This is a genomic window from Luteibacter rhizovicinus (genome assembly GCF_004342265.1).
GTDB classification, from domain to species: Bacteria; Pseudomonadota; Gammaproteobacteria; order Xanthomonadales; family Rhodanobacteraceae; genus Luteibacter; species Luteibacter rhizovicinus_B.
The window spans coordinates 228,761-286,431 of the sequence record NZ_SMCS01000006.1; the positions used below are offsets into that span (position 1 = coordinate 228,761).

At 61.7% G+C, this 57,671-nt stretch carries 46 protein-coding genes (2 of these 46 running past the window's edge); 24 read left to right on the forward strand and 22 right to left on the reverse strand.

Annotation, left to right across the window (positions count from 1 at the left end; genetic code table 11):
- A protein-coding gene (locus EC912_RS19760; protein ID WP_132145628.1) for an FtsK/SpoIIIE family DNA translocase crosses the window boundary here: on the reverse strand, nucleotides 1–313 show its beginning. 2,168 nt of this gene lie to the left of the window's left edge; the window shows 313 of its 2,481 coding nt (coding positions 1–313); the start codon lies at nucleotides 311–313; its stop codon lies off the left edge, out of view.
- Nucleotides 314–625: 312 nt separating this feature from the next.
- On the opposite strand from EC912_RS19760, the gene EC912_RS15395 reads away from it, so the two are divergent.
- The gene (locus EC912_RS15395) at nucleotides 626–1,693 is read left to right on the forward strand and encodes an acyltransferase family protein (protein WP_132145630.1); all 1,068 of its coding nucleotides are present in this window, start codon (nucleotides 626–628) and stop codon (nucleotides 1,691–1,693) included.
- A gap of 19 nt (nucleotides 1,694–1,712) precedes the next feature.
- Here EC912_RS15395 and mnmE read toward each other — a convergent pair whose 3' ends face one another.
- The 4 genes from mnmE to rpmH form a co-directional block, all read right to left on the reverse strand.
- Entirely contained in the window at nucleotides 1,713–3,056 is a 1,344-nt protein-coding gene (mnmE, locus tag EC912_RS15400; RefSeq protein WP_132145632.1) for a tRNA uridine-5-carboxymethylaminomethyl(34) synthesis GTPase MnmE, read from the reverse strand.
- 53 nt (nucleotides 3,057–3,109) lie between these two features.
- Nucleotides 3,110–4,801 (reverse strand): membrane protein insertase YidC, encoded by a 1,692-nt coding sequence (yidC, locus tag EC912_RS15405; RefSeq protein WP_132145634.1) that lies wholly within the window; start codon nucleotides 4,799–4,801, stop codon nucleotides 3,110–3,112.
- Nucleotides 4,802–4,865: 64 nt separating this feature from the next.
- Nucleotides 4,866–5,246 (reverse strand): ribonuclease P protein component, encoded by a 381-nt coding sequence (rnpA, locus tag EC912_RS15410; RefSeq protein ID WP_243649307.1) that lies wholly within the window; start codon nucleotides 5,244–5,246, stop codon nucleotides 4,866–4,868.
- A gap of 13 nt (nucleotides 5,247–5,259) precedes the next feature.
- Entirely contained in the window at nucleotides 5,260–5,394 is a 135-nt protein-coding gene (rpmH, locus tag EC912_RS15415; protein ID WP_132145636.1) for a 50S ribosomal protein L34, read from the reverse strand.
- A 177-nt stretch (nucleotides 5,395–5,571) separates the two neighbouring features.
- Here rpmH and dnaA point away from each other — a divergent pair, with 177 nt between their 5' ends.
- The 9 genes from dnaA to EC912_RS15460 all read left to right on the forward strand — a co-directional run bounded on the left by dnaA (nucleotide 5,572) and on the right by EC912_RS15460 (nucleotide 15,953).
- Nucleotides 5,572–6,942, forward strand: a complete 1,371-nt coding sequence (dnaA, locus tag EC912_RS15420) for a chromosomal replication initiator protein DnaA (protein ID WP_132145638.1) — start codon at nucleotides 5,572–5,574, stop codon at nucleotides 6,940–6,942.
- 217 nt (nucleotides 6,943–7,159) lie between these two features.
- Nucleotides 7,160–8,260, forward strand: a complete 1,101-nt coding sequence (gene dnaN / locus EC912_RS15425; RefSeq protein WP_132145640.1) for a DNA polymerase III subunit beta — start codon at nucleotides 7,160–7,162, stop codon at nucleotides 8,258–8,260.
- A gap of 88 nt (nucleotides 8,261–8,348) precedes the next feature.
- Complete coding sequence (gene recF / locus EC912_RS15430) at nucleotides 8,349–9,431, forward strand: DNA replication/repair protein RecF (protein ID WP_132145642.1); 1,083 nt, start codon at nucleotides 8,349–8,351, stop codon at nucleotides 9,429–9,431.
- A 70-nt stretch (nucleotides 9,432–9,501) separates the two neighbouring features.
- On the forward strand, nucleotides 9,502–11,943 hold the full coding sequence (gene gyrB / locus EC912_RS15435; RefSeq protein WP_132145644.1) for a DNA topoisomerase (ATP-hydrolyzing) subunit B: 2,442 nt from the start codon (nucleotides 9,502–9,504) through the stop codon (nucleotides 11,941–11,943).
- Between the two features lie 183 nt (nucleotides 11,944–12,126).
- A complete protein-coding gene (locus EC912_RS15440; RefSeq protein ID WP_207906864.1) occupies nucleotides 12,127–13,431 on the forward strand; it encodes a tetratricopeptide repeat protein in 1,305 nt (434 codons plus the stop codon).
- 196 nt (nucleotides 13,432–13,627) lie between these two features.
- Nucleotides 13,628–14,290 (forward strand): energy transducer TonB, encoded by a 663-nt coding sequence (locus tag EC912_RS15445; protein WP_132145647.1) that lies wholly within the window; start codon nucleotides 13,628–13,630, stop codon nucleotides 14,288–14,290.
- A 50-nt stretch (nucleotides 14,291–14,340) separates the two neighbouring features.
- On the forward strand, nucleotides 14,341–15,114 hold the full coding sequence (locus EC912_RS15450) for a MotA/TolQ/ExbB proton channel family protein (protein ID WP_132145649.1): 774 nt from the start codon (nucleotides 14,341–14,343) through the stop codon (nucleotides 15,112–15,114).
- Nucleotides 15,115–15,125: 11 nt separating this feature from the next.
- Nucleotides 15,126–15,539: an ExbD/TolR family protein gene (locus EC912_RS15455; RefSeq protein WP_132145651.1), complete on the forward strand. Its 414-nt coding sequence runs from the start codon at nucleotides 15,126–15,128 to the stop codon at nucleotides 15,537–15,539.
- Nucleotides 15,540–15,545: 6 nt separating this feature from the next.
- Entirely contained in the window at nucleotides 15,546–15,953 is a 408-nt protein-coding gene (locus EC912_RS15460; RefSeq protein WP_132145653.1) for an ExbD/TolR family protein, read from the forward strand.
- A gap of 146 nt (nucleotides 15,954–16,099) precedes the next feature.
- Here the strand turns inward: EC912_RS15460 and EC912_RS15465 are convergent, their stop codons facing one another.
- Both EC912_RS15465 and EC912_RS15470 read right to left on the reverse strand, forming a co-directional pair.
- A complete protein-coding gene (locus EC912_RS15465; protein WP_132145655.1) occupies nucleotides 16,100–16,843 on the reverse strand; it encodes a pyridoxine 5'-phosphate synthase in 744 nt (247 codons plus the stop codon).
- Nucleotides 16,844–16,973: 130 nt separating this feature from the next.
- Nucleotides 16,974–17,609: a 4'-phosphopantetheinyl transferase family protein gene (locus EC912_RS15470; RefSeq protein WP_165973628.1), complete on the reverse strand. Its 636-nt coding sequence runs from the start codon at nucleotides 17,607–17,609 to the stop codon at nucleotides 16,974–16,976.
- 113 nt (nucleotides 17,610–17,722) lie between these two features.
- On the opposite strand from EC912_RS15470, the gene EC912_RS15475 reads away from it, so the two are divergent.
- On the forward strand, nucleotides 17,723–21,214 hold the full coding sequence (locus EC912_RS15475) for a hybrid sensor histidine kinase/response regulator (protein ID WP_132145660.1): 3,492 nt from the start codon (nucleotides 17,723–17,725) through the stop codon (nucleotides 21,212–21,214).
- Here EC912_RS15475 and EC912_RS15480 read toward each other — a convergent pair whose 3' ends face one another.
- Nucleotides 21,215–21,886 carry a response regulator transcription factor gene (locus tag EC912_RS15480; RefSeq protein ID WP_132145662.1) on the reverse strand — a complete coding sequence of 224 codons (672 nt, stop codon included), beginning with the start codon at nucleotides 21,884–21,886 and terminating at the stop codon, nucleotides 21,215–21,217.
- Nucleotides 21,887–21,950: 64 nt separating this feature from the next.
- Nucleotides 21,951–23,891: an acetate--CoA ligase gene (acs, locus tag EC912_RS15485; protein WP_132145664.1), complete on the reverse strand. Its 1,941-nt coding sequence runs from the start codon at nucleotides 23,889–23,891 to the stop codon at nucleotides 21,951–21,953.
- A 180-nt stretch (nucleotides 23,892–24,071) separates the two neighbouring features.
- Between acs and EC912_RS15490 the strand changes: the two genes are divergently transcribed.
- Nucleotides 24,072–25,535 carry a hypothetical protein gene (locus EC912_RS15490; RefSeq protein ID WP_243649308.1) on the forward strand — a complete coding sequence of 488 codons (1,464 nt, stop codon included), beginning with the start codon at nucleotides 24,072–24,074 and terminating at the stop codon, nucleotides 25,533–25,535.
- Nucleotides 25,536–25,549: 14 nt separating this feature from the next.
- Nucleotides 25,550–27,211 carry an MFS transporter gene (locus EC912_RS15495; protein WP_132145666.1) on the forward strand — a complete coding sequence of 554 codons (1,662 nt, stop codon included), beginning with the start codon at nucleotides 25,550–25,552 and terminating at the stop codon, nucleotides 27,209–27,211.
- 69 nt (nucleotides 27,212–27,280) lie between these two features.
- On the opposite strand, the gene EC912_RS15500 is transcribed toward EC912_RS15495, so the two are convergent.
- Nucleotides 27,281–27,742, reverse strand: coding sequence for a carboxymuconolactone decarboxylase family protein (locus tag EC912_RS15500; protein WP_132145668.1), 462 nt, complete (start codon nucleotides 27,740–27,742; stop codon nucleotides 27,281–27,283).
- A gap of 634 nt (nucleotides 27,743–28,376) precedes the next feature.
- Between EC912_RS15500 and EC912_RS15505 the strand changes: the two genes are divergently transcribed.
- Both EC912_RS15505 and EC912_RS15510 read left to right on the forward strand, forming a co-directional pair.
- Nucleotides 28,377–28,589: a hypothetical protein gene (locus EC912_RS15505; protein ID WP_132145670.1), complete on the forward strand. Its 213-nt coding sequence runs from the start codon at nucleotides 28,377–28,379 to the stop codon at nucleotides 28,587–28,589.
- 9 nt (nucleotides 28,590–28,598) lie between these two features.
- Nucleotides 28,599–29,684, forward strand: a complete 1,086-nt coding sequence (locus EC912_RS15510; protein WP_132145672.1) for a PA0069 family radical SAM protein — start codon at nucleotides 28,599–28,601, stop codon at nucleotides 29,682–29,684.
- A gap of 23 nt (nucleotides 29,685–29,707) precedes the next feature.
- Here the strand turns inward: EC912_RS15510 and EC912_RS15515 are convergent, their stop codons facing one another.
- The 5 genes from EC912_RS15515 to EC912_RS15535 all read right to left on the reverse strand — a co-directional run bounded on the left by EC912_RS15515 (nucleotide 29,708) and on the right by EC912_RS15535 (nucleotide 35,463).
- Complete coding sequence (locus EC912_RS15515) at nucleotides 29,708–31,081, reverse strand: sensor histidine kinase (RefSeq protein WP_165973629.1); 1,374 nt, start codon at nucleotides 31,079–31,081, stop codon at nucleotides 29,708–29,710.
- On the reverse strand, nucleotides 31,059–31,745 hold the full coding sequence (locus tag EC912_RS15520; RefSeq protein WP_132145676.1) for a response regulator transcription factor: 687 nt from the start codon (nucleotides 31,743–31,745) through the stop codon (nucleotides 31,059–31,061). Before EC912_RS15520 ends, EC912_RS15515 begins: the two co-directional genes overlap by 23 nt.
- 15 nt (nucleotides 31,746–31,760) lie before the next feature.
- Complete coding sequence (locus tag EC912_RS15525) at nucleotides 31,761–32,555, reverse strand: MipA/OmpV family protein (RefSeq protein WP_132145678.1); 795 nt, start codon at nucleotides 32,553–32,555, stop codon at nucleotides 31,761–31,763.
- Nucleotides 32,556–32,646: 91 nt separating this feature from the next.
- On the reverse strand, nucleotides 32,647–33,369 hold the full coding sequence (locus tag EC912_RS15530; protein ID WP_132145680.1) for a hypothetical protein: 723 nt from the start codon (nucleotides 33,367–33,369) through the stop codon (nucleotides 32,647–32,649).
- Nucleotides 33,370–33,378: 9 nt separating this feature from the next.
- Nucleotides 33,379–35,463, reverse strand: coding sequence for a TonB-dependent siderophore receptor (locus tag EC912_RS15535; protein ID WP_132145682.1), 2,085 nt, complete (start codon nucleotides 35,461–35,463; stop codon nucleotides 33,379–33,381).
- A gap of 284 nt (nucleotides 35,464–35,747) precedes the next feature.
- On the opposite strand from EC912_RS15535, the gene EC912_RS15540 reads away from it, so the two are divergent.
- On the forward strand, nucleotides 35,748–37,052 hold the full coding sequence (locus tag EC912_RS15540; protein WP_132145684.1) for an ABC transporter permease: 1,305 nt from the start codon (nucleotides 35,748–35,750) through the stop codon (nucleotides 37,050–37,052).
- A 17-nt stretch (nucleotides 37,053–37,069) separates the two neighbouring features.
- Nucleotides 37,070–38,299, forward strand: coding sequence for an ABC transporter permease (locus tag EC912_RS15545; RefSeq protein WP_132145686.1), 1,230 nt, complete (start codon nucleotides 37,070–37,072; stop codon nucleotides 38,297–38,299).
- 112 nt (nucleotides 38,300–38,411) lie between these two features.
- Here EC912_RS15545 and EC912_RS15550 read toward each other — a convergent pair whose 3' ends face one another.
- Nucleotides 38,412–41,552: a TonB-dependent receptor gene (locus EC912_RS15550; protein WP_165973630.1), complete on the reverse strand. Its 3,141-nt coding sequence runs from the start codon at nucleotides 41,550–41,552 to the stop codon at nucleotides 38,412–38,414.
- A gap of 377 nt (nucleotides 41,553–41,929) precedes the next feature.
- Between EC912_RS15550 and EC912_RS15555 the strand changes: the two genes are divergently transcribed.
- Nucleotides 41,930–42,925 carry a glycoside hydrolase family 43 protein gene (locus EC912_RS15555; RefSeq protein WP_132145690.1) on the forward strand — a complete coding sequence of 332 codons (996 nt, stop codon included), beginning with the start codon at nucleotides 41,930–41,932 and terminating at the stop codon, nucleotides 42,923–42,925.
- A 175-nt stretch (nucleotides 42,926–43,100) separates the two neighbouring features.
- Here EC912_RS15555 and EC912_RS15560 read toward each other — a convergent pair whose 3' ends face one another.
- On the reverse strand, nucleotides 43,101–43,964 hold the full coding sequence (locus EC912_RS15560) for an aldo/keto reductase (protein ID WP_132145692.1): 864 nt from the start codon (nucleotides 43,962–43,964) through the stop codon (nucleotides 43,101–43,103).
- A gap of 170 nt (nucleotides 43,965–44,134) precedes the next feature.
- Here EC912_RS15560 and EC912_RS15565 point away from each other — a divergent pair, with 170 nt between their 5' ends.
- From EC912_RS15565 to EC912_RS15580, 4 genes are all read left to right on the forward strand, one after another.
- Nucleotides 44,135–44,638, forward strand: coding sequence for a (2Fe-2S)-binding protein (locus EC912_RS15565; protein WP_132145694.1), 504 nt, complete (start codon nucleotides 44,135–44,137; stop codon nucleotides 44,636–44,638).
- Complete coding sequence (locus EC912_RS15570; RefSeq protein WP_132145696.1) at nucleotides 44,635–46,923, forward strand: xanthine dehydrogenase family protein molybdopterin-binding subunit; 2,289 nt, start codon at nucleotides 44,635–44,637, stop codon at nucleotides 46,921–46,923. Before EC912_RS15565 ends, EC912_RS15570 begins: the two co-directional genes overlap by 4 nt.
- Nucleotides 46,920–48,221: a c-type cytochrome gene (locus EC912_RS15575; protein WP_132145698.1), complete on the forward strand. Its 1,302-nt coding sequence runs from the start codon at nucleotides 46,920–46,922 to the stop codon at nucleotides 48,219–48,221. The genes EC912_RS15570 and EC912_RS15575 overlap by 4 nt, the downstream gene beginning before the upstream one ends.
- A gap of 113 nt (nucleotides 48,222–48,334) precedes the next feature.
- The gene (locus tag EC912_RS15580) at nucleotides 48,335–51,217 is read left to right on the forward strand and encodes an autotransporter outer membrane beta-barrel domain-containing protein (RefSeq protein WP_132145700.1); all 2,883 of its coding nucleotides are present in this window, start codon (nucleotides 48,335–48,337) and stop codon (nucleotides 51,215–51,217) included.
- Between the two features lie 6 nt (nucleotides 51,218–51,223).
- Here the strand turns inward: EC912_RS15580 and EC912_RS15585 are convergent, their stop codons facing one another.
- Genes EC912_RS15585 through EC912_RS15595 form a run of 3 tightly spaced genes read right to left on the reverse strand, consistent with a single transcriptional unit; the run spans nucleotide 51,224 to nucleotide 54,548 of the window.
- Nucleotides 51,224–52,780, reverse strand: a complete 1,557-nt coding sequence (locus EC912_RS15585) for a DHA2 family efflux MFS transporter permease subunit (RefSeq protein WP_132145702.1) — start codon at nucleotides 52,778–52,780, stop codon at nucleotides 51,224–51,226.
- Entirely contained in the window at nucleotides 52,777–53,844 is a 1,068-nt protein-coding gene (locus EC912_RS15590; RefSeq protein WP_243649309.1) for an HlyD family secretion protein, read from the reverse strand. Before EC912_RS15590 ends, EC912_RS15585 begins: the two co-directional genes overlap by 4 nt.
- Nucleotides 53,841–54,548 (reverse strand): SDR family oxidoreductase, encoded by a 708-nt coding sequence (locus tag EC912_RS15595; protein ID WP_132145706.1) that lies wholly within the window; start codon nucleotides 54,546–54,548, stop codon nucleotides 53,841–53,843. The genes EC912_RS15590 and EC912_RS15595 overlap by 4 nt, the downstream gene beginning before the upstream one ends.
- Nucleotides 54,549–54,692: 144 nt before the next feature.
- Here EC912_RS15595 and EC912_RS15600 point away from each other — a divergent pair, with 144 nt between their 5' ends.
- Nucleotides 54,693–55,280, forward strand: a complete 588-nt coding sequence (locus EC912_RS15600) for a TetR/AcrR family transcriptional regulator (protein WP_132145708.1) — start codon at nucleotides 54,693–54,695, stop codon at nucleotides 55,278–55,280.
- Here EC912_RS15600 and EC912_RS15605 read toward each other — a convergent pair whose 3' ends face one another.
- Both EC912_RS15605 and EC912_RS15610 read right to left on the reverse strand, forming a co-directional pair.
- The gene (locus EC912_RS15605) at nucleotides 55,281–56,195 is read right to left on the reverse strand and encodes a patatin-like phospholipase family protein (protein WP_132145710.1); all 915 of its coding nucleotides are present in this window, start codon (nucleotides 56,193–56,195) and stop codon (nucleotides 55,281–55,283) included.
- Nucleotides 56,196–56,316: 121 nt separating this feature from the next.
- Nucleotides 56,317–57,342 carry a class 1 fructose-bisphosphatase gene (locus EC912_RS15610; RefSeq protein WP_132145712.1) on the reverse strand — a complete coding sequence of 342 codons (1,026 nt, stop codon included), beginning with the start codon at nucleotides 57,340–57,342 and terminating at the stop codon, nucleotides 56,317–56,319.
- Between the two features lie 136 nt (nucleotides 57,343–57,478).
- Between EC912_RS15610 and EC912_RS15615 the strand changes: the two genes are divergently transcribed.
- On the forward strand, nucleotides 57,479–57,671 hold the beginning of the coding sequence (locus EC912_RS15615) for a DJ-1/PfpI family protein (RefSeq protein WP_132145714.1). Its footprint extends 287 nt past the window's final position; the window shows 193 of its 480 coding nt (coding positions 1–193); it begins with the start codon at nucleotides 57,479–57,481; its stop codon lies off the right edge, out of view.

Consider the following 57,671-nt stretch of genomic DNA (forward strand, 5'->3'; position numbering starts at 1 on the left):
GCAACGCGGCGCCGAGCGCGGCAAGCATCAGCAACGAGGTAAGGAATCCACCGAGCGATTCGCCAAACGCATGGCCGAGAACGCGACACAGATAACCGCCCATGGCGGGATCGTCGGTGTAATGCGCGATGACGAGGCCCTCGAGCGTCATGCTCGCGACAAGCACGACCAGCGCACCGGCCCAGAACCGTATGGCGCCTTGTCCACGAAGGACGTCGGGACCGCGCCGCAGCAGCCCGCGCGCGACACGCCAGATAAGAGGAATCAGCCAGAGAACGGAAACGCCGAGGCCGCCGAAGACAAGATTGAGCATGCGTGGAATCGACTGTCGTGAGCGCACGGACGGAGGGACATCCGTGCAAAGTCAGACAGTTTAACGCAGTTGCTCACGTTCGATATGGGGTTGTCATGCAACCATTTGACGTTGTTGATGTTTGCTTCAGGCATATCGAACGTGACCGTATAGCGCGCGCTTGAAGAAGCGCACCGTCATGCCATTCCTAAACAGGACACGTAGCGCACCTCCGAAGGAAGGGACATCATCCGGTCCGCGACTTCCGGACCCGATGCTCGCCCGGTGCGGCGCCTATACTTCGATGCCTTGCCGCGCTGCAAAGGGGATACCTTGATATATACGCTCCAGTATCTGCGGGCGATTGCGGCCATCATGGTCGTGATGTCGCACATCGCCTTCAAAAGCACGGTGGCGGGCGCCGACGTCTTCGGCGGATTCCGCATCGGCGCAAGCGGCGTCGATGTGTTCTTCGTCATCTCGGGATTCGTCATGGCGATGATCTACTGGCGGACACCCCACGGGATTCCGTCCGCCGGAGACTTCTGGCTCAAGCGTTTCGTGCGCATCTTCCCGATGTATTGGCTGGTAACGACAGCGGCCCTTGCGCTGTATCTGCTGAGTCCTTCGCTGGTAAACGCCAACAGCGGCCCAACCAGCATCTGGCGCTCTTATACCTTGATTCCTACTCTTCAGCAGAGCGATATCACCTTCCTCATCGGGCCGGGCTGGAGTCTTAGTTTCGAGCTCTACTTCTATACGATCTTCTCTCTCATTTTTCTGATCCCTGCGCGCCGCGCGGGATTGACGACGGCGCTGGCAATCGTCCTGCTTCTGGCTTGCGGGTCGTTGTCCGGTATGTTCGTTACCTATCTGTTTACGAGTCCGCTCCTGCTGGAATTCGCATTCGGCATGCTGATCTTCGCGTGGTTCGCGAAAGCCCGTGGGCGACTGCCCGTCATGGCTGGACTTGCCTGCCTCGCCGGCGGGATCGGTGGGTTCGCGCTGCTCAATATGCCCGGCGCGTTCGTACTGTCCGAGCGATGGTGGCAGGCCGGTATTCCCGCCGCGCTCCTGATCGTGGGCGCACTGTCGCTGGAACCGTGGGCCATGGCGAGGCCGTCGCGATTGTGGTTGCTGTTGGGCGACGCGTCGTATTCGTTGTATCTGATTCACGTTTTCGTTCTGGGTGCCGCGTCCCGTGCATTCGGATTGCTTCAACTCAGGAACTACGGGCCTGGCGTGGAGATCGCTTTCTGGTGCGCCACGCTTCTGGCCACGATTGCAGCCGGCTGCATCGCACATCGGCTTATCGAACGTCCGATGACAAGGTGGATCGCGTCGCGTGTCCGTTCGTGGATAGCGTCGTCGTGGAAGTTCGCGGATCGTGCGCCTGCCTGATGGCGGGCCGAGCGATGCTCTACTTCCCGATACAGAACGAACTGAAGATTGCCCCGAGCAGGTCGTCGGACGTGTAGGTGCCGGTGATTTCGCCGAGCTCCTGCTGCGCGTGGCGTAGTTCTTCCGCGGCAAGTTCGCCGGAACGGGTTTCGTCCAGCACGGTCGCTGTGCGTACAAGATGGGCGGCGACGTGTTCGAGTGCGACGACGTGGCGGCGGCGCGCGCTGAACGCGCCTTCGCCCGCACCGGCGGTGGCCAGGGTCTTCAGTGTCGAGCGAAGCGCATCGAGGCCGTTGCCGCTTTTCGCGGATAGCCATAGCCATGTCGCGCCATCGCGTTGTTCGGTATGCGCGTTGCCGCCGGCGATGTCGATCTTGTTGACGACGACGATGCGTTCCGCGCTATCGGGAAGGTTTGCGAAGAACGTCAGATCGTTGTCCGCGTGCGATGCCTCCGTGACAAGCAGCGCGACATCGCAGCGTTCCAGTTGCGCGCGCGCTCTGCGCACGCCTTCCTGTTCGACGATGTCGTCCGACTCGCGAAGGCCAGCGGTGTCGGCGAGTTCGAATGACACGCCGTCGATCGCGACGGATTCGCGCAGCACATCGCGCGTCGTGCCGGGAATATCGGTGACGATGGCGCGTTCGCTACCCGCAAGCGCATTCATCAGACTCGATTTTCCGGCATTCGGACGTCCGACGATGGCGACCGCGATGCCATCGTTGAGACGAACACCGCGTCGCGCTTCGACGAGAAGATCGGCAAGACGTACGCGCAATGACGTGAGCTGATTCTCTATCGCCGGATCGGCGAGGAAGTCGATTTCTTCCTCGGGAAAGTCGATCGCCGCTTCGACGTGAACGCGCAGCGCGACGAGATCGGCCAGCAGGTCGTCGACTTTCGCGGAGAACACGCCTTCCATGGAACGAAGCGCCGCGCGCGCACCGGCTTCCGATCGCGCGGCGACAAGGTCGGCGACGGCTTCGGCCTGGGCAAGATCCAGCTTGCCGTTGAGGAATGCGCGTTCGGTGAATTCGCCGGGGCGCGCAAGGCGTGCACCGAGTTCGATGACGCGACGAAGCAGGGCGTCGAGAAGAACGGCGCTGCCGTGTCCCTGGAGTTCCAGTGTGTGCTCACCGGTATAAGAAGCAGGACCGGGAAAGAACAACAGCAATCCGCGGTCGACGAGTTCAGCCGACGCGTCGCGGAATGCGGCGAAGTGCGCGTGACGCGGACGAGGTTCGCGACCGAGCAGGGTGGCGGCGATGAAGGGAACGGCCGGACCCGATACGCGCACCACGCCGACGCCCGCGGCGCCCGCACCCGTGGCGATGGCGGCAATGGTGTCGTCGTGTTGGGTCACTTCGCAGGCCTCATAGCGAAGCGGCGCGTCTTTCGACGCGCCGCTTCGGGTTATCAGGACGTCCGGGCCTTGAGCTCGGCGCGGTCGACACTTCGTGTGATCCACCACTGCTGAAGCAGGCTGGTGGCACCGTTGACTGTCCAGTACAGCACCAGACCGGACGGGAAGAAGGCGAAGAAGACGCCGAACAGCAGCGGCATCACCTTCATCATCTTGGCCTGGGTCGGGTCCATGCCGGTCATCGGCGTCAGGCGCTGGGTGGCCAGCGTGACCATCATGTACAGCACCGGCAGTACGTAATACGGATCGGATGCCGACAGATCGTGGATCCAGCCGAAGAACGGTGCGTGACGCAGTTCGATGCTTTCGGACAGAACGCGGAGCAGACCGATGAAGATGGGGAAGGTGATCAGGATGGGCAGGCAACCCGCCATCGGATTGACCTTCTCCTTCTTATACAGCTCCATCATGGCCTGCTGCATCTTGACCTTGTCGTCGCCGTAACGCTCCTTGAGCGCCTGGACGCGAGGCTGCAACTTGCGCATGCGTGCGCCCGAACGGAACTGCGCGTCGGTCAGCTTGTACAGCGCGGCCTTGATCAGCAGCACGAGCAGGATGATCGCGACGCCCCAGTTGCCACTGATGGCGTGCAGCTGGGAGAGCAGCCAATGCAGCGGCTGCGCGATGATCGTCAGCCAGCCGTAGTTGCTGGTCAGTTCCAGGCCCGGTGCGATCGCGTCCAGCGTGCCCTGCAGTTTCGGACCGATGTACAGACGCGCGACGCTGTCGACGCTCTGTCCCGGCGCGGCCTGCAACGACGGACCGAATGCGCGGACGAGATAGCGCGGATTCGCGGTATCCGGATTGACGGTGGTCGTCGTGTACGTGACGGCCTGGTCCGCCGGCGGAATCCACGCAACGAAGAAGTAATGCTGGAGCATGCTGATCCAGCCACCGGTGATCTGGCGGTTCAGCGGCTTCTTGGCGAAGTCGTTGAAGAGCAGCTGGTCGAACTTGGTTTCCGGGCTGTACCACGCGGCACCGAAGAAGCTGTGCTGCGCCGGATCGGTATAGGCCTTGAACCAGTTGACCTTGGCGGCCGGTACGCGCTGCAGCTGCTGGTAGGCGTTACCCGTCCAGGCCGTGGCGCTGCCGTTCTCGATGCGCTGATCGAGGTCGACGACATAGTCGTTGCGCTTCAACGTATAGCGCTTCACGACCTTGATGCCCGACGGATCGGTCCAGGTCAGGTCGACGCTGACGCTCTTTTCGCCGTCGGCGAGCGTGTACTCGGTTTTCTCGGCGTGGAAGAGGGCGTTGTGATCGGGTGCCGCGCCGGCGCTGCTGACCAGACCGTCCTGTGCCGCGAAGAACTGCGCGTCTTCGTCGTCGAGCAGACGGACGGGCGGCGAATCCGGATTCTTCTTGGTGCGCGGCTCGCTGGGATAAGCCAGCAATTCGGAACGAACGACACTGCCGCCGCGCGTATTGATCGTCAGACGCAGTACGTCGGTCGTAACGGTGACGAGTTGCGCCGGACCGGTGGCGTTAGCCGATTCGGAGGGAACGCCAGCGGGAGCGGCGGCGCCTGGAATGCTGGAGTCGCCGGCAGCGGCCTGCCCGGTGGTCTGCGCGGCGGACGTCGGTGCAGGAGGCGGAGTGACATAGTCTTTCTCCCATTCCATCCAAAGCATGTACGCCACAAACATGAGCGCGAAGAAGAGGAACGTGCGCGTTTGATTCATTGCAGGGCCAAATCCGAAGGGCGCCGCGGTATACGACCGCGGAAGGACGGTGGGGACAGGAAGGTCAACGCGCGATTGTGACGCTCGACTGCTCAGGCTTCAACGGCCGCAACTTCTTCCACAGGGCATCGAGTTCGGCCAGGAGGACGGCGCCGGATTCGGCGACCGCGATGTCGCGGGCGGTCACCAGGACGTCTACCGTGGGAAGACCGGGCCGGGCGCGACGGAAAGATTCGCGCACGAGGCGCTTGATGCGGTTGCGATCAACCGCGCGCTTGGAACAACGCTTCGAGATGGCAAGGCCAAGACGGGCCGTGTCGGTCTCGTTGTTTCCGAAACGCAAAAGAAAGCAGCGGCCGCCGAGGCGGCCGCTGACAGTACGCAGGGCGGCGAAATCGGCGGCGCGGCGGAGCCGCGCTTCGCGCGGCATGGCAGCGGCACGCACGACGGCGAACCGCTTACGGGATCAGGCGCTTACGACCCTTCGCGCGGCGCGCGTTGAGGATCTTGCGACCGTCCGCGGTCTTCATGCGAGCACGAAAGCCGTGGGTGCGGGCGCGCTTGAGCTTGCTTGGCTGGAAAGTCCGCTTCATGGCTCTTACATCCGGGTGAAGATTAAAAAAGGCTAGAAAGTATGCGGGGTTATTACGGGAGTGTCAAACGGGGGTGACGGACCCGATCCCTGCGCCGACCTCTGGGAGAGGGCCAAGACTGGTAGACTTTGCCGTCCACCCCGCGCGCAAGCGCCTCTTCTGTGGCAAGCATACCTAATGAGTGATCTTTGGCGGCGCTGTCTCGAGCGTCTGGAAGGCGAGTTGAGCGCCGAGGACGTGCATACCTGGCTGATGCCTCTTCAGGCTCGCGAAGATGCAACCGGCCTCTATCTCTTCGCGCCCAATCCTTACACGCTGGATACCGTACGCGAACAATATCTGGAACAGATCCAGACGATCGTCGAACACCTGCTGGGCCGCCCCGTGCCCGTGCGCGTGGAAGTCGGGTCCAGTGGCGGGCGTCCCGCACCGGCGCGCACCGTCGTGCCCAACCCGCCCACGCAGCAACAACAACAGCATTACGCACCGCCTTCGCGCATGCCGGACGTGCCGGCGGAAGCCGCGCATATCCACAATCTGGATCCGCACTACACGTTCGAAACGTTCGTGGAAGGCAAATCGAACCAGCTGGGCAAGGCCGCGGCGATGCAGGTCGCGATGAATCCCGGCCGGGCGTACAACCCGCTGCTGCTTTATGGCGGCACCGGTCTGGGTAAGACGCATCTCATGCATGCGGCCGGCAACCTGATGATGGAAAACAATCCGGGCTTCAAGGTGCTTTACCTGCGCTCGGAGCAGTTCGTCAGCGGCATGGTGAAAGCGCTGCAGCAGAAGAACATGGACGAGTTCAAGCGGCGCTTCCGTTCCGTGGACGCGTTGCTGATCGACGACATCCAGTTCTTCGCGGGCAAGGACACCACGCAGGAAGAGTTCTTCCATACGTTCAATGCGCTTTTCGAAGCGAAGCAACAGATCATCCTGACCTGCGATCGCTATCCGAAGGAGCTGGACAAGCTCGAGCCGCGTCTGAAGTCGCGCCTGGGCTGGGGTCTGTCGGTGGCTATCGAGCCACCGGACTTCGAAACGCGCGCGGCGATTCTTCTGTCGAAGGCGCACGACAAGGGTATGGCGGTGTCCGAGGACGTCGCGATGCTCCTTGCGCGGCGTATCCGCTCGAACGTCCGCGATCTGGAAGGCGCGCTCAATACGCTGGCGGCTCGCGCCAACTTTTACCGCAAGCCCATCACGACCGATTTCGCCGAGGAAACCCTGCGCGACCTGCTCAATACCCATGCGCAGGCCGTGACGGTGCCCAATATCCAGAAGCAGGTGGCCGACTACTATCAGGTTCGGCTGTCCGACCTGCTCTCCAAGCGCCGTGTGCGCTCCCTGGCGCGTCCGCGACAGGTAGCCATGGCGTTGTCGAAGGAACTGACCGAACACAGCCTGCCGGAGATCGGAGAGGCTTTCGGCGGCCGCGACCATACGACCGTTCTCCACGCGTGCCGCACCATTCGCGGTTTCTGCGAGAAGGACGTGCGGATGAGGCAGGATTGGGAACAACTGATACGTATATTGACGGGCTGAAAACCTGTGGATAATAAGTGGATGATCTGAGGACGGCTCCAGAACCCAAAGTTATCCACAAGACACCCACATGCAGTCCGTCTTTCAGGCCAGTCGATATGAAAAGACAAGTCACTGAATATAAACAATATTTTTGACTTCTCCAGTTATCCACCGGCCCTACTACTACCACTAAATAAATCTTAAAAACTCTTTAAAGCAAAAGCAGGGGACACGCATGCAATTCAGCATCCAACGAGAAGTACTGCTTAAACCCCTGCAGCAGGTGGTCGGCGTCGTGGAACGTCGTCAGACGCTGCCAGTACTGGCGAACCTTCTCGTGAAGGCCGACGGAGACCAGGTTTCGTTCACCGGCACCGATCTCGAAGTCGAAATGGTCGCCACCACGGCAGCCGAAGCGGTTCAGAACGGCGAAGTGACGATTCCGGCACGCAAGCTGTTCGACATCGTTCGCGCCCTGCCGGATGGATCGAAGATCGATGTGAAGCAGAACGGCGAGCGCATCGCCCTGAATGCCGGTCGCAGCCGATTCACGCTGGCCACGCTGCCGTCGACGGAGTTTCCGACCATCGACGAAATCGAACTTCTGGAGCGCGTATCGCTTCCCGAAGACGTTTTGCGTGAGCTGATGGAACGCACGGCATTCGCCATGGCGAATCAGGACGTTCGCTACTACCTCAACGGCATGCTCCTGGATCTTCAGGAACACACGCTGCGTTGCGTCGCTACCGATGGTCATCGTCTTGCACTGAAAGAAACCCAGCTGGAAAGCTCGGTTTCCACGCGTCGTCAGATCATCATTCCGCGCAAGGGCGTGAACGAGCTGGTTGGCTTGTTCGAAACCGGCGAAGGCCAGGTCGAGCTGGAATTCGGGCGCAATCACCTGCGCGTACGCCGTGGCGGCGTGGTTTTCACCTCCAAACTGATCGATGGCCGTTTCCCGGACTACGAGTCGGTTATTCCTCTCGGCGCGGACAAAACTGCGACGATCGAACGCGATGTCCTGCGTGGCGCCCTGCAACGCGCGGCGATTCTGTCGAACGAAAAGTATCGCGGTGTGAAGCTGGAACTCAGCCCCGGCAAAATGCGCATCGTGGCCCACAACCCGGAGCAGGAAGAGGCCGTGGAAGAGGTCGAAGCCGAAACCAGCGTTTCGGATCTGGCCGTTGGCTTCAACGTGGGGTACCTGATGGACGCACTCAGCGCACTTCGCGGCGACAAAGTCCGTCTGAACCTGCGCGACGCGCAGTCCAGCTGTCTCTTGCAGGAAGAGGGCAACGACGAGGCGCGGCACGTGATTATGCCGCTGCGCCTCTGACGCGCCGTAAACTCAGGGTTCGGCTTGTGACGCCGGGGTTGTCTCGCACACCCCGGCGTCTTTGCGTTTTACGGGGTAAACAGAGCGGATGAAGTTCGAAACGCTGCGAATCGCGGGATTGCGATGCCTGGAAGGCGTGTCGCTAACTCTGGCCCCGGGCATCAATGTTTTTACCGGCGCAAACGGGGCCGGGAAAACCAGTGTGCTCGAAGCCGCCTATTTGCTTTCGCATGGTCGGTCGTTTCGTAGTGGTTCCCGCGACGTCCTCCTGAAGCGCGGTGCTTCGGCGCTTTCGGTATTCGCCGAGCTGCGGATGCAGGACGGCAGGCTGCATCGTCTTGGGCTGGGACGCGAGAGCGGACGCTGGCAGGCGAGGGTGGATGGCGAAACCGCCGCGACGCTGGGGGCATTGGTCCAGTCGTGCGCGGTGGTTTGCTTCGAGCCCGGTTCCCACGCACTGATCGCGGGGCCGTCGGAAGAGCGGCGCCGGTTCCTCGATTGGGGTCTGTTCCACGTGGAACATTCCTTCCTTCTGGCCTGGCGTCGCTATCAACGCGCGTTGAAGCAGAGAAATGCATTGCTCCGGGCCGGGGGCGCGCCGCCGGACAATCTCATTGCCCCTTGGGAAGCGGAACTAGCCCAATCAGGCGAAATCATCGATGCACAGCGAAAAGCCTACATCACGGCCTTGTCGCCGCACATCGATGCCCTGGCCCAAACCACGCTTCCCGAGCTGGGAGCGCTAAATCTCCGCTACAAACGCGGGTGGGACGAGGGGATGGACCTTGCCGAGGTGCTGGCCGAACGTCGGTATCGCGACGCGTCGAGGGGGCACACCACCGTCGGGCCCCATCGAGCGGACTTCGTCGTCAGCTTCGAGCATGCTCCGCTGCGAGAGCATCTGTCCCGTGGTCAGGAGAAGCTTTGTGCGCTGGCTTGCCTCATCGGGCAGGCGGCACATCATGCCGAAGCGCGCGGAGAATGGCCTGTCGTCTGCCTGGACGACCTTGCATCCGAGCTCGATCGTACCCATCAAGAGTGGGTTGTAGCGCAACTTCTGGATCGCGACATCCAGGTCCTCGTGACAGGTACCGAGGTTCCCCACGCGCTTCTTTCGGCCCCCAAGACAGTGTTCCACGTGGAACAGGGCAATGTGGCGGGCCTGCTATAATCGACCGACTGTCCCGACGCCTTATCGCGCCGTGCCGGGACCGCTGTTTGGCGCCACCATCGGGCATCGCATGAACGAACATCTCGAACCGACGAATTCGACCTCGTACGACTCAAGCAACATCAAAGTGCTGAAGGGCCTGGACGCCGTTCGTAAGCGCCCTGGCATGTACATCGGCGATACCGACGATGGCACCGGACTACATCACATGGTCTTCGAGGTGGTGGATAACGCCATCGACGAAGCCCTTGCCGGCTACTGCGATTACGTAACGGTGACCATTTACCAGGATGGTTCCGTTGGCGTGACCGATAACGGCCGCGGTATTCCTGTCGATATCCACCCGGAAGAAGGGCGGTCCACGGCCGAAGTGGTCATGACCGTGCTTCATGCGGGTGGCAAGTTCGATGCGAACTCGTACAAGGTCTCGGGCGGCCTTCATGGTGTCGGCGTTTCCGTCGTCAACGCGCTCAGCCAGCGTCTTTGGCTGACCGTCTGGCTCAATGGCAAGGAATATCGTCAGGAATACGCTCATGGCGAGCCCGTAGCGCCCATCGGCCCTGTTGGCGATACGACACGACGCGGCACGATGGTGCGTTTCCTGCCCAGCCCGGCGACGTTCACCAATAACATCGAATTCCATTACGACATCCTGGCGAAGCGCCTGCGCGAACTGGCGTTCCTCAATTCTGGCGTCACGATCGAACTGATCGACGAGCGGAACGATCGCAAGGATATTTTTGCGTACGAAGGCGGCATTCGCTCCTTCGTCCAGCATCTGGCCCAGTTGAAGACGGCGTTGCACCCCAACGTCATCTCCTTCAGCTCGGAATCCGACGGCATCACCGTCGAGGTGGCCATGCAATGGACGGACGCGTACCAGGAAACGATGTTCTGCTTCACGAACAACATTCCCCAGCGCGACGGCGGCACCCATCTCACGGGCTTCCGCGCCGCGCTGACGCGCACCCTGCAGAACTACATCGAGCGGGAAGGGCTGGCGAAGAACGCCAAGGTCGGCCTCTCGGGCGACGACATGCGCGAAGGCATGATCGCTGTGCTGTCCGTCAAGGTGCCCGATCCGAAATTCTCGTCGCAGACCAAGGACAAACTGGTCTCCAGCGAAGTGAAGACGGTGGTCGAGCAGGTCGTCAACGACAAGTTCGCCTCGTTCCTGCTGGAACATCCGGGCGAGAGCAAGGCCATCGCTTCCAAGGTGGTGGACGCCGCCCGTGCGCGCGAAGCCGCCCGCAAGGCGCGCGAGATGACTCGCCGCAAGGGTGCGCTCGATATCGCGGGCCTGCCGGGCAAGCTCGCCGACTGTCAGGAAAAAGATCCCGCGCTTTCCGAACTGTTCCTGGTCGAGGGTGACTCCGCCGGCGGTTCCGCCAAGCAGGGTCGCAACCGTCGTACGCAGGCCGTGCTGCCGTTGAAGGGCAAAATCCTCAACGTCGAGAAAGCCCGTTTCGACAAGATGATTTCCTCGGCCGAGGTCGGCACGCTGATCACCGCGCTTGGCACGGGTATCGGCAAAGACGAATACAACCCGGACAAGCTGCGTTACCACCGCATCATCATCATGACCGATGCCGACGTGGACGGATCCCATATCCGTACACTGCTGCTGACCTTCTTTTACCGCCAGATGCCCGAGTTGATCGAGCGCGGCCACGTGTATATCGGCTTGCCGCCGCTGTACAAGGTGAAGCAGGGCAAGCAGGAGATGTATATCAAGGACGACAACGTCCTCAACGATTACCTCATCGCCAGCGCGGTCGACAATGCGACGCTGATGCCGGAAGAAGGTGCTGGCGCCATTTCCGGCGAGACGCTGGAAAAGCTCCTGCACGACTATCAGACGGCGCTCGACCAGATCGCCCGCCTCAACCATCGCTTCGATCCCGCGATGCTGACGGCGTTGATCGAGCATGCACCGCTCGAAGAGACGATGTGGGCGGACGCCAGCGTCATGCAGGCCTGGCTCGACGGCGTTGCCTTACGGCTCAGTGCCAGCGGCCTGGGCAAGCCGACGTACAAGCTGCGTCTGCGTCCGGCAGCGGGCGAGCAGGGCGCGGCGATCGAGCTGGAGCGTAACCAGCACGGCCTCAGCCATACCTGGATCCTGCCGCAGTCGTTCTTCGGCGGCATCGAGTTCCGCGCCATCCTTTCGATCTCGCAGCAGCTGCAACAGCTGAAGCTGGAACCGGGTGCCGTGGTTCGTCGTGGCAACGGTTCGCGTGGCGTGGTCAGCTTTGCCGAAGTGCGGAACTGGCTGCTCGACGAAGCGAAGAAGGGCCGTACGATCCAGCGCTTCAAGGGCCTCGGCGAAATGAACCCGGAACAGCTGTGGGAAACCACCGTCAATCCGGAAACCCGTCGCATGCTCCAGGTCGGTGTCGAGGATGCCGTTGCGGCCGATCAGATGTTCTCCATGCTGATGGGCGAAGCCGTCGAACCGCGTCGGGACTTCATTGAAGCGAACGCGCTCAAGGTCTCGAATCTGGACGTTTAAGGGCTAAAGCGGGCGGCAAAAAAGGCCGCCCGCGAACCCCCGTCAATACTCTCTTAACAAGTCATTGTTTTGACTATTCTTTTTTGCCGCACTGCGACTTGTTCTTAGGAATGAATTCAGGTTAACCTCTGTAGTCCCCCGGAGCACGGTCACGTGCGACGACTCCTAAACAGAGGTCAGGCAATGAAACAGGGTTCCCTCATCAAGGTGGCGGCTGCAACAGCAATCGCTCTGTCGCTGGTCAGCGGCGCTGCCGTGGCAAAGGACACCGCTTCCAAGGACAAGAAGGAAGCGCTGTACCCGAACTCGAGCCGACAGGAACCCAAGCTCGACCTCACCAGCGAAAAAGACCAGAAGGCCCTCAACGAAGGCCTCGACGCGGTCAACAACGGCGAGAAAGACAAGGCGATGCAGCTTCTGCAGCCGATCGCCGACGGCACCAGCACCAAGAGCAAATACGCTCAGGCGCTCGCCCTCCAGGGCATGGCCAACATGAAGTACAACGACGGCGACGTTAAAGGCGCCATCGAGCTTCTGAAGAAATCCCTCGATAACGGCGTTCTGTCGAACGACACCTACTTCCAGCTCAAGTACATGCTCGCCCAGTTCTACGTGGCCGACGAGCAGTACGCGCAGGCTCTGACCACGCTGCAGTCGTGGCGCGCGGAAGGTAAGAAGGAAACCGCCGACTCGTACGGTCTCGAAGGCAATATCGATTACCGCCTCGAGAAATTCCCGGACGCGATCGTCGCGATCAACAAAGCGAAGTCGATGCCGGACGCGAAGCCCACGTCGATCGACGGCTGGAACCAGATCCTGGCTGCCAGCTACTCCGAGACGGGCCAGGGCGACAAGGCCGCCGCGCTCGCGACGGAAGCTCTGCAGAAGAATCCGAATGACGCGACCGCGCTGAACAACGCTGCGTCGACGCTCATCCAGGCCCAGAAATATCCTGAAGCGATCACGCTGCTGGAGAAGGGCCGCGCCGCCGGCGCGTTCAAGGACGAGAAGCAGTACGTCAATCTCGCCAAAATCTACCTGATCGACGGTCAGGACAACGAATCCCGTACCAAGACGAATGCCTCGAAGGCATACCAGGTGCTGGATGAAGGTCTGACCAAGGGCGTCGTCAAGCCGGGCTACGATGTTTACAAGCTCCAGGGTGACTCGTCCTACGTTGCAGAAAACCATGCGCAGGCCATTGCCGCCTACACGAAGGCCCAGCCTTTCGCGAAGGACGGTGAGGTTTCACTGCGCATCGGTCAGCTCCAAATCACCGATAACAAGTATGGTGAAGCAAAGAAATCCCTGCAGGATGCCATCAGCAAGGGCGTGCAACATAAGGGCTCTGCCTACATGATGCTCGCGGAAGCCGAGCGTGGTCTGAAGAACAAACCGGGTGCAATCGCCGCCATGAAGCAGGCAGCGCAGGACCCGGAAACCTCTGCCAAGGCCAACGCCTGGTTGAAAACCGCAGGCGCCAAGTAAGCGTCTGTAAAGTGCCTGAAGTACGGGTTTGACTACTTCGTAAATCTGCCCTTCAGGCGCTATACAAACGCTATATGCTGGTGTACCTTGCATCTCTTTCCGCTTGCAGAAACCAGTGATTTCGGCATATACAGCCGAAATTGCCGGCCAGCAGTGCGGGCTTCACTTCCGCTTGATTAGCTCTTGATAGTGACTGATGGCCTCAAGTAACGAATCAACCGGCCAAGCGCCGTTTAGTTGGGGGCGCACAAGTGCTTTGGCAGTTGCCATTGCGCTGCACTCGTTCGCCTTCCTGCTGCTGGTAGCGCCCATGGCGCCGCCCAAGTCGCAGGAAAAGGAGAAAGAGAAGATCGTGCAGGTGGACTTTATCGAGCCACCGCCGCCGCCTCCCCCGCCGCCGCCGCCGCCTCCGGAACCTCCGAAGGCGCCGCCGCCGAAAATCATTCAACAGGTCAAGCCACCACCGACACCTCCGCCGCCGGCTCCGCCGCCGCCGGCCGTCGACGAAGCTTCGACCAACGCGATTCCGGCTCCGCCGCCGGCGCCTCCCGCGCCGCCTGCTCCGCCGGCTGATATCGCGCCGAGCGAAAATCTGTCGTACCGTCAGCGTAACCCGCCAAAGTATCCGCCGCAGGCGGTTCGCCAGCGGCACGAGGGTACGGTGGTCCTTCTGGTCCTCGTTGGTGTTGACGGTTCGCCGAAAGACATTAAGGTCGATCAGTCCAGCGGTTTCCGTGAGTTGGATCGCGCTGCAGAAGATGCCGCAAGGAATTGGCGATTCAACCCGGGTAAGCGTGGCGGCCAGGCGGTCGAAGGCTATGCGCGTGTCCCCGTTACGTTCAACCTAAATCAGCTGTAATTTCCTCATTACAGTTAATTGTTCACGCTTGACTTCCCAAGGGTAGCGTTATGTTGCAAGACACCTCCGCTCAGCCTGCCGTGCCAGGTACAAACTCCAACGCCGATGCCCTGAAGCAGATGGGCTTCGACCATCTGATCCAGAATTTCGATTTTCTGGGTTGGATCGTCTTCGTCGTCCTTACGGCCATGTCGATACTTTCGTGGTATTTCATCGTCGCCAACTTCATCCGCAACAGCCTCGTCCGCACTCGTGCCGACAAGGTGATCCAGGGTTTCTGGAACACTGCTTCCACGCAGGATGCGATCCGCGTTCTTGAAGAACAGCCGAAGGGCGAACCGTTCTCGAAGATCGCCCTCGACGCCGCTTCGGCGGTCGCTCACCACCAGGCAGCCGCTGGCGGCCGTCTGGCAGAGACCCTGTCGCGTTCGGAATTCATCGATCGCGCCCTGCGTCAGGCCGTTGCTCGTGAGAGCCTGCGTCTCGAAGGTGGTCTGACCCTGCTCGCAACGGTCGGCTCGTCCGCTCCGTTCATCGGTCTGCTCGGTACGGTGTGGGGTATTTACCACGCACTTATCGGTATCGCAGCCAGCGGCAGCGCCTCCATGGATAAGGTCGCCGGTCCCGTCGGTGAAGCTCTGATCATGACCGCGTTCGGTCTGTTCACCGCTATCCCGGCCGTGCTTGCGTACAACTTCTTCATGCGCTCCAACCGCCTGACGTACGCCCAGTTCGACGAATTCGCGCATGACCTGCACGACTTCTTCGCCACGGGTGCCCGCGTCGAAGGCACCGGTACGCCGGTCGCTAACGTCAAGAAGTGAGGAACTGACCCATGGCTATGAGTAGCGGGGGCAACAGCGGCGGTCCGATGTCGGAAATCAACGTCACGCCGCTCGTCGACGTGATGCTGGTTCTGCTGATCATCTTCATGATCACGGCTCCTCTGATGTCCCATCGGATCCAGATCGATCTGCCGAAGGCTAATCCGAATGTTAAGGATGACACCCCGGTCGAACCGATGGATCTCGCGATCAAGCCGGACGGCACGTACTTCCTGAACGACGCCGAGGTCAGCGATGCTGAACTCAAGGGCCAGTTCGCGGTTGCGGCGGCGAAGTCGCCGCAGCCTGAATTGCAGATCCGCGCCGACCGCACGACGGAATACAAAGTCGTGCGCAAGGTCCTTGGCGCTGCCAAGGAAGCAGGCATGGTTCATGTCGGCTTCCTCACCACCGGCAAGGAGTGACGCACCATGGCATTCAGTTCAGGTAATTCCGGTGGTCCGATGTCGGAAATCAACGTCACGCCGCTCGTCGACGTGATGCTGGTTCTCCTGATCATCTTCATGATCACGGCTCCGATGCTGTCGCATAAGATCAAGATCGATCTGCCGCAGCCGAATCCGAACATCGTAAACCCCGAAAATCCGCCGGATCCCATCCGGCTGCAGATCCGCCAGGATGGTTCGCTGTACTGGAACGACACGCCGGTTGACGAGCTGGGCCTCAAGGCTCAGATCGCGGTAGTCGCCAGTCAGTCCAACCAGCCGGAACTGCAGATCGATGCGGACGACGCGGCTCAGTACGAAGTCGTGGCTCGGGTTCTTTCCGACGCCAAGGGCCAGGGCCTGACCAAGATCGGTTTCGTTAACTCGAACTGATCCCCAGACTCTTCCGGCTCCAAGAAGAAACCCCGCTTCGGCGGGGTTTTTTTTTTGGTTCCTCGCGCACTACGAGGGTGGTGGCCGACGGCTCTTCCGGATGTCGCGGTTACGTGGAGGAAAGCATCGCGTCCATGCGGGATCGATCAGGAAAGAATATCGAGGTACGCGCGTACCGTATTCGACAAGCCCTGGTACAACGCCTCGCCGATCAGCGCATGGCCGATCGATACCTCGGCCAGGCCCGGAATAGCCGACTTGAACGTACCGAGATTCGCCTGACTCAGATCGTGCCCGGCATTGACCGCAAGGCCGGCCTGCTGCGCACGCTGCGCGGTATCCGCGAACGCCGCGAGTTCAATGCGTGCATCGCCGCGTGCGAATGCCTCGGCATAAGGCCCGGTATAAAGCTCGATGCGCTGAATACCCGCAGCCGCGGCTTCCGCGAAACCCTTCGCGTCGGCGCCGACGAAAACGCTCACCCGGCAACCGAGTTCGCGGAACGCAGCGACGATCGGCGATAGTTTCGGCAGGTCGGTCGTCAGGTCGAAACCGTGATCGGATGTGATCTGGCCGTCCGAATCCGGAACCAGCGTGACCTGGGTGGGACGCACTTCCTTGGCCAGCTCGAGGAGCCCCGGATACTCGCCGCGCGCCGGCGCGAACGGGTTGCCTTCGATGTTGTATTCCACCCGCCCGCGCAGAAGGCCGGCAAGTACGCGGACATCGTCGGGCCGCACGTGGCGCATGTCGGGTCGCGGATGGACGGTAAGGCCGCCGCAACCCGCATCGATGCAGGTATTCGCGGCCGTGGCGATATCGGGTTCATTGCCGCCGCGCGAGTTGCGCAGTACGGCGATCTTATTCAGATTGACGCTGAGAACGGTCATGGGATGCCTGAAAAAAAAGCGCACGCCAGGCGGCGTGCGCAATGACTGTCTTCCCAGCATAACGCGCTACGTCCCTGTAGCGAACTTCCACGACTTGCCAGAAATCAGACTCGGCTCGCGAGGAAATGGTTCAAGGCGTCGATGGGAAGGGTTCAGTGTCTTGCGTCATGAGACGCACTGTCCGTGAAGCCCCGCGCCATGCGATCGCGCCGGCGAATCCCGCGCGCACGTCCAGAGGCTGAACGGTCCATGCCGTCGCCGGCGCAATCGCACCATCGAATGCGACAGGGTGTGCTCTCCCCTCCACCACGTGGAACGACGCGCGATGCAGTCCGTAAGACAGTCCTCCGCCGTGCGCCTTCAGCACGGCCTCCTTGGACGTCCACAACGCAAGGAACATGTCGAGCCGCGTCTCCTCCGTGCACGAGCGCAACAAGGCGGCCTCGCTGGGCGAAAAGAATCGCTCGGCCAGGGCGAGCAGTCGCGGCCTGGGGCGAACCCGCTCGATATCGACGCCCAGTTCGAATCCGGCGTCTCCGCGCGCGATAGCGCACAGCGCCGTATCACCGCTGTGCGACCAGCTGAAGGCCAGCTCGCCCAGTGGTGCGGATAGCCATGGCTTGCCGTGCTCGCCGCGCACGATCGGTAAGTCGTCGGCGGGAACGGACGCATAAGCGGCGATGAGCGGGCGAAACAGCGCCTCGGCCGAAACGCCACGCCAGGGCACGCACCATACGTGGACATCCGAGCCTAGCGTGGCGGCCACAGCCGCAAGATCCTTGGAATTCATCCGGCGATGGTGCAGCGCCCGGCGTCGCCGGGCAAGGCTCGCCGCGAAAGCACTAGAATGGACGCGGTGAATCTCGGGGAGCACCAACCTTGATTGCAGGCTGGCTACTGCTGCTGGTATCGCTCGTCTACGTGGGCCTGCTGTTCTGTGTCGCGTATGCGGGCGACCGCCGGCCTCTGTATCCCAGCAAGCCGCACCTGCGACCGGTGGTCTACAGCCTGGCGCTGGCGGTTTATTGTTCGTCGTGGACTTTCTACGGCGCCGTCGGCACCGCTGCTCGCGACGGCCTTGCCTACATACCGATCTATCTCGGTCCCCTGCTTCTGTTTGTCCTGGGATTCGGCCTGATCGAGCGGCTCGTCCTTGTCGCCCGGCAACGCAACATCACATCCATCGCCGACTTCATCGCGGCACGCTTCGGCAAGTCGCATGGCCTTGCCGCGCTGGTGGCGATCATTGCCGTACTCGCCGTCATTCCCTATATCGCGCTGCAGTTCAAGGCGGTTGCGATGTCCTTCGCCGTCCTCGGCGACATGGGTGCCGGCAAGCCTTCGTGGTGGCTGAGCGATACCGCATTGTGGTGCGCGACGCTGCTCGCCGTGTTCGCGATCCTGTTCGGTACGCGTACCATCGACGCGACGGAACACCACCACGGCATGATGCTCGCGGTCGCGCTTGAGTCGTTGATCAAGCTGCTTGCGTTCGTCGCCATCGGTGTCTACGCCTTCATCAAGGGCCCCGGTCTGGAAGCGACGTTGCGCGAGCCCGTCATGCAGCTTGAGCACGGTGGCTTTCCACCGGGCTTCGTCGCACAGACGTTGCTCGCGTTCTGTGCGATGTTCTGTCTGCCACGCCAGTTCCAGATCGGTGTCGTCGAATGCGAAGACCCGCGCGATCTGCGCAAGGCGCGCTGGCTGTTCCCGATCTACATGATCCTGGTCATGCTCGCGGTGCTTCCCATCGTTGGCGCGGGCATGAACATCGCCTCGGTACGCAACGGTGCCGCGGATGCGTGGGTATTGAATCTTCCCCTGGCGCATGGCGACAGCAGCGTTGCCCTCCTCGCATTCGTCGGCGGTTTCTCGGCGGCCACGGGCATGGTCATCGTGGCGGCCGTGGCGCTTTCCACCATGATCAGCAACGATCTGGTGATGCCGGCGTTGCTACGCATTCGTTCGCTGAATCTCGAACAGCGCAGCGATGTGTCGCATATCGTGCTTCGTGTCCGGCGCGTCGCTATCGTCGCGCTTGCCGCCATGGCATATGCGTACTACCGCATCATCGCCGATGCGGAAAATCTTGCCGCGACCGGCCTGCTCGCGTTCGCCGCCGTCGCACAGTTCGCACCCGCCATCGTCTCCGCGTTGTACTGGCGCGGTGCCAGTCGCGTTGGCGTGTATGTCGGTCTTCTCGCGGGATTCCTGTGCTGGGCCTACACCTTATTGCTGCCCGCCATGACGCGCTCAGGCTGGTTGCCAGCCCACTGGATGAACGACGGACCGTTCGATATCTCGTGGCTGAAACCGCAGGAACTGTTTCACCTGAGCGGGTGGGACCCGGTCACGCATGGCACGTTCTGGTCGTTGCTGATAAACGTCGCCAGTCTGATCTTTATCTCTCTGCGTTTTCGTCCGAGCGTCGCCGAACGCCTGCATGCCGCGCTATTCGTCGATCCTTATGTACGTATCGCATCCGGTGCGGGCGACTGGCGCGGTCGGGTCACGGTGCGCGACCTGGGCACGATCGCTGGTCGTATCGTCGGCGAACGCGTCACGGTAAAAGCGTTCGCCGAATACGGTCAGCGTAACGGCGGCGCGCTGCAACCGACGGACGCCGCGGATCGTTCCCTGATCCAGTTCACCGAACGTCTGCTCGCCAGCGCCGTCGGCGCGGCGAGCGCACGACGCATGCTGATGGGTGCGTTGTCCGGCACCGGCCTGGATATCGCCGAAGCCATGGCGCTGATGGACGAAGCGTCGCAGGAACTGAGGTTCAATCGCGAGCTGCTTTCCACCACGCTCGAAAACGTATCGCAAGGCATCAGCGTCGTGGATGCGGAAATGCGGCTCGTCGCGTGGAACCGGCGATATCTGGAACTGTTCGATTATCCCGAGGGCATGGTTTACGTCGGTCTTCCCGTTGGCGATCTCATCCGCTGGAACGCCGAACACGGCGAGTGCGGTCCGGGCGAAGTCGATCAACATGTCGCCAAACGCATCGGTTACATGCGCGCCGGCTCGCCTCACCTGTTCCAGCGCATACGACCCGACGGCACCGTCATCGAAATGCGTGGACGCGCCTTGCCAGGCGGCGGCTTCGTCACGACATTCACCGACGTCACTGCATACAAGCACGCCGAGCAGGCGCTGATCGAAGCGAATGAAACGCTCGAGCAGCGCGTGGAGGTTCGTACCGCGGAACTGTCCGAAGCACTTAGCGCCACCGCACTCGCGCGACGCGAAGCGGAAGCCGCCAACGTATCGAAGACGCGCTTCCTTGCCGCGGCCAGCCACGATCTTCTGCAACCGCTGAATGCGGCACGACTCTTCACGTCCGCACTACGACAGCATCCGGGATTGGACGCCGATGCTGCGCAGCTCGCCGAACGCATCGACGCGTCGTTCCGTGCGGCGGAAGATCTGCTGGACGCACTACTCGACGTATCCCGCCTCGACGCCGGCAGCTATCGGCCGGAAATCGTGCCTTTCGCGCTTGCGGATCTTTTCGATTCGCTCAAGCAGCAATTCGCGGTGGTCGCGGAGCAGCGCGGTCTCTCGTTACGTGTCGTACCTTGCGGATTATCGGTACGCACCGATGCGCAGTTGTTGCGCCGTATCGTGCAGAATTTCCTCTCCAACGCCCTGCGCTATACCCGTTCTGGCGGCGTACTGCTCGGCGTACGTCGCATCGGCGACAGCCTTCGCATCGAAGTATGGGATAGCGGTCCGGGTATCGCCGCCGAGCAGCAGGCGCGCATCTTCGGAGAATTCCAACGTCTGGAACGCCCTTCTCCCTGGGGAGAAAAAGGTCTGGGACTGGGCTTGTCGATCTGCGAACGTCTCGCTGGCATTCTCGGACATCGCCTCGACCTGCGTTCGCGCGTGGGCCGTGGGAGCTGCTTCAGTATTACGGTGCCGCGCACGGCGACCGTCGCACGCAAGCGCGTTCAACCGATGGCGCGACCGGGCGGCGAACAACTGCCGTTAACGGTGCTCTGCCTCGATAACGACGAATCGATTCTGGAAGGCATGAAAGCACTGCTCGGACGTTGGGGCGTGGATTGCCGCGTGGCGCTGACGGTCGACGATGCGCTTCTCGTGCTGTCGGAAACCACGGTCGATCTCATCCTCGCCGACTATCATCTTGGCGAAGGCATGGATGGTCTGGAGGCCCTGCAATACCTGAGTACCCGCGTCGTCCTGCTACCACCCGCGGCGATGGTCACGGCGGACGGAAGCACGGAACTCAAGCAGCGTGCGCGGGCGTTGGGCTATCCGTTGCTGCACAAACCGGTTCGACCGGCGGCGCTGCGTGCGTTGCTGGTGGCGCTGGCGAAGCGAGCGGGAACCACGGCGGCCTGATTAATCGGAAGCAGGCGCGATGCTGGGAAGGGTTTCTTTTTCCACGTCCAGATGACTGGCGGCCAGAGCGACCTGCGTGCGATTCGATACGCCGAGCTTGCGCATGATCGCCGTCATGTGTGCTTTCACCGTAGCTTCGGACACGCCGAGGTCGTAGGCGATCTGTTTGTTCAGAAGACCTTCCGCGATCATGTTCAGCACGCGGAATTGCTGCGGCGTGAGCGAAGCCACGCGAGCGGCGACGTCGGCTTCGTCGGCAACCAGTTCCACGCTGCCGCCAACCATTTGATGCGGCAACCAGACATCGCCATCGAGTACGGCGCGTACGGCTTCGACGATATCTTCCACCGCCGCCGACTTCGGAATGTAACCGGATGCGCCGTGTGCAAGTGCGCGCCGCGCGACCTGCGCTTCTTCATGGCCCGATACGACGATGGTTGGCAGGCCCGGATACTGGCCGCGGATATGCGCAAGCGCCGAATACCCGCGTGCGCCGGGCATGTGCAGATCCATCAGCAGGAGATCGGCTTCGGGTTGTGCTTCCACCAAGGCCAGCAGCGTGTTTACGCTGTCGGCCGTGTGCACCGTCGCGCCGGGCAGTGCCGCAAGTACGGCGCGCTGTAGCGCGTCGCGGAACAGCGGATGGTCGTCGGCAATCAGTACGTCGGGCATGGCTCGATACTTCCGTTATCTGAACTGCGATAGCGGGATGGCACCCGCTATCGCAGTTAAACCACTATTTGATCAGGCGTTCGTCAACGAGGTTCTTTACTACCGACGGATCGGCCAACGTCGAGATGTCGCCCAGCTGATCGGGTTGGTTCTCGGCGATCTTGCGCAGGATGCGGCGCATGATCTTGCCCGAGCGCGTCTTCGGCAGACCCGGCGCCCACTGCAGATAATCGGGTGCCGCGATGGGACCGATTTCCTTGCGGACGCCTGCGATCAGTTCCTTGCGCAGCGCATCGTCGCCGACGACGCCGGCGGTCAGCGTGACGAACGCATAGATGCCCTGGCCCTTGATCTCGTGCACGCAACCGACCACGGCCGCCTCGGCCACCTTGGGATGCGCCACGAGCGCACTTTCCACTTCGGCGGTACCGATGCGATGCCCCGACACGTTGATGACATCGTCGACGCGGCCGGTGATCCAGTAGTAACCGTCTTCGTCGCGTCGTGCGCCGTCGCCGGTGAAATAGCTACCGGGATAGGTCTTGAAATAGGTTTCGATAAAACGTGCGTGATCGCCGTACACGGTACGCATCTGGCCCGGCCAGGAATCGGTGATGACCAGGTTGCCGCTGCACGGGCCTTCCTGCACCTTGCCCTCGGTATCGACAATGGCCGGCGTGATGCCGAAGAACGGCAGCGTTGCCGAGCCGGGCTTCGTATCGATGGCGCCCGGTAACGGCGTGATCAAAATGCCGCCGGTTTCGGTTTGCCACCAGGTATCGACAATCGGGCAACGCTCGCCGCCCACCACGCGCCAGTACCAGTTCCAGGCTTCCGGATTGATCGGCTCGCCGACCGTGCCCAGCAGACGCAGCGAGGCGCGCGAGGTTTTCTTTACCGGCTCTTCGCCTTCGCGCATCAGCGCGCGGATAGCCGTGGGTGCGGTATAGAACAGCGTCACTTTGTGCTTGTCGACCACCTGCCAGAAGCGACTGAAGTCCGGATAGTTGGGTACGCCGTCGAACATCACGACGGTGGCGCCGTTCGCCAGCGGACCGTAGACGACGTAGCTATGGCCGGTGATCCAGCCGACGTCGGCGGTGCACCAGTACACATCGTCCTCGCGCACATCGAAAATCAGTTCGTGGGTCATGCTCGTATAAACGAGGTAGCCGCCGCTGGTGTGCAACACGCCCTTGGGTTTGCCGGTGGAGCCGGACGTGTACAGCGTGAACAGCGGATCTTCGGCGTTCATCGGTTCGGGCGCGCACTCGGCGGACTGCCCTTCCATCAACGTGTGGTACCAGCGATCGCGCGGCGACTGCATGGGAATGGCGCCGCCCGTACGGCGCACCACCACCACGGTTTCCACGCTGTTCGTGCCGGCGCGGGTCAGCGATTCGTCGACATTCGCCTTCAGCGGAATCTTCTTGCCGCCGCGACAACCTTCGTCCGCCGTGATGACCAGCTTGGCCGCGGAATCGGCGATGCGGCCGGCCAGCGAATCGGGCGAGAAGCCGCCGAAAACGACCGAATGGATGGCACCGATGCGCGCGCAGGCCAGCATGGCCACGGCCGCTTCCGGAATCATCGGAAGATAGACGATGACGCGATCGCCTTTCACGACACCAAGATTCTTCAGCGTATTCGCGAACTTGCAGACTTCGCCATGCAGTTCCCGGTACGAGATGTGGCGCGATTCGCCCGGATCGTCGCCCTCGAAAATGATCGCGGTCTTGTCGCCACGCTTTTCCAGGTGGCGGTCGAGGCAGTTCGCCGACACGTTCAGGACGCCGTCTTCGTACCAGCGGATATGCAGGTCGTCGGCGGCGAACGAGACGTCCTTGATCTTGCTGGGAGGAACGATCCAGTCCAGCCGTTTCGACGCCTCTTTCCAGAAGCCTTCCGGATTGCCGACCGACTCGGCGTACATGCGCTCGTAGTCGTCTTTGCGGATATGGGCCCTGGCTGCGAAGGCGGGGTCGACCGGGTGCTTCTCGGACATGCGTGCTCCTGCGAAATCTAAGGTCTGGTTTGATTTATGCGGCAATGCGGCAGTGTAGCGTCGCGGCGTGTTTCCTAGGGCGCGTCGCCCTACGACTTTGGTCGAGGTTCGACCTTTGGCGAATGGTCTGGGCTGTCCTGCATGGTCATGCTCAGCTCGCCAATGGTTGGGGAGGCCATAATGAATACGATCCGTGTCGGGAGCCGTAAGGCTATCGCTTTGAGCATTGCCTGTGCACTGATGCTGCCGATGGCGGCGCATGCGCAAAAGAGCAAATCCACTACCACGACCCGCGAACAGCAACTGGAATCGCGCGTCAATCAGCTCGAGCAGCAACTCGCCGAGCTGAAAGCGATGATCCAGGAACAGAAGACCGCCACCGCGCAGGCCACGGCGACGGCGCAAGCCGCGCAGACGCAGGCACAGCAGACCGAAACCAAGGTCGCCACGGTGGCCGCGCAGCCGTTGCCGAAGCCCGTGTTTTCCACGGCGCCCGGCGTTTCGGTCGCGTTGCACGGCTTCGTCAACGCCAGCGCGTTCAGCCAGAGCCGGAGCTACACCTTCGGTAACGGCCAGAATGCCGAGTACCCGCTTCCGAGGACCGCCGCTCACAGCGACGGCACCCTGAGTGGCGTGGACGTACGCAATACGCGTTTCTGGCTCGACTTCAGCGGCGCCAAGTTCGCCGGCGACTGGACCGGCGGCGGCCGTATCGAAATGGACTTCTTCGGCGGCTTCAACGGCACGGGTCCGTATAGCCAGCAGCAGCCGACGCCGCGGCTGCGCCAGGCCTATATGGACATCGCCAACCCCGAGACGGGAACGACGATCCGTATCGGTCAGCAGTGGGAGCTGATGTTCCCGCTGGACATCATTCCCCAGTCGCTCTCGCACATCGCATTTCCGCTGGGTTACGGCACCGGCATGATCGGTTGGCGCTTCCCGGGCGTGGTCTGGATGCAGGAGCTGAATCACAACAGCGAAGGCGCGAAGTGGCGCCTCGACCTTGGTGCGTTCGAGGGCAACTGGAACAACGGCGACGCGGCGACCTATCCCACCGGCAACGTCAACTACCTGACAGCCGGCAACGCGGGCTTCAAGCCGCAGCTCGAAGCGCGTCTGCGCGTGCAGGACAAGACCTGGCTCGCCTTCTTCGCCGCGCATTACAGCAAGGTCGATCTGCACGGTGTCGACGGCACCGCGCTCACGCCGATCCAGAGCAACATCAAGAGCACCGCATACGAACTCGGCGGCATGTGGTCGCCGGGCTCATGGGTGTTCAAGGGACTGGCCTATACGGGCAATGCCATCGGCCAGATATTCGGCGATCTGTCGCAGTTCGGCGACATCAAGGACACGGGCGGTTATCTGCAGGCGGGCTACAAGTTCACGCCGCACTGGAGCGCCTATGCGTTCTATTCGCAGAGCAAGCCGGACAAGAACGACGTGGTTCGCTGGATGGGCCGCGGATCGACGGGTCTGCTCAAGAACCGTCAATCGGCGCTTAGCCTGCAGTACTCCGCCGGAGCCTACGACCTGAGTGTGGAGTGGATCCGCGCGAATCTCGATTCCACAACCAACGGTGTGAATCGCGTCAAGACATCGGGTAACGAATTTACCCTCAACGGCAACTACAAGTTCTGATCGAGGGGAAAAAGATGGCCAACGTGAGCAGCTTGCCCAGATCGGGCAGCATCGGCACCAGTCATAAACGCGTTGTCTTCGCGTCCAGCCTTGGCACCGTTTTCGAATGGTACGACTTCTATCTGTATGGCTCACTGGCTGCCCTGATCGGCAAGCAGTTCTTCACCGGTCTGAACGAAACGAGCCAGTTCATCTTCGCGCTGCTCGCTTTCGCCGCCGGTTTCGCGGTGCGTCCCTTCGGGGCCATTGTCTTCGGCCGTATCGGTGACCTGATCGGCCGCAAGTACACCTTCCTCATCACCATCGTCATCATGGGTACGTCGACCTTCCTCGTCGGCGTACTGCCCAGTTACAACCAGATCGGCATGGCCGCTCCCGTGCTGTTGATCCTGTTGAGACTGTTGCAAGGCCTGGCACTCGGCGGCGAATACGGCGGCGCGGCGACCTATGTGGCCGAGCACGCACCGCAAGGCAAACGCGGCCTGTATACGAGCTTCATCCAGATCACGGCGACCTTCGGCCTGTTCCTTTCGCTGCTGGTCATTCTCGGCACGCGTCTGGGCCTGGGTACCGAATCGTTCGAGGCCTGGGGCTGGCGCATTCCATTCCTGGTCTCGGCTGTGCTCGTCGGCGTCTCGGTGTATATCCGCATGCAGTTGCAGGAGTCGCCGGTATTCCAGCAGATGAAAGCCGAGGGCAAGGGCTCCAAGGCGCCGCTGACCGAAGCATTCGGGCAGTGGAAAAACCTGAAGCTGGTGATCCTCGCGCTGTTCGGCGCCACCGCGGGCCAGGCAGTCGTCTGGTACACGGGCCAGTTCTACTCGCTGTACTTCCTGACGCAAAGCCTGAAAGTCGACGGCACCACGGCGAATCTGTTGATTGCCGGAGCGCTGTTGATAGGCACGCCGTTCTTCGTGTTCTTCGGCTGGCTGTCGGACCGGATCGGTCGCAAGACCGTCGTGCTCGCGGGCTGCCTGATTGCCGCGGCCACGTACTTCCCGATCTTCAAAGGACTGACGCACTACGGCAACCCGGCCATCGAATCGGCAGCGGCAGCGGCACCCGTCAAGGTCACCGCCGATCCGAACGCATGCAGCTTCCAGTTCGATCCGGTCGGCAAGAAGACCTTCACCAGTTCGTGCGACGTGGCCAAGAGCGTGCTTGCCAAGAAAGGCATCCCATACTCGAATATCGATGCACCGGCCGGCACGGTGGCGACGGTCACCATTGGCAGCGATGTCATCGGTTCGTTCGAAGGTGCCAGCCTCGACAAGGCAACGTTCACGGCGCAGAACAAGGACTTCACAGCGAAGGTCGGCGCACAGCTGAAAACGGCCGGCTATCCGGAGAAAGCCGATCCCGCGCAGTCGAACTATCCGATGCTGGTGCTGTTGCTGGCCCTACTCGTGATCTATGTGACGATGGTGTACGGGCCGATCGCGGCATGGCTCGTGGAAATGTTCCCCACGCGCATCCGCTATACATCGATGAGTCTTCCGTATCACATCGGCAACGGCTGGTTCGGTGGCTTCGTGCCGACGATCGGCTTCATGCTGGTGGCATGGAAGGGCGACATCTACTACGGCCTTTGGTATCCGATCGCCGTCGCGTTGATGACCTTCGTAATCGGTCTGTTCTTCGTTCGCGAAACCAAGGACGTTCCGATCGATCAGTAAGCATCGCCGATGGACGTAAGCAGAACCGGACCCCCGCGACACCCGTCGCGGGGGTTTTTCTTTATGCCATCACGGCAGCCACGAACTGGCGACCTGACGCGTCGCGACGTTCAGCCGGTTCCAGACGTTGATATTGGCGATGGCGAGCAACAGCACGGACAGCGCCGCCTCGTCGTAATGACGGGTCGCTTCGTTCCAGATGTCGTCGGATACGGCGTCCGGACGGTCGTTGATCCGCGTCACGGCTTCGGTCAGGGCCAGGGCCGCGCGTTCCGCGTCGTTGAAATACGGCGTGTCGCGCCATCCCGCCAACGAGAAAAGTCGGTCGTCCGTCTCCCCCGCTTTGCGGGCCATGCGCGAATGCATGTGGACACAGACGCCGCAGCCGTTGATCTGACTGGCGCGTAGTTCGATCAGGTCCAGCGTCGTACCCGGGACACTTCCGTGGGAGCGCGTGACGGCAGTTAACGCCATAAGGGCTTTCATGGCATCGGGAATGGCGACGGCGGGGTTTTTCTGTCGTGCTTGCATGGTCTTCTCCAGTGGGGTTTGACTTGGTGTCACTGGGTAGACGAACGAAGGAACGGATTTGTGACCGACGGGACGACTTTTCGATGGCGCCCGGCTTTCGGCTCTCTGCTCTCTGCTCTCTGTGGGAGCGCGCCTGCGCGCGAAAGCCAACAGGGCGAGGACGCCGGATACTCACATCCGCGAGCCCTATCTTCTGGCTACGGATGCCACCCACAGCATCGTCGCTCCGTCGGCTTTCGCGCGCAGGCGCGCTCCCACAGAGAGCCAGGAGAGCCGAGAGGCAAAAGACAAAAACTAGTGGCTTGCTCAGACTAATCTGAAAATTGCGACGGAATTACGTCCGGCGGTTGACCCTCGGAAGCGGCACCGTGATTATTCACGGGTCGTCGCAACTTGCGGCGACCGGGTGTAGGAACCTGCGTTATACGGTTAGCGCCGGGAAGTGTCGTCTCAAACGTCGCTTCCCGGCGTTGCATTACCTTACGACTCGCCCTTTTACGGCGGGCGTGCCGGGCGAGCGCAAGCTCGGCCGAATGGTATAACCGGTTTCCTACCTCGGCACGTCCGCCACCCGCATTGCGGGTGGCGGTCATCCACGGAACAGGATGCCGCCTTGAACCATCGAAATAAGCTCTTGCGTCACTCCCCTATCACCCACACGGTCCCCGTAAGCGACCTCGACAAAGCGATAGAGATACGCCTCGAAGCCGTCCGTGGCATCGCCGAAGTCGCCGCCCAGACGGCACAAAGCTTACGCCAGTTCGTCGCCGAACTGGATGCGCTGCAAAAGCTCAGGACCGCCGGTACCGTGGAACGTGTCGCCAACCGTGAGACACCGGCTGGATAAGCTTGTGCCATGTCCGAGCCCCTACCCACAACGCGCGCCCTGAAAGGACGCGGCGCCGCCTCCAACCCCGAAGGCCGCTTCGAGCGCACCCGGCACCAGGCCGAAGACGATGGCTGGTTGCAGGAAGTAGAAGAGCCCGTTCGTGTCGAGACCAGTGTGCGCGAAGAGCGGGCACGTAGCGTCATCACGCGGAACGATTCGCCGGATATCTATTTCGATCAGGCGCTGAATCCGTATCGCGGTTGCGAGCATGGGTGTATCTATTGCTTCGCGCGCCCGTCGCACGCATATCTCAATCTGTCGCCTGGCCTGGATTTCGAAACGAAGATCTACGCCAAGACGAATCTGGCGGAGGTGCTTCGCGGCGAACTGACGAAGCCGTCGTACACGTGCAAGCCGATCAACATCGGAAGCAACACCGATCCCTACCAGCCCGTCGAAAAGCACTGGCGGCTGACTCGCGCGGCGCTACAACTGCTGCACGATTGCAAGCACCCTTGCACCATCGTCACGAAGAACGCGATGGTCGAGCGCGATCTCGACCTGCTGGTCCCGATGGCGGAGCAGAATCTCGTGCAGGTCTTCGTATCGATCAACTCGCTCGACAACAAACTGGCAGCACGTCTTGAACCGCGCGCCAGTGCGCCGCATCGGCGGATGAAAGCGGTAGCGACACTTGCCGAAGCCGGCGTTCCCGTCGGCGTGCTCGTGGCGCCGATCATTCCGGCGTTGAACGAACGCGACATGGAAGCCATCCTCGAACAGGCCGCCGCCGCAGGTGCGCGATCGGCCGGTTACACGGTGTTACGTCTTCCGCACGAACTCAAAGGCTTGTTCCGCGAGTGGCTGGATGTCCACGTACCGGACCGCGCGGCACATGTGATGAGTCTGGTTCAACAGATGAACGGCGGTCGCGACTACGACTCCAACTTTGCCACGCGCATGCGCGGTCAAGGCATCTTTGCCGATCTGTTGAAGAAGCGCTTCGAGATTGCGTCAAGGCGATTCGGACTCACGCGTGCGCGCGAGCTGGTGCTGGATACATCACGCTTCGTCGCTCCGCGTGTCACATCTCCGCAGGGCGAGTTGTTCTGAGTCGAACTCACGTCGTTGCTATCTCAAGTTGCCACGCTCGGAAGTACGTAGTCATTGCTTTCGAAAGCCACCGAGAATTCCGCCCCCGGCGACGTATTGACCGCCGCGATCGTCCAGCCATGCGCGAGCGCAATTTCCCGGCAGATCGAAAGTCCCAGTCCGGCGCCTTCCTGACTTCCCGCTCCACGCCAGAACCTCGAAAAGAGTTTCGGAAGGTCTTCCTCGGGAATGCCGTTCCCGTCGTCCTTGACAGAAAGATAGCCGTCCGTGAATGCGATGGCGACGTGACTACCCGGAGGCGAATGGCGTATCGCGTTCTCGAGGAGATTCTTGATCAGGATGTAAAGCGCGCCGCGATCCGCCTGGACAAAAACGGGATCGAGAGGAACGATAACCGCGACCAGGACGCGTCGCTGTTCCGCCAATCGGGCCAGGAAGTCGGTGACTTCGAGAGCGGTGACCACGGGGTTCACCTTTTCGAGTACATAGTTCTGGAACTCGCTGACTTCCGCGAGTTGCAGCAGCTGCTGGACCTGCCGACTCATGAAATCGACGTCCTTAAGCAGCGTGGCGCGATCGGTCAGTCCTTCCAGTTCGATCTGGCCGCGAATCAGGGAAAGCGGCGTCTTCAGTTCGTGAGCGACGGTCGCCAATAGCTCCTGCTGCACTTTATAGCCGTGTTCCAGTCGGGCAAGCGCGAAATTGAACGCGGCTATCAACGGATGGATATCGGTGGGTAGATCGGCGTACTCGAGGCGTGCCGCAAGATTCCTCGGTTCGATTTGCGCTGCGGCTACCGATACGTCGTGCAGGGGTCTCAACACGCGACGAAGTGTCAGCAGGACCACCGTACTGAAAACCAACATGGCGACCACGGCGGCGGTCAGAAAGATCCTCATCATCAATCGCGCATCTCGCGCATTGGCGATTTCGCGTATGCGCTGGCTGCTGGTTACCTGGATGTAGTACGTCTTTCCTGCATGCTGGAACCGCCCGATACCGACGTTCAGTGGAATGCCATTGCGGCTGATTTCCAACGAGCGGAAGTCGGAGTCGAAAGGCCCTGCGACAAGGGGAGATGTCGACCCGTTCGAAGCAAGCAGCACGTGCCCATCCGCATCGAGAATCTGATAGATAAGATCGCTTGGCAGGATCGAATACATCGCCCGCTTGTCGGCGGTCAATATGACCTCTACGGGAGGTCCCGCATCGCTATAGCGAATGGCATTTTCCAGCCGGCTTATGGCATGCGACAAATCGCCTTGTGCCCACATGCTTTTGCTCAGCGGCAACACGGCTATCAAGGTGCATACCGTCAAGCTGGCCGTCAGCACGATAGCGACGATGGAGGTCGTCAGTAATTTTCCCGAAAGACTACGAGGCCATATGGCTTTCACGTAATGCATATCCATGGCCTCTGACATTGGTAATGGCTACCTCGCATCCGATGGCAGCGAGCTTCTTGCGTAAGCGGTGTAGCGCTACGTCGAGCGCATTTGGCGTGACCGCATCTTCCAGACCCCAGGCAGCGTGTTCGATGCTTGTGCGTCGCACCGCCTCGCCCTGTGCTTCCACAAGACAAAGCATGATCTGCAGTTCCGCCGGTGCCAGCGAGACGGACTCGTCGCCGCAAATCATCAGGCCGGGATTGGGATGGATTTTCAGATCCGCGAAAGTAGGAGAAAGACTCTTGAGCGTTTCCGGTCGCCGAAGTAACGCGCGTACGCGAGCTACCAGTTCTTCCATGGAAAACGGCTTGGGCAGGTAGTCGTCGGCGCCGGCTTCCAGACCCGCGATACGGTCGTGCAGGGCATCGCGAGCGGTGAGCATCAGGCATGGAATCCAGCGTTCTGCCTGGCGCAGACGTCGCACAAGACTGAGGCCATCCCCGTCGGGCAGACCCCGGTCGAGAATCAGCACGCTGTACGGCGTCGAGGCAAGCGCCCGCCAGGCGGATTCGATACTGGAGAACGTATCGACCTGGACGCCTGCGCGCGAGAGCGCGAGGCGCACCAGTCCCGCTAACCGTACGTTGTCTTCCACCAGAGCAATACGGTTCATAGGTGACGCGGCTACTCAGAATGCATAGAAATAACCGAATGCCACGGTGGGGACGGAACTGCTGTCGACCAGGGGGCTGTCTTTGATCTTGGAGCCTAGCATCGTCGCGCCCACGTCGAAGATCAGGTGCTGATGTTCGCTGAGTTTATAGCCCACTCTCACGCCGGCACGCGTGTTGACCGTGGAACCGCCCACATAAGCCGCACGATTGGCCCGTACTTCTTCCGGTCTCACGCCGTAGTAATAATCGACGTATTTCTTGTCCAGCCATGTCGCGCCGAGGTACGGCGTGATCTGGAACAAGGGCGAGATCGTAAAATCTTTCTGGAACGACACAGCCGCCTGCTGGCCTTTGCTTTCGCCGGATGCGTCGGCGCTCCAGCTTACGGCCATGTCGAACCAGTCGTTGTGCCAGTTGGCGGCCGGCCCTATCCAGATGCTTCCGTTGCGCCTTCTCATGCCCTGCAGATAGGACGAATCGGAAGCCTTATAGCCGTCGCCCAGCGCGAACGAGGCGCGCAGCGATACCGAGAAATTGTCGGAAAACTTCGGCGCCTTCAGGCTGAGCGTGTTTCCGAACAGGCTTATCCACTTGCTCTGGTACGTCACCAGCGGGAACGGCGTGACCTTGCTCCCGACGCCCCGGTACGGCTGCTGCTGGGCGGCAATACCGACGCCCAGCCCCCAATGGGGAGCGTCCTCTTTTTGTTTCTGCGATAGCGGCACCGGTTCGTCGGCATGACTCAATTGAGGCAATGCGCCTGCAAGGATCAAAAGCCCCAGATGGCTGAAACGGATCGATGTAGACATAGCCAATGCTTCGTAGTTAGGTACGTCTACTATTTTGCCGGGGTACTTACTCGATACTTACTGGGGAGAGCCGCGTAACGGGCGGGGTGCACTACGGCTTCGGATGCGCCTCGGGACGCGTCGCCCATCGAATGGCGGCGTCGAAAAGAAGCATGCCCTCGGGCGTCAGGTTGCCGAAGGTTTCGTTGTCGAGGAAAAACATGACCCGTCGCGCGGGTGCGACGGTTTCATAGTCCATGGTGGCGCCCTTTTCATAGCCGAAGATCGCAGCTTTCTCGGGTTCGCCGGGCAGCGTCGCAATCGTCGTTGCGCCAAGGCCGGGCTTGCCCCAGTTCATGGGCGCATTCTTCACGTAGACATTCACGATGCCGGCGTGCAGGCCCGCCTGAAGCGGATGCGGTGCATTGACGAACCATAGTGCGTGCTGCTTTTCGCTTTTGCCGAAGTCCACCTCGGGACGCTTGCCGGTCATCGCCATGTCGTCGAGAAGATCGCTTTCCCAGGTGACCAGCGGCACGGGTACGTCGCGATACGCACCCAGCAGATCGCGAGAACGCACCGTCGAAGACAACACCACGAGGTCGACTTTGTTCGCCTGCGATGCAGGCTTGTACTGGTCATACAATGTGACGCGATAGCCCAGTTGTTCCAGGTGTGCCTGGATCGCCTGATCGACAGCGAGGCTCTTGCCGTCCTCTCTTACGACGAGCAGCACCGTCGGCGCGTTCGCGGCCATCGCAGGTGTGGCTATCCCCGCGATACAGACCGCGCAAATCAAGACAAGAGAACGAAACCCGTTGGCGACACGCGACATGATGTTTCCTTATAGATCGAGCTGGACGCTGAGTTTCGCCGTACGCGGCTGGCCCATACCGAGGCGGTTGTTGCCGGCCGCAGCCCAGTAACGCTTGTTCATGACGTTGTCGACGTTGACCTGCCAGGTAACGTTCTTCCGGTCGATGGTCGTGACATAACGACCGCCGAGACCGATGAGCGTGAAGTGCGGGAGATAGCCCTGGTCCAGATCGTTCACCGCACGGCGGCCGGTGTAGTAGACGCCTGCATTGAGCGACAACTTCGGCAGCATGGGCACCGTGTACTGGGCAAACACGCTGCCGGTGTACGTCGGCGTGTTCTCGGGCGTGCGGCCGAGCAACTCGGCGCTGATGCTTTCGAAGCGCGCATGGAGATACTGGCCCGAGACCTGCACCGACCAGTCGCGCGATACCTGTCCCTGGGCGGACCACTCAATGCCGCGGTAACGCTCGCGACCGCTCTGCACGAACAGATTGTCTGAGTTGACGTAGCTGGCGGCACGGTTGATATCGAACGCGGCAATGGACAGGAGAGTCGTCTGGGTCGGCTGCCAGCGAAGGCCGGCTTCTTTCTGCTTCGATATGCCGGGTGGCAGCGCTTCGTTGACGTTGGTTGCCGTGTTGGGTGCGCGATCGCCTTGCTCGATGCCCGTCGCATAGGAGGCGTAGGCCATCAGCTGCGGAGAAAACTTGTAGATAAGCGCGGTAAGCGGGGTCGTCTTGCTTGCCTTGTAGTGATTGGCACCCTGGTCGCTGGTGTACTTCGTATATCGCGCGCCGAGAATGGCCTGCCACTTGTCCGTCAGAGCGATGCGATCCGTGGCATAGATACCCTTGTCGACAGCAGCGAGCGGTGCGGTATACGTCGTACGGGTGGTGGCCAGCCAGGGCAGGTCGACGGGGTTATAGAGGTTCTGGGAACCGGAAAAAAGTCCGGTATACGTGGGACTTTGATCGGAGCGCGTCTGTGCCGCGCCGATCGTCAGCTCGTGTCCGATGGACCCGGTGGCGAAGCTGCCGAAAAGTTCGGCGCGCAGATTCCTGTTCGTCCACGAAACGTCGCGCTGCCGGTTGCCGCTGATGGTGCCCTGGCCGGTAACAAGGTCGTAGCCTTTGACCTCCGTGAACGACCGTTCGTCGCGGGTGAGCTTCGCTTGCCCGGCCTCGAAGGTCGCGATCCACCGGTCGCTAAGCGCGTAGTCGGTGTGGAACAGCAGATTGTTTCCGTGCGCCGCGAAGTTCGCCCACTCGGGAGAAAGGCGATTGGACGGGTCGGGAACGCGCGGAATGGCGATGACGCCGTTCTTCGCGGCAGGCAAGGTCACGACGCTTTGCTCGGCAATCGTGCGCTGGAAGTATTCGCCGTCGAGCCGGATATTCATCCGTTCGTTGACGCGCCAGTCGAACGCCGCGCTGATCATTTTTCGCTCGCCGTCGATGCCGCGTACCGGCGATTGCAGCGAGCCGCCCGCCGCGTTCACGCGCAGGCCGTACTGCTGTTCCGAACCGAAACGGCGTCCCACGTCGACGTTGCCGACGATCGTGCCGTTGTTGTCGGTCGATATGCCGACGCGGGTATTCGGCGCGTTGCCCGCCCGCTTCGTCACCATGTTGACCACGCCACCGGGCGCGGTATAGCCGTAATAAAGAGCGGACACGCCCTTCAGTACTTCGATGCGCTCCTTGTCTTCCAGCGGAAGCTGCATCAGGTTCAGCAGCGGCAACGAGCCGTTGAGGCGGTAGTTGCTCCGGTTGTCGAGGATCATGCCGCGAACGGCGAGGTTGTCGAGCGTTTCCCCACCCAGTTGCTGCCGCGTCACGCCAGCGGTATTGCGCAGCACGTCGTACAGGGTCACGGCGGCCTGGGTCTCGATCAGATCGCGCGTGGCGACATTGACCGTCGCCGGCACGTCCATGATCGACTGGTCGCGAAAGGCGCCGACGCCTACCCGCTGGCCCACGTAGCCGTGGTCGGCATTGCCATAAACGGTAATCGTGTCCAGGGACGTGGAAGGGTTCGCCGCCGTCTGGGCGTGCGCGTATGCGACGACCAGCAGCGAGGCCGCGGGGATTAGACGATAAGGGAGACGCATTGAAACCCTGTAGAGATAAGGAGGGAATCCCGATCTCTTCCGGCGATCAAGGACTTAAATACGAACGATTCGCATTACAGTCTACGGGGATTCGTCCGGAATGGTCAACGTTCTCTTACCGGCGAGATGGAGGCACCGCCTGTGCCGACGGTTGTCCGCATGTCCGCGTCGCATTTGTCCGCGGACATGGCGATCTGTCCCGGGGTGCGGATAGCGAGCCTTCCATCGCATGGCACGTCGCTTGCTTAGTCACTGATTACGGGCTCAAAAGGGACGACTTCGATATGTTTGGATACTACCTACAGCTCGGCCTGCGCAGCCTGAGACGAAACCCCATGCTGACCGCGCTGATGATCGTCGTCATCGGCGTAGGCGTTGCGGCATCGATGACGACGTACGCGGTGTTCCGCGCAACGTCGGGCGATCCGATTCCGCAGAAGTCGTCGCAACTCTATATCGCGCAGGTGGACAACTATGGTCCCGAGTCGCCGGGCGCCGAGCCGTTGCGCTGGCTGACATGGCGCGATTCGATGGCGCTGATGCAGGCGCGGCAGGCGAAGCGGCAGACGGCGTTGTATCCGATCGGCGTATCGGTGCTCAGCGACGATCCCTCGAAACTGGCGTACCCCGTTCGGGGCTATGCCGTATTCACCGACATGTTCCCGATGTTCGATGTCCCCTTCCTCTATGGTGGCCCATGGTCGGCCGAAGACGACGAGGCCCGTGCCCGCGTCGTGGTCATCGGCAAGGATCTGAACGATCGCGTGTTCGGTGGCGTCAACAGCGTTGGCCGCGAGATCGATCTCGACGGCACGAACTTTCGGGTGGTGGGAGTCACGGCGCGCTGGGATGCGCGACCGCGCTTCTTCGATCTCGATGTCCAGAAGGGCTTCGGCGATCTGGGCGATCTGTACATGCCGTTTGCGCGGTCCATCGCCGATCAGCAGCCGACCCAGGGAGGAAACACGTGCAACCTGCCGTCGGGGCCAGGCTGGGATAACTTCATACGTTCCGAATGCGTGTTCGTCAGCTTCTGGGCCGAACTTCCCGACGTCGCATCCGCGGATCGCTATCTCCGTTTTCTTCACGACTATTCGAACGAGCAGCGCAGTGCAGGCCGATTCCGCTGGGACCCCAACGTTCGCCTGCGCAATGTCATGGAATGGCTGTCGTACAGGCGCGTGGTCCCGCCGGAGGCGCGCATGAGCCTCGTGATCGCATCGGCGTTCCTGCTGATCTGCCTGGTCAATACGATCGGACTGCTGCTGGCGAAGTTCATGCGTCGCGCTCCGGAAATCGGCGTACGAAGGGCGCTCGGCGCGTCGCGCCGTGCCATCTACGCGCAGTTCCTTATCGAGGCGGCGTCCGTGGGCCTAGCCGGCGGTTTGCTGGGCATCGTCCTGACCGGGGTCGGGATGATGGGCATCGGACTGGTATTCGATCCCGCGATCGCAAAGCTGGCTCATATGAATCTTTCGCTGCTGTTGCTGACGGTCGCCGTTGCGCTGGTCAGTACTCTGATCGCCGCGTTCTATCCCACATGGCGCGCGTCGCAGGTGCAGCCGGCCTGGCAATTGAAATCCAACTGATACCGGGGCCGACCGACATGCAGATTAAACCGATCCTTTCCGCGCTCCGGCACCACAAATCCGGCACCTTGCTGATCGCGCTGCAGATCGCGCTCACACTGGCCATCGTTTGCAACGCGCTGTTTATCATCCAGGGCCGCATACAGAGACTGTCGCGTCCCACCGGTATCGCCGAAAGCGAACTAATGGTCGTCAACAACAAATGGGTCGGTCGCCTCACGGACGCGCCCGCGCGGCAGGCTGCCGATCTGGCCACTGTGCGTGCATTGCCCGGCGTAGCCGATGCCTACGTGACCAACGCTTTTCCATTGATTGGCAGCGGTTGGCAGAGCGGCATTCGCCGCTCGCCCACCGAAAAAAATCTCGATTCGGGTACGGCGGTGTACTTCGTGGACGATCACGCGCTGTCGACCCTCGGCGTAAAGCTTGTCGCGGGAAGGAATTTCCGTAGCGACGAGATAGGCAGTCTCGAAGAGAACGGCTCTCCCGATGCGCCCACCATCATCGTCACGCGTGCGCTCGCACAGTCGCTGTATCCCGACTCGGAAGCATTGGGCAAGTTGATCTATATCGGGACGTCGGACGCCCGTCCCAGCACGATCGTAGGCATTGTCGAACACCTGCAGTCGCCCGAAACCGGTGCCGGCGAAGACGATCGCTGGAAGAACGTCATTCTCGTTCCCATGCGTCTTACCAGCGCGGGGGCATTCTTCGTTATCCGCGCGAAACCGGCACAACTCCAGACATTGCTGAAAACGGTACCCACCGCGCTCAAAGCAAACAGCACGCGTCGCGTTATTCCCGAACCCCACGGCGTCATTACGTTCGCCCAGATACGCGACATGGCCTATCGTGGCGACCGGGGACTGGCCTGGATGATGGGTGGCATCAGCGCGATTCTCCTCGTGGTCACGGCGGCCGGTATTGTCGGCCTCACCAGCTTCTGGGTCGGGCAGCGCCGCCGGCAGATCGGCATACGGCGGGCCCTGGGCGCCACGCGTCGCGACATCGTCATGTACTTCCTGACCGAGAACATCCTCATCAGCGTGGGTGGCATCGTCGGCGGCGTCGTGCTGGCGCTGGTACTCAATCGCTGGATGATGATGGAGTTCGAGACGGCACGCCTCGCCGCGATCTACATTGTCATCGCGGCATTCATCCTGCTGGCGCTGGGCCAGCTCGCGGTATTGGCGCCAGCGCTTCGCGCCTCGCGCGTTCCACCGGTGGAGGCGACGCGTACGGTGTGATGCACGCTTTCACACCGCATGTCCCCAAACAAAAAAACCGCTCCCGGGTATGGTTACCCGGGAACGGAATCTGGGGATCTGCAGTCTCTTGTTATGTGTCGCTAGAGTCTGGTCAGAAGTCGTACTGCACCGATAGGCGGAAGTAGCGCGGGGTCGAGTAGTCGATCGAGCGCTTGTAGACCGCCAGAGGATTGCCGCCATTGGCCGTGGCCGCCTGAGCGGTGCTGAGAACCGGGCCACCCATTGCGCGCTCTTCGTAAACCGTAGTCTTCATCGTATTGAGCAGGTTGAAGACGTTGGCGCTGAAGGCCAGTTTGTGATCGGCGAAACCAGGACTCCACGTCACACCAAGATCCAGCTGATACGTCCAAGGCATGTTGCCTTTCGCGCCGCGGGGCGAGGGGGTGCCGTAGCAAACGTGATACGCGCCGCCAGAATTACCGGCGCGCATGTACGCGCCTGACGGGTCGGTGTACACGCCATTCGCGTCGGGGAACCATGCACCGACACAGCTTTTGGGACGACCCGAGTTCGCGGTCGCCGTAGCGCTGAGCATCCAGTCTTCCGTCAACTGGTAATAACCGAATCCGCGGATCTGGTGACGACGATCGTTGGGCAGACTGCCGTTCGCGTACCGCATGAACTCGGGGAAATCCCAGTCCTGTGACGCCGCAACGTCCTGCTGCGCGATATCCGATTTCACCTGGCCTTCCGTATTGCCATAGCTATGCGACCACGTGTAATCGACGCGACCGAACCACTTACCGTCGAAGGCGTGTTCCGCATACAAATCGAGCGAAACATACTTGCGCTTCGGATCCGGCATGCCGAGATCCTCTTTGCTGAGCTTGATGTGGCGTAGATCGGCGGGGGCAGAGGGGTCGGCGGCGACATTCACGTCGAACTCGGCGCCATGGCCTGGGTTGAAAATGACACCTTGGTACGAGAAGTTGTTGATGCAGTCGGCCACGGACGCAAAGTCTTTGTAGTTAGCGACCATGTATTTGCAGACTGGGCGCGAATCGGAGGTATCGTCCACCTGCGACTTCAGATTGCGATAGATAGCGCGTGCACCGACGGTGTATTCGGAGTTCAGCTGCTTGTCGAAGCCCAGGATGTACTCGTCCTGGTAGTGCGATTTCAGACCCTGAATGCGCGCGGTGCGCGGATCGCGCGGCTGCCCGAATTCGCCGTTGGCGGATACGGCAGGACCAAGCGACGTCAGACCGATGGGACGATCGGTGGCCGGATCGACACCCGTGAAGGTGAACTGCTCCGTGGTGAAGAGGGAACCGCCCGCGCCACGCACCGCCACGCCGTTAGGCAGGGCCAGAAAGTAGCGACCTGCGTTCGCATAGACCTTCAGCGACGAATCGCCATTGACGTCCCAGCTCACACCCAGGCGCGGTGCCCACTGGTTCTTCTTCGAAATGAAGATCTGGCCGCCGCTGTTGTAGTTTTCGAACGATTCGTTACGCGCGCCGACGTACGCCAGCCAGCGGTCCGAGATCTGCCAATGGTCTTCGAGATAGTACGACTTCAGATCGACCTTGTACTTGCCGCCGCTCTTAAGACGCGAGATCTGGAGGGTACCCAGCGGATGCACGCCGGTCGGATCGGCGAGATACAGGTATTCACCACCAAGTGCGCCGTACTTGTCGATGTTGGCACTACCGCTGCCGGTAACAGACCGCAATACCTGGTGATCGATACCTCCGCGAAGATCGTGCTGACCAAGGCGGTATTCAATATCGAATTTCCAGCCGCTGGTTTTGTTTTCCTGGTTGATATTCGGGCGCTGATTCGCGTCCGACTGGTAATTGTGCATCTGGCTTGCGACGGGGCTGTCGCTGTTGGCGCGGATGAACAGGTAGTCGGGAATATTGGTTAGGTTGGGATCTTCGGTCTTGCTTCGGCCGTATAACGCGTTAACTGTCAGGTCGTCGGTGAGGTAACCGGTGTACTTGGCGATGTAGAGGCGATTGCTGTTCTTTGTCGCGGTATCCTGCGCGACGCTGCGGCCCAGGCGCGAAAGCGTCGCGTAACTCCAGCCGTAGACATCGTTTTTCTTGCGGGTGTTATCCGCAAGTCCAGTGAGTTCGAGCAAATGGTTGTCCGTGATGTTCCAGTCGACTTTGCCGTACCACTTCACTGCGTGCGCGCTGGTATCGCGATAGCCGGCGGTTTTATTGTTCGCCGTCGCGGCCGTCAAATTCCCGTTCGGCGAATATGCCGCCGTGCCGTTGACTTCCTGACCTTCGTTGCGCTGGAAGCTGGCTGCTGCATACATGAACAAACGATCTTTGATCAGCGGTCCGCCGAGCTGTGCGCTGTAGAGCGTCTGCGAATCCTTTGTCCGGGAGCGATACTGACGCAGCTTGCCGTCGGAGCCAAACGGTGCCGTTATGCCCGCGCCGCCATGGTTGAAGCCGCCGGTATTTCCAAAACCCAGGTCCTCGGGGTTTTTGTCGTTGTAGAGGTTCTTCGGCGAAGAGCGCAGCGACTCGGGAATCCAGTCCACGCGAACGCTGGCCTTCCATTCGTTCGTACCGCGCTTACCGACGGTGTTGACCACACCGCCCGTGGTATGGCCGAACTCGGCGCCCGCACCACCGGTCAGTACCTGGAGCTGGTCGGTCGCAAGGAAGGGCAGTTCGAAGAATGTTTCGCTGCTGAGCGGATCGGTGATGTTGTAGCCGTTGATCGTATAGGCGTTCTCGGAAATACCCGAGCCGCCCATGGTGAGGCGAGGTTTGCCGTCGGCGGCGCTGAAACGGCTGTCGCCGGCCACGACGCCCGGTGCGAGCAGCGCGGCGGCGGCCACGTTCTGCGCGACGGGAATTTTCTGCAGCTGTTCGGCGGTCAGCACCGTGCGCGTATCGACCGACGAAACGTCGATGGAGGGCGTGGTATTCGCGATGACCGATACGCCTTCCAGCGTCTGTGCCGACGCTGCGGACGTACCCGCAAACGACACTTCGGCCGCGCCGGCGATGGTGACGGTGACGTTTTCGCGGGTGGTAACGGGCTGACCGTTTTCCTGCAGCGTCACCTTGTACGTGCCGACGGGTAGCGACGTCGCGCGATAGCGGCCATTGCTGTCGACGGTAAGAGTGCGCGAGAGGCCGGTATTCGCGTTCTCGATAACAACGGAGGTCGCGCCAGAGGCGTTACCGACGTTACCGAAAATCGCACCCGCCGAGCTTGACTGGGCGGCGGCCTGGCCGACGGCACCAGCGAGACAGGCGCCCAAGGCTAAAGTTAAGGCCGAGCGACGCCATACGCGTCCCCGAAAGGATTCGTTCGAAAGCATTCTATGATCTCCCCAAACTTACAGTTAAGTGAAAACAGTCGTTCAATTAACCTGCAGCCGACTTCGAACCTTGCGGTCTCCCTCGAAGCCGACTCCCCTAAGAGACGCGGTAGCGTCCGATGCAAGTTATAACTACGAAAATTCTCAAGCGCAATAAATTGCGCTATGTCGCATTTTCTTGACGCAATGCGGTATGGATTCCGCAAGTAATAACGGATATGACTTAGCTAGCCCTTCCGTTTCCGTAAGATTGTGGTCATTTTCGTAAAAACTCCTGCTGGATAACATAAAAGCTTCGAGACGATGGAGAGACGTTCATGAGTTCGACGATCGGCCCGAGAGCATTTATCGCAGGCCTGCTCCTGTTCGCCACGACAATCGGCGGTCTTCAGGCTGCAACGCAGCAACGGAGCGGTAACCCGGTTTTCCCTAGCTGGTACGCCGATCCCGAAGCCGCGATCTTCGACGGGCAGTACTGGATATACCCGACCTGGTCGGCGCGCTACGGCGAGCAGACCTTCTTCGACGCGTTCTCGTCGCCGGACCTTGTGCACTGGACGAAGCACGGGCATGTGCTCGAAGCGAAGGACGTTCGCTGGGCGAAGAAGGCGATGTGGGCTCCGGCGCTGGTGGCGAAGGACGGCAAGTACTATTTCTTCTTTTCGGCCAACGACATCCAGAGCGACAAGGAGGTCGGAGGTATCGGCGTGGCGGTAAGCGATAAGCCCGAAGGACCGTTCCGCGATCTGTTAGGTAAGCCGTTGATCGGTGCTTTCCACCACGGCGCGCAGCCTATCGACCAGTTCGTGTTCAAGGACGTCGACGGGCAGTACTACATTATTTACGGCGGCTGGAAGCACGCGAACATCGCGAAGCTGAAGTCCGACTTCACCGGTGTCGTGCCGCTCGACGACGGTAGTACTTACCGTGAGATTACGCCGGAGCATTACGTCGAAGGCCCCGTGATGTTCCTGCGCAACGGGAAGTATTACCTGATGTGGTCCGAAGGGGGCTGGACCGGGCCCGACTACTCGGTGGCTTATGCCATCGCCGATTCACCGCTCGGGCCTTTCCGGCGGATTGGCAAGGTGCTGCAGCAGGACCCGAAGATTGCCACCGGTGCGGGCCATCATTCGGTGATCCATGTTGCAGCGGACGATAGCTGGTACATCGTTTATCACCGCCGTCCGCTGGGCGACAGCGAGGCGAATCATCGCGTGACGTCGATCGACCGGATGTATTTCGACGATAAGGGTTTTATCAAACCGGTTGTCATTACGAATGAGGGCGTTGAGGCGAATCCGTTGCGCTGACGTCGTTTCCCGAAGCCTCACCGTCGCCCCTGCGCAGGCAGGGGCCCAGGGCGATCACGTATGGAAGAGGTGCGGTGCGGATGGTCTGGGTTCGAGAGCGCCAACAGGCGACGTCGCGAAAATCCGTTGCACCGCTCTGGACCCCCGCCTGCGCAGAGGTGACGGTGAGAGGAGCTTATTTAGCCGCCGCCTCAAGCGCCGCAAAGTCCTCGTCGCTCAACTGAAGATCCGCCGCGCCGACATTTTCGATGAGGTGATCGACGCTGCCCGTACCGGGAATCGGCAGCATGACTTTCGAGCGCTTCAGCAGCCATGCCAGCGCCACCTGGCCATTGCTGGCCTTCAGGCGTTCGGCGATGCGGCTGAGGACCGAGTCGGGCGTGGCGAGCTTGCCGGCCGCCAGCGGGAACCAGGGGATGAAGCCGATCCCGTGCTTGTCGCAGTAGTTCAGCACCTCTTCGCTCTGGCGATTGGCAAGGTTGTACAGGTTCTGGACGGTGACGACGTCGAAATGTTTGCGGGCGGCTTCGATTTCCTCGACGTTGACCTCACTGAGGCCCACGTGCCGGATCAGGCCCTCCTTCTGCATATCGGCGATGACGCCGAACTGTTCTTCACGCGGAACCTTCGGGTCGACGCGGTGCAGCTGCCAAAGGTCGATCCGTTCGACGTCGAGGCGGCGCAGGCTCATGAGGACGCACTGGCGCAGGTACTCGGGACGGCCGACCGGCGCCCAGATATCCGGCCCATGGCGGGTCAGGCCGCCTTTCGTCGCTATCACCGTATTTTTATAAGGATGCAGGACTTCACGAATGAGGTCCTCGCTGATGTAAGGCCCGTAACTGTCCGCCGTGTCGATCAGGTTGACGCCGAGGTCGGGCAGCTTCGCCAGCGTTTCGCGTACGCGCGAGGGGTTCTCGGGATTGCCCCAGATGCCCTTGCCCACGATGCGCATGGCACCGAAGCCGAGTCTGTTGACCTTAAGGTCACCGCCGATCAGGAATTGTCCGGATGCCGCCGCATTGGGTTGGGTTGCCATGTTTTTGATCCTTGGGAGGGGAAGATCGTCGTTAAGACATCGGGACGGGGTTTCTCAACGACAAGTGCTTCCAGATATGAACTTTTTTACATAGAAACCCGGCCGGCAGGGGCATATGCTCGTCGGAAGTGCCTGCACAGGCCGATAATCTGAACACCCCGGAGACAGCTATGTTCGTACTGCGCGTCAATGGCGAAGACCGTACGGTCGACGTTCCCGCCGACATGCCCTTGCTCTGGGTATTGCGGGACGTCGTCGGTCTGACCGGCACGAAGTTCGGTTGCGGCATCGCCCAGTGCGGTGCCTGTACCGTCCATCTGGACGGCCAGCCGATACGATCCTGCGTGATGCCCGTCGGGAGCATCGGACAGAAAGCGATCACGACGATCGAGGCCATCGGGGAGACACCGGAGGGGCAGAAGGTCCAGAAGGCCTGGCTCGATGTCGATGTGGTCCAGTGCGGCTACTGCCAGTCGGGACAGATCATGTCCGCCACGGCGCTGCTTACCCGGACGCCCAATCCCAGCGATGCCGATATCGACGCGGCGATGTCCGGAAACATATGCCGCTGTGGCACGTACGTGCGCATTCGTGCGGCGATCAAGCAAGCCGCGACCGGCAAGCCCGAAGTCATGCAGACGATCGTGAGCGGTCCGGCCGGAGGTGCGCCATGAGCATCGTCGATCCGACATATCGGAATGAGCGCCAGAACGACATCGATCTTGGCCGGCGCAAGGCCATTCAGGTGGCTGGCGGTGGACTGGCCATCGCGTTTTTGTGGATGGGCGGAGCGGGCAAGGTTGCCGCCGCCATCAACGCTCGCCGCCAGCCGGACGATGCCGCGGCAGCGGCGGCCGATGGCAATCCTCCCTTCGCTCCCAACGCATTCATTCGCATCGACAAGGATGGCAGCGTCCGTCTGGTGATGCCGAACGTCGAAATGGGGCAGGCGATCTATACGGGCGCCTGCATGATGCTCGCCGAGGAACTCGGCGTGGGCCTCGACCAGATCAAGGCGGAGCATGCACCGCCGAACGAACCGCTTTACGGCACGCCGCTGCTTGGCGGTCAGATCACCGGCGGTTCGACCAGTACGCGCGGTACCTGGCAGACGCTGCGCGAAGCGGGCGCGGTGGCGCGAGAGATGCTTATCGCGGCGGCGGCGGCGCAGTGGCATGTCGAGCCGGAAAGCTGTGCGGTATCGCGCGGCGTCATTACACATGTACCGTCCGGTCGCACGATCGGTTTCGGCACCGTCGCCGATGCCGCGGGCGCACTGCCGCAGCCTGCCCAGGTGAAGCTGAAGGCACGCAAGGATTTCGAGCTGATCGGCAAGCCACTGCGCCGTGTCGACTCACCGGACAAGGTCACTGGCGCGACCCAGTTCGGTCTGGACGTGCGCGTACCGGGCATGAAGATCGCCGCGGTGAAGGCATGCCCGACGTTCGGCGGAAAGCTTGGCCGCGTGGACGATGCGAAGGCGCGGGCCATGCCCGGTGTCATCGATGTCATTCGCATCGATAACGCCGTCGCCGTGGTGGGCGAGCATTACTGGGCCGCGAAGCAGGGCCTGGACGCGCTGGATATCGAGTGGAATCCCGGTGCGAACGCCAACCTGACCACGGAGAAGCTGGTCGCCGATCTTATGGATGCCTCGCTCAACGGCAAGGCGATCGTCGGTCGCCAGGATGGCGAAGAGAACGTGTCGGGCAAGGCGATCGACGCGGTGTTCCTGTCGCCGATGCTGGCGCACGCGACGATGGAGCCGTTGAATACCACGGTGCATGTCACATCCGGTCAATGCGAGATCTGGGTCGGCACGCAGGTGCCTGTGCGCGCCGTCGAGGCCGCCGCGAAAATTACCGGCCTGCCTGTCGAAAAAGTGATTCTGCACAATCACTACATCGGCGGCGGATTCGGACGCCGGTTGGAAACGGACTCGGTCGAACAGGCCGTGCGGCTGGCAAAGAACGTGTCCTATCCGCTCAAGGTCGTGTGGAGCCGCGAGGAAGACATCCGTCACGACATCGTGCGGCCCATGTACTACGACCGCATCTCCGCCACATTGGGAACCGATGGCCTGCCGTCGTCCTGGCGGCATCGCATTACCAGCGGAACCGTTCTCGGGCGCTGGGCACCCGGTGCCATGGGCAAGAACGGCATGGACAGCGACGCCATCGAATCGGCAGCGGACCTGCCTTACGACCTGAAGAACGTCCATGTGGAATGGGTCCGCCACGATATGCCCGATGGCCTGGTAGTCGGCTGGTGGCGTGGCGTCGGTCCGACGCATAACCTTTTCATCGTCGAGAGTTTCGTCGACGAGCTGGCGCATGCGGCAGGCAAGGAGCCGCTCGAATACCGTCGTGCCATGTTGCAGAAAAACCCGCGTGTTCTGGCGCTGCTGAATCTCGCGGCGGAAAAGATCGGCTGGGGCTCGCAGCCCTTGCCGGCGCGCGTGGGTCGCGGCATCGCCGTCGGGTCGCCCTTCGGAAGTCATGTCTGCGCGATTGCGGAAGTGGAAGTCACCGCACAGGGAGAAGTGAAACTCCGGCGTTTCGTCGTAGCCATCGACACCGGCATCGCGATCAATCCGGGGTCCATCGAAGCGCAGATGCAGGGTGGACTGCTGTTCGGCCTGAGCGCCGCGCTATACAGCGGCATCACCGTGAAGGACGGCGCTATCGAACAAAGCAATTTCCACGATTACCGCAACCTGCGCATGAACGAGGTTCCGCTGGTCGAGGTGCACCGCATCGACAATGACGAAACGCCCGGAGGCATCGGTGAAGTCGGTACGGCCATCGCCGCACCGGCGCTTGCGAATGCCATCTTCGCGGCCACGGGCGTGCGCTTGCATAAGCTGCCCGTCGACCGTTCGCTGTTGATAGCCGGTCCGGATGCACTGAAACAGACGGTCGCTTCGGCGACGGTCGTGGCGGGAGGAACGCAGGCATGAAACGCTTCCTCGGATTTATCGTCATCGTGGTGGTGCTGGGCGCCGTTGCCTATTTCCTGCTTAATCGCACGGACAAGAACGACGGTGCCGCGCCGGCCATTGCCGGCGCGCCGGCGACCGCCGATGTGCTCGCGCGAGGCGAATACCTGACGCGGGCCGCCGACTGCATCGCGTGCCACACCGTTCCCGAAACCGGCAAACCATTCGCGGGTGGCGTGGCCTTCAAGCTGCCGTTCGGCACGATTTATTCCAGCAACATCACCGCCGATGCGGAAACCGGCATCGGCGGCTGGAGCGACGACGACTTCGTGCGCGCCGTGCGCGAGGGTGTGCGCAACGATGGCAAGCATCTGTATCCGGCGTTTCCGTATACGTCGTACACGCAGTTGAGCCGCGCCGATGTGTTGGCGATCAAGGCTTATCTCTTCAGCCTTCCGAAGGTGAAGCAGGCCGATCGGGACAATGATCTGTCCTTCCCGTTCAATCAACGCTGGGCCATGGGCTTCTGGAACGCGGCCTTCTTCCGCAGTCAGCGCTTCGTCGCGGATGCGTCGAAATCGCCCGAATGGAATAGCGGCGCGTATCTCGCGGGGGCGCTGGGTCACTGCGCCGAATGCCATACGCCGCGCAACATCGGCTTCGGGCTGGAAAACAGCAACGCGCTGGCGGGTGAGGAACTCCAGGGCTGGCGCGCGTACAACATCACGTCGGACCCGAAGTACGGCATCGGTGGATGGTCGGACGATCAGGTCGCGCAATACCTGCGGACGGGGCATGCAGATGGACATGCGTCGGCATCGGGCCCGATGGGCGAGGCGATTGCACATAGCCTGCAATTCCTCACGCCCGAAGACACGGCCGCGCTGGTCGCCTACCTGCGTACCGTGCCGGCGCGTGAGGGCAAGCATCCGGTCGACATCGATGCCAGGCCGGTCGCCGCGCTGGCCTCGACGAATGCCGCACCCGGTGGCGACGATGCCGCCAACGCCATGGGACTTCGTTTGTTCGAAGGCGCGTGCGCGAGTTGCCATCAGTGGAATGGTGCTGGCCAGCAGGTGTCGCGCGCGAGCCTTATCGGCACGCGCGGTGTGAACGATCCGAAGGGCGCCAATGTCACGCAGGCCATCCTGCAAGGCGTCAAGATGCGCGTGAACGATACCGATGTGTACATGCCGGCATTCGGTCATGCCTACACCGATACCGAAGTGGCGGCGCTCGCCAACTACGTCATCGCGCACTTCGGCAACAAACAGGGAACGGTCACACCCGACGATGTCGCGAAGAAAAGAGCGCTATAAGAAATAGCTCACTTTCAGAATCAGGCACTATTTTGGTGCCTGCCTCCCGGTAACGATGGCGATCCCCAAAAACGCGGCGTCCCCACGCCGCGCATCGTTCCCAGGAGATATCCATGTCTACGGACAACAGGAGCGGCGTTCTGCCGCGTCGTTCGCTTGTGCTCGCTCTGGCAGCCGCACTCGCACCCTTCTCATATGCTTCGGCTCAACAGGTGGTTGCGGGACCGACCGAAATCCTCACACCAGCCGCCGGAACCTATACGACAACAGCGGATGGCGAGCCTGGCCATGCGTTCCGCGCACATGGTGGCGGCGTTATCAATGCCGTCGACGACATGATCCTCACGACCAGCGGCGCGGGCGCTTTCGGTATAAGCAGTGAAGGCGCCGGTTCGTCGGTCACTGTCGCTGGCGGTCAGATCGCCACGACAGGCTCGCAGGCACATGCGGTTTCGGCCACGTCCGGTGGCGAGATCTCGATTACCGGCAACGATATCAGTAGCCCGATGCACGTCCAGACATCCGGCGTGGATTCCCACGCGGTTCGCCTGTCCGGTGCGGGTACGCGAGGGACAGTCAGCAAAACGAATATCGCTACACTGGGAAATGGTTCGTATGGCGCGCGCATCGAAGGTGGCGCCTCCATCGATTTCGCCGGCGGAGTCGATGTACGCACGGGCGGAACCGATGCGCACGCTATTTCGGCGACAGGGCAAGGCAGTAAAGTCACCGCGCAGGCAACGTTCATCACCACGGGCGGCGATCGCTCCGTGGGATTGTTCGTTCAGGATGGCGCGCGCGCCAACATCGCCGGTTCGGTCATCGTTACCACGGGTGCGCAGTCGCACGGCATGGATGTAGCCGGTAGCGGTACGAGTGCGATTTACTCGGGCGGGTCGATTACCACGTCGGGCGACGGCGCCTTCGGCATACGCGCCACCGATTCGGGTATCGTCAATCTGTCGTCCACCGATGTTTCGTCCAACGGAACCGCGAGCGCTATTTACGCCGATAATGCGAACGTGACGCTGGACGCGACGAATGTGTACTCGCTGTACTCCGGCATCGGTGCCTTGCACGCGACGAACGGATCGACGGTACGCATAGTCAACGGCAGTACCGTAGGCGTTGAATACGAACAGGCTGCGGGTATTACGGTGGAAGGTGGCGCGGCAGGCCCGACACGTGTCGATATCGTGGACAGCAGGGTCTACAGCACGTTCGGCCCCGCCATTCGCCTGGGCGCCGGCTCCACCCATGTGCGCGCGGAGAATACGCGGCTCGAAGGCGAAACGACAATGCTTCACGCCACCAGCGGCGCCGATGGCGTACTGGAACTCGTGCGTAGCAACGTAACAGGCGATGCCATCGCGGATGCGGGCGCACGCGCTTCCGTGTTCGTTGCCGAAGGATCGGTCTGGTCCGGTGCCGCGAATCATCTTGCCGACATCTCCATCGACGGAACCAGTCGCTGGAATATCGCGGCGGATTCCACGGCGGCTCATCTTGCCCTCGACGGCAACGCCACCTTTACCGGCCCCGTTGGCGGTTTCTCGACGTTGACGCTTGCCAATGACCTCACCGGCAGCGGCGGCGTCATCGGTATGCGTGCGCGTCTGGGCGACACATCCGGCTTGCCCGATGCATCGGACCGCGTCCTGATCGAAGGTAATGTCACCACGACCGGGACGACCCTGATCGATGTCGCCGCGCAGGGCAGCGGTGCATGGACCGATTCGAATCGCGACGGAAAAATAGACGCGACCGAAGGCTTGTCGCTGGTTCAGGTGGCCGGTACATCTCGCGCCGATGCGTTCGCCCTGCGTGGCGGTTATGTTGCCGCCGGTCCCTTTCAATACGTGCTTAAAGCGTTCGGTCCCGGTGAGGCCAGTCAGTCGCAGAGCGCGTTGGCCAGTGGCCCGATACAGTGGGACTATCGTCTGGGCAATACCTTCCTGTGCGAAGGTAAGCCATGCGATCCCACGGATCCCACGGATCCCGGCGAAGGCGACAATGGCGCCGGGCATGACGAGGGCCGTCCGGCGGTGGTGCCGCAGCTGCCTTCCTACCTCGTTGCGCCCACCGCCTTCCTTGCCTATGGCGGCCAGGTAACCGACACGCTGCACCAGCGACTCGGCGAGATTCGCAACGTCGTTCCGGGAAGTCATACGGGCGGCGAGATGTTCGTTCGCTATATCGGATCGCGCCAGTCCTATCGCAGCGACCTCGATTTCAACCGTTACGGTTATGGGTTTCGCCAGCAGAACAACACGCTCCAGCTGGGTGGAAGCATTCTCTCGTTCGCCGCCGATACATCCGTACTGCGCGCGGGCTGGGCCATCGACAAGGGCACGACGAGTGTCACGCCTTCCGCCGCCGACGGCCGCAGTCACGCACGCTACGACGCCAGTGGCGTGTCCGCGTGGCTGACCTGGCAGGATGTTGGCGGTATGTACGTGGACGGCATTCTCGGCGGGCGTCGCTTCAGCGGCGACGTCGGTACCGATCTGCGCGGCGAAGACGTGGCGCGTCTGCACGCATCCCAGGTGTTCGCTTCCGTCGAGGCAGGCTATCCGTTTGCTATCGGAAACGGCTGGACGCTCGAGCCGCAGGTCCAGGCACGCTGGCAGTCGGTGCGGCTACGCGCTTTCGACGATAAGGACGGTGTGGCGGTGGACGAAACTTCCGCCAGTCAGACCACGCATCGCATCGGCATTCGTGCCGGGCGCATGTCCGATCCGGTGTTCGCGCCCTATCTGCGCGCCGACCTGTTGCATACCGTGGGTCGCCGCCAGTCGCTGACCGCGGGTGACGGCACGACCGACTACGCGTTCGAACTGGGGCGTCCCGGCACGCAGTACCGGGTGGGCGCAGGCGGCACATATCGTTTCGCCACCGACTGGTCGGTCTACGGCGAAGGCGATTATCAGGGCAGCATCGGAAGCACAGGCTTCCGGGGTTTCAGCGCGACGCTTGGCGTACGCCTGAACTTCTGACCGGCATCAATGGGCGTCGACCTGCTGTGCCGGGGTTGGCGCCCCTACCGGTCTGACCAGTAGCACCAGCGGCAGCGCAAGGACGAACAGCATGGCCATAAGCCAGAGTACGTCGGCGAAAGCCAGCGTCGTCGCTTCGCGCCGGACAAGACGGGCGAGCATGGCGATGGCCTGCTCGCCGGCCTGCGTCGCGTCCGATCCATGCTGGATCAGGTGTTGCCGGATGCCGCCGATCGTCGCCGAGGCGCCGGTCATGTGTTCGTTGAGACGAAGCCAGTGCAGGTTGAGGCGATCGTTGAGCACGGTATTCACCGCCGCGATACCGACGGCGCCGCCTAGATTGCGCATCGTATTGAACAGCGCGCTGGCCATCTTCAGGCGCTCGGGCGCCACCGATCCGAGCGCCATGTTCGTCGCGGGCACGATGCAGAACAGGATGGCGAAGCCGCGTACCACCTGTGGCCAGAAGAGTTCGGCACCCGTCCATTCGCTCGCGATAAACGACATCATCCACAGACCCGCGGCGAACATGCACAGGCCGAAGGCGATCATGATGCGCAGGTCCAGGCGTCTGGACAGGTTCGCGGCGATCGGTGCGGATGCGACCATCGCGACGCCCGCGATGAATACCGCATTGCCGATCTGGTGGGCATTGAAGCCGCGCACGCGTGCAAGAAACAGAGGCAACACGTAAACGGCGGCGAAGATGCCGAAGCCGGTGACGAAGTTGAACAGGCATCCCAGTGCGAACGTGGGATTGCGCAATGCTTTCAGGTCCACCAGCGGATGCACGCTGCGTAGCGTGCGGACGATGAAAGCGATACCCGAGATACCGGCGATCCACGCGACGCCGCGAATCGTCTCGTCGTCCATCCAGTTCCAGCGATAGCCTTCTTCCAGCACATATTCCAGTCCACCAAGCGACATGGCGAGCAAGATCAGCGATATGAAATCGAAGTGCTTCATCAGGCCGGGATCGGGTTCGTCGACGCGCCCGAGAATGGGAATGGTCGATACGATGACGATGCCGGGGAGAATGTTGATGAAGAACAGCCAGTGCCAGGACCACGTGTCGGTGATGTAACCGCCCAGCGTCGGGCCGATCGTCGGCGCCAGTGCGCCGAGAATGCCGAGCACCGCGGGCACCATGGCACGCCGCTTGCCTTCGAACAGCGCGAAGCCTGTCGCGAAGACCGTGGGGATCATCGCGCCGCCGACGAACCCCTGGATGGCGCGGAACGCGATCATCGATTCGATGTTCCACGCCAGTCCGCAGGCGACGCTCGTGACGGTGAACGCCGCCGCCGAGGCCGTGAACAGCCAGCGCGTGGAGAATGCCCGCGACAGCCAGCCGGACAGCGGAATCATGACGATTTCGGCCATCAGGTAGGCGGTCTGCACCCAGGACGATTCGTCGGGACCGGCCGCGAGACCTGCCTGGATATCGTTGATCGAGCTGGCGACGATCTGGATATCCATCAGGGCCATGAACTGGCCCAGCGCCATCAACGAGAACAGGAGCAGCTTGCGCGACTCCGGCATGCCGGCGATCGTCGACGTCATCGCGGAGCGTCGCGCGTATCGACCGTTGCGATAACCGAAAGCCCCGGGCGCAACCGACCCAACGTGCCCGATGCGCCTTCCAGCCGTACCCGCACCGGCACGCGCTGGACGATCTTGGTGAAGTTGCCCGTGGCGTTTTCGGGAGGCAGCAACGAAAACTGCGCGCCCGTGGCCGGCGCGATGCTTTCGACGCGACCGTCGAAGCGCTCTCCGGGCAACACATCCGCGCGGATATCCACGTGCTGTCCCGGGTGCATATCGGCGAGCTGGCTTTCCTTGAAGTTCGCGTCGATCCACATGCCCGACGCCGGCACGACGGACATCAACTGGGCGCCAATCGTCGCGTAAGCACCGGGGCGTGCGGAGCGATTGCCGACCACGCCGTCGATAGGCGCCACGAGACGCGTGTGCTCCAGGTTGAGCTCGGCGACGCGCAAGGCCGCCTGCGCCTGCGCGAGCGTCGCGACCGCCTGGCTGCGCTCCGCATCGATGACGTCGAGCTGGCGCTCGCTCGCTTTCACGGCCGAGCGCGCACGTGCGTCGTCCGCGAGACTTTTCTTGTGCGTGGCATCGGCTTGATCGAGTACCTGCCTGGATACGGCGCTACCCACGATGTGCCGGTAACGCTCGACATCGGTTCCCGCACGAACGACTTCGGCGGCGGTGGCGAAGGTCCCGGCGCGTGTCTCGTCGATGGTCGCCGACTGCAGGTGCCGCCGCGCGTCGAGATTGGCGATGGCGGCCTGCGCCGATGTCACCGCCGCCGCAGCCTGTTCCGCCTGGGCGCGGTAGTCGCGATCGTCGAGCCGCACCAGCAATTCGCCCGCATGGACCCGCTGGTTATCCGTTACGCGTACTTCGTCGATGAAGCCGGCGACCTTCGGTGCGATCGCCGTGATGTCGCCGCCCACGTATGCGTCGTCGGTCGTGGCGAGGAAGCGTCCCAGCGTCCACCAGTGCCAGCCCCACACCACCGCGCCCAACGTCGCGACCAGCGCGACGCCGAGCAAAAGGACTCCCCGTCGCGTGCGACGGGGGCGAACATCGGCGGCGACAGCGTTCACGCCCAGGGAGCCAGATAAGCGGCCGGCGTAGCATTGAATCCGGCTTTCACCGCGCGCGACGTGTCATCGGCAAGTACCTCTTCGGCGCCCGCTTCCAGACCTTCCATGACCCGGGCAGCGACATCTTCGGGACTGATCTTCGGCGCGTTCACGGCGCGGACCATGTCCGTGTCGATAAATCCGGCGTGGACGGCCATCACCAGCGTGCCCTGCTGACGCAGCTCGTTGCGAAGACCGTTGGTCAGTGCCCACGCGGCCGACTTGGAGACCGAATAGGCAGCGATGCCGGAAAGGCTCGTCCAGCTAAGCGCGGACAACATATTCACCAGCGCACCGCCGCCGTTGCGTGCAAGGATCGGTGCGAACGCCTGGCTGACGGACAGGACGCCGTAGAGATTCGTATCCAGCACATTGCGCAGCGAGGCCGTGCCTTCGGCACTGGCGAGGGCGGCAGGACCCGAAGCGATACCCGCATTGTTGACGACGATCTGGACGTCGCCGTATGCCGCAGCCGCAGCGGCGACGCTGGCCGGATCGGTCACGTCGAGTTGCACGGATATCAGTCCGACATCGGGCACGGTGGAGGGATCGCGCGCGCCGGCATAAACCTTCGACGCGCCGGCTGCCAGCAACGCCTTGGCATAGGCCAGGCCGAGACCGCGATTGGCACCGGTAACCAGTGCGACGGAACCTTGGATTTTCATGGTGAAGCCTCGTGATTCAGGAAGGTCGGAAAGGCGTTCGGCGCCTTTGCAATGATGGTCATAATCTAATATGATACCCATCATTCCAAAACGCAAGAGACGCAGGGCGGCCGTACAATCGCCCGATCGAGTGGAGTCGCGAACATGCGCTACGACAAAGGCCATAAAGAAATCACCCGCCAGAGAATCCTCGAGGCGGCGGCCGGGCGTTTCCGTTCCGAAGGCATCGAAGCCGTGGGCGTCGTCAGCCTGATGAACGAGGTGGGCCTGACGCAGGGTGGTTTCTACAACCACTTCCCATCGAAGGAAGACCTGGTTCGCGAGAGCCTTTCAGACGGTTTCGAGTCGACGCTGGATCGCCTGAAAGCCCGCGTCGCCGCATCGCGCGGCGATGGGCTGAAGGCGTTGGTGACCGGCTATCTCAGCGTGGAGCATCGCGACCATCCGGAACGCGGCTGCACCGCGGCGGCGCTTTCGTCCGAAATCGGCCGCCGTCCCGATGCGACGCGCGCGGCCTTCACCGAAGGGTTCGGCGATGTCGTCGAATTCGTGGGCGAGAACCTTCCCGATACGTTGAAGCCGAAACAGCGTCGTGCGCTGGCCATGGCCATCTTCGCGTCGATGGTGGGCACGATATCGCTGGCACGCGCCGTCGACGATCCGGCGCTATCGGAAGAAATCCTCGTGGCCGGTCGCCAGGCGGCGATCAGCCTGGGGTCTTCAAGCGTGTAATCAGTGTGCCGGCGGCTGACCCATGGCCGCTGTCTTCTCCGCGATCTTCGCGCGGATCGCGGGAATGGCGGCCAGCGCCGCACGTTCGCCTTCCAGAATGGCCACGTTTTTCTGATCGAAATCCGTCGGACCGATCATGCCGACCTTGGGACGGATGATGATGTCCGCGCGCGCCAGTTCCTGCTCGGCCAGCTTTCTGCCCATGATCGTGATCGACTGGCCGACGATGCCGACCATGTTGCCAGGATTGCTGCCGCTGGGTTTGGTCGAGATGTCCACGGCAATGACGATGTCGGCACCGAGCTGACGTGCGGCATCCACGGGGACCGGACTGACCAGGCCGCCATCCACGAAATGCTTGCCTCCGATTTCCACCGGCTCGAAAACGCCGGGGATGCTGCTGGATGCGCGCACGGCCTGACCGGTGTTGCCGCGTACGAAGATCGCCCGTTCGCCGGTTTCGAGTTCCGTGGCCACGGCGGCGAACGGTGTGCGCAGCTTTTCTACCGGCAGGTGGTGGACGAGTTCGTTGACGTAGTCTTCGAGTTTCTGACCCTGGACCAGTCCGCCGGAAAAGAAGCGGACGTCGCGGATCTTCGATTCGTCGAGTGCGAAAGCCTGCTGCTGCAACGCGAACGCATCCATGCCGCTGGCATACATCGCCCCGACGACGCTGCCGGCGCTGGTGCCCGAGACCACGTCGACATGAATGCCGCTGGCCTCCAGCATTTTGATAACGCCGATATGCGCGAAGCCCTTCGCCGCACCGCCGCCCAGCGCGAGGCCGATACGCGGTTTCGGACTAAGGACGGGAAGCGTGGTAGCGGGCGTCGTGTCCGGCTTCGTGCCGAAACACCCACTGAGGAGCACCGTCATCAGAACAGGAAGCCAGGTGCGGGCGGAGCGGAACGGCATGGGATGGCCTTGGGACAGAGCGTCGGTGATGCCGGATGATCGGGCGTGCACGCGGCGCGCCGCAGGCCGAAACATGGCGGGGATGAGACGCGCGACAGGTTGTCGCGCGTCTTCCATGCATTTACTCGCGGGTATCGTCCGCTTCGACGTGGTAACGCGTGGCGATCTCGATTTCGTTCTTCGAGCCGAGGAACACGGGCACGCGCTGGTGCAGGGCGGTCGGCTGCAGATCCATGATCCGTTCGCGACCCGTCGTGGCGGCGCCGCCGGCCTGCTCGACGATGAACGCCATGGGGTTGGCTTCATACATCAGGCGCAACTTGCCGGTGCCGCCACTGGCCTTGATCTTGGCATCGATGGGATAGATGAAGACGCCGCCACGGGTCACGATGCGGTGGACATCCGCGACCATCGAGGCGACCCAGCGCATGTTGAAGTCGCGACCACGCGGACCGGTCTTGCCCGCCAGCAGTTCGCCGATATAGCGCTGTACCGGAGCTTCCCAGTGACGCTGGTTCGACATGTTGATGGCGAATTCGCTGGTTTCCGCCGGAATCATGGCGTTACGGCGCGTCAGCACGAAGCTGCCGTGCTCGCGGTCCAGCGTGAACTCGTGCACGCCGTGGCCGAAGGTCAGCACCAGCAAGGTGCTGGGTCCGTAGACGACGTAACCGGCCGCGACCTGCTCGGTGCCCGGCTGGAGAAAGTCGTCGACTTTCGGCTCCGTAACGTCGTCCGGGCAACGCAACACCGAAAAGATGGTGCCCACCGAGACATTCACGTCGATGTTCGACGAACCGTCCAGCGGATCGAATAGCAGCAGGTGGTTGCCCTTCGGATACATATCCGGAATCGGCTGTGGATCTTCCATTTCCTCCGAAGCGCAGGCCGCCAGATGACCGCCCCAGGCGTTGGCTTCCAGCAGGATCTCGTTCGAGATGACGTCGAGTTTCTTCTGGGCTTCGCCCTGCACGTTGTCGGTGCCGGCGTTGCCGAGCACCCCGCCGAGCGCACCCTTGCCCGTGGCGACCGAAATACGCTTGCAGGCGCGCGCGACGACCTCGATCAGCAGGCTCAGCTGGGCATTGATATGCCCCGCGCGTTTTTCCTCGATAAGGAACTGGATCAGCGAGATGGGTCTGGACATGGGCGGCACGGATTCCTGGCGCGAAAGGCAGCATTGTCCGGGTGGCGGGTGAACAGCGCCAGAGGCACTGCTGACAGTACGTTGTCAGTAGCACCCCCTCAGACTCTTACTCCACGGTTAGGGAGAGGGAACGGTCATGCGCGACGCGGTGTATTTCCTGGTGTTCGATGGTTTCGCCGACTGGCAGACGGCGTTGGCGCTCTATGAGATCCGGCGGCCTTGCGACTGGCGGGTCCGGGTCGTCGCGCAGTCGATGACGCCGGTGCAGTCGGCCAGCGGTCTTCGGGTGACGCCCGACGAGACGCTGGATGCGCTGGAACCGGCGCGCG

Excerpts from the sequence above, each read along its gene's own strand:
- yidC (WP_132145634.1), bottom strand. The coding sequence starts at position 4,801 with ATGAATCAAACGCGCACGTTCCTCTTCTTCGCGCTCATGTTTGTGGCG.
- rpmH (WP_132145636.1), bottom strand. The coding sequence starts at position 5,394 with ATGAAGCGGACTTTCCAGCCAAGCAAGCTCAAGCGCGCCCGCACCCAC.
- dnaA (WP_132145638.1), top strand. The coding sequence starts at position 5,572 with ATGAGTGATCTTTGGCGGCGCTGTCTCGAGCGTCTGGAAGGCGAGTTG.
- dnaN (WP_132145640.1), top strand. The coding sequence starts at position 7,160 with ATGCAATTCAGCATCCAACGAGAAGTACTGCTTAAACCCCTGCAGCAG.
- recF (WP_132145642.1), top strand. The coding sequence starts at position 8,349 with ATGAAGTTCGAAACGCTGCGAATCGCGGGATTGCGATGCCTGGAAGGC.
- gyrB (WP_132145644.1), top strand. The coding sequence starts at position 9,502 with ATGAACGAACATCTCGAACCGACGAATTCGACCTCGTACGACTCAAGC.
- EC912_RS15440 (WP_207906864.1), top strand. The coding sequence starts at position 12,127 with ATGAAACAGGGTTCCCTCATCAAGGTGGCGGCTGCAACAGCAATCGCT.
- EC912_RS15445 (WP_132145647.1), top strand. The coding sequence starts at position 13,628 with ATGGCCTCAAGTAACGAATCAACCGGCCAAGCGCCGTTTAGTTGGGGG.
- EC912_RS15450 (WP_132145649.1), top strand. The coding sequence starts at position 14,341 with ATGTTGCAAGACACCTCCGCTCAGCCTGCCGTGCCAGGTACAAACTCC.
- EC912_RS15455 (WP_132145651.1), top strand. The coding sequence starts at position 15,126 with ATGGCTATGAGTAGCGGGGGCAACAGCGGCGGTCCGATGTCGGAAATC.
- EC912_RS15460 (WP_132145653.1), top strand. The coding sequence starts at position 15,546 with ATGGCATTCAGTTCAGGTAATTCCGGTGGTCCGATGTCGGAAATCAAC.
- EC912_RS15465 (WP_132145655.1), bottom strand. The coding sequence starts at position 16,843 with ATGACCGTTCTCAGCGTCAATCTGAATAAGATCGCCGTACTGCGCAAC.
- EC912_RS15480 (WP_132145662.1), bottom strand. The coding sequence starts at position 21,886 with ATGCCCGACGTACTGATTGCCGACGACCATCCGCTGTTCCGCGACGCG.
- acs (WP_132145664.1), bottom strand. The coding sequence starts at position 23,891 with ATGTCCGAGAAGCACCCGGTCGACCCCGCCTTCGCAGCCAGGGCCCAT.
- EC912_RS15490 (WP_243649308.1), top strand. The coding sequence starts at position 24,072 with ATGAATACGATCCGTGTCGGGAGCCGTAAGGCTATCGCTTTGAGCATT.
- EC912_RS15495 (WP_132145666.1), top strand. The coding sequence starts at position 25,550 with ATGGCCAACGTGAGCAGCTTGCCCAGATCGGGCAGCATCGGCACCAGT.
- EC912_RS15500 (WP_132145668.1), bottom strand. The coding sequence starts at position 27,742 with ATGCAAGCACGACAGAAAAACCCCGCCGTCGCCATTCCCGATGCCATG.
- EC912_RS15510 (WP_132145672.1), top strand. The coding sequence starts at position 28,599 with ATGTCCGAGCCCCTACCCACAACGCGCGCCCTGAAAGGACGCGGCGCC.
- EC912_RS15520 (WP_132145676.1), bottom strand. The coding sequence starts at position 31,745 with ATGAACCGTATTGCTCTGGTGGAAGACAACGTACGGTTAGCGGGACTG.
- EC912_RS15525 (WP_132145678.1), bottom strand. The coding sequence starts at position 32,555 with ATGTCTACATCGATCCGTTTCAGCCATCTGGGGCTTTTGATCCTTGCA.
- EC912_RS15530 (WP_132145680.1), bottom strand. The coding sequence starts at position 33,369 with ATGTCGCGTGTCGCCAACGGGTTTCGTTCTCTTGTCTTGATTTGCGCG.
- EC912_RS15535 (WP_132145682.1), bottom strand. The coding sequence starts at position 35,463 with ATGCGTCTCCCTTATCGTCTAATCCCCGCGGCCTCGCTGCTGGTCGTC.
- EC912_RS15540 (WP_132145684.1), top strand. The coding sequence starts at position 35,748 with ATGTTTGGATACTACCTACAGCTCGGCCTGCGCAGCCTGAGACGAAAC.
- EC912_RS15545 (WP_132145686.1), top strand. The coding sequence starts at position 37,070 with ATGCAGATTAAACCGATCCTTTCCGCGCTCCGGCACCACAAATCCGGC.
- EC912_RS15555 (WP_132145690.1), top strand. The coding sequence starts at position 41,930 with ATGAGTTCGACGATCGGCCCGAGAGCATTTATCGCAGGCCTGCTCCTG.
- EC912_RS15560 (WP_132145692.1), bottom strand. The coding sequence starts at position 43,964 with ATGGCAACCCAACCCAATGCGGCGGCATCCGGACAATTCCTGATCGGC.
- EC912_RS15565 (WP_132145694.1), top strand. The coding sequence starts at position 44,135 with ATGTTCGTACTGCGCGTCAATGGCGAAGACCGTACGGTCGACGTTCCC.
- EC912_RS15570 (WP_132145696.1), top strand. The coding sequence starts at position 44,635 with ATGAGCATCGTCGATCCGACATATCGGAATGAGCGCCAGAACGACATC.
- EC912_RS15575 (WP_132145698.1), top strand. The coding sequence starts at position 46,920 with ATGAAACGCTTCCTCGGATTTATCGTCATCGTGGTGGTGCTGGGCGCC.
- EC912_RS15580 (WP_132145700.1), top strand. The coding sequence starts at position 48,335 with ATGTCTACGGACAACAGGAGCGGCGTTCTGCCGCGTCGTTCGCTTGTG.
- EC912_RS15585 (WP_132145702.1), bottom strand. The coding sequence starts at position 52,780 with ATGACGTCGACGATCGCCGGCATGCCGGAGTCGCGCAAGCTGCTCCTG.
- EC912_RS15595 (WP_132145706.1), bottom strand. The coding sequence starts at position 54,548 with ATGAAAATCCAAGGTTCCGTCGCACTGGTTACCGGTGCCAATCGCGGT.
- EC912_RS15600 (WP_132145708.1), top strand. The coding sequence starts at position 54,693 with ATGCGCTACGACAAAGGCCATAAAGAAATCACCCGCCAGAGAATCCTC.
- EC912_RS15605 (WP_132145710.1), bottom strand. The coding sequence starts at position 56,195 with ATGCCGTTCCGCTCCGCCCGCACCTGGCTTCCTGTTCTGATGACGGTG.
- EC912_RS15610 (WP_132145712.1), bottom strand. The coding sequence starts at position 57,342 with ATGTCCAGACCCATCTCGCTGATCCAGTTCCTTATCGAGGAAAAACGC.